Genomic DNA, 57,671 nt, shown 5'->3' with positions numbered 1-57,671 from the left:
CTGCGGCGTATTCTGTCGAAGGCCATTGTGGCTGGTTGAGGACTCGGGTCCATATCCTGTGCCGGCTGCGTATGTCGCCGCCATCCAGGTGATGGTTTGTGGGGCATGAACGCGGGCTTTACGCTGCTGTTCGCATGCGTAAGAATGCGGCGTCTTCGCCTCTATTGCCGGCGAACTCTAGGGATATTTCATGTGGACTCAATCGCGTGCGCTGTTGGTTTGTGCATTGGTGCTGACATTGGTTGGCTGTTGTGATGAAGCCGGACGGCGCCGGGCTGGCGCCGTCGGAACCGCCCCCGAGCTGCCTGGCATGCAGGCGGCGGTAACGGAAGCATCCGTTGTCGGAATGAGCCTGGTCCACGCAAGTGTCGAAGGTATGGTGGTTGAACCGAAGATACTCAAGCTTGATTGCAACGGTGCGGCCGGATCATCCGCCGAAGTGCAGGTTGTCTGGAGATCAGAGGTCGCTGGTGCGTCTTTCGTGAAGATCACGGTGGGAAGTCTGACTCAGACACCAAAGCTCTGGGTGGAAGGGGGCGCAGCGGGCACCGAAGTGACTGGACCGTGGATCAATGATGGTTCCGAACTGACACTGAGTGATGGCAGCGGTCGCATTCTGGCCACCATCCGCGCTGAGGCTACGGCCTGCTCGTCGCCCTGATCGCGGCTGTTCCAGTACAACCTTTCCATGCTCATCGGAGCTGTAATTTGAAAATGCCTGTCTTTGGATTCGGTGCGAGCCGTTTCGTGCTTGCGTCGTTGGTGGCGGCCTCGCACTTGTGGTCCAACATGCCGCATGGCTATGCGGCTTATGCGGTGTGGGCGTTCTTCGTACTCAGTGGCTTCCTCATGACCTTGGTGCTGACGACCAAGTATGGCTTTGATGGAGCCGGTCTGAAGGCCTACGCGTTCAATCGCTTCATGCGCATTTTCCCGCTTTACTGGCTGGCTGCGATCATAGGCTTGCTCACCCTGTGGTACTACGGCAGCGTAGGTATCGATCTTCGGCCCATTAACGGCGAGTTTCACATGCCGCGCGGCCTGCAAGACTGGGCCTACGTGGTTACCCTGTTCCCGGGCATCAACCGCGGCGGTCTTCCGGTGCCGGTCGCAAATGCGCTGGCCATCGAGGTAGGTTTTTACCTGCTTATGCCGATGATGGCGACTTCCCGTGGCGCGGCTGCGCTCGGTGTAGTTATAGGCGCGTTGATCAACCTCAAGCTGGGTATTCAGCAGGACAGTTTCGGTGAGCGCTATGCAACGTTCTTGCCCTGCCTCTTGCCATTCGCCGTCGGTGCGCTGATCTGCCAGTACCGTGAGGTTCTGCAGCGCATCCGCATGCCGTTCATCAGTTGTGCGGCGTGGCTTCTGCACGGCGCGGTATGGTTTTTCGTGCCAAGTTGGCCTTGGGACTGGGGGCTGTACGCTTCCATGCTGTTGTCGGCCTGGATGGTGATATCGCTGCACCAACAGCGCGGCGGCAAGCTGGACAAGATGCTTGGTGACCTGAGCTATCCGGTGTACCTAGTCCACACCACGGTGGCCGCTTGGTTCGTCTGCGCCTGTGGCTTCACCAGACCATTTACCACGTTCTTTCTGCCCGCATTCGCAGTCACTGTTGCGTTGTCCTGGCTGATCGTCGTGCTGGTCGATCGCCCGCTTTCACGCCTGAAGCGGAAGCCGCCCGCACACGTGGCGGAAGCTCGCTAGAGACACTGTTCAAAAGTACAAATAGAGGCGGAAAGAAAATGCCGGCGCGGATTTCGCGCCGGCATTTTTTCTTCGTTCGCAGGAACCGGTTCAGCGGGCTGGCGCAACAACTTCGCAGGGCGGCAGGTCTATCTGCTGCTGGCTCAGGACGCCTTGACTGTCGGAGCGGACCAGCGACAACAGTGAGTGGTTCGGCAGCGAGTGTTCCACTGTAAGTGTCGTTTCCTGCGGCGTTGTGCTGGCCAGCAGGGTACGCTGTGCTCCCACCGAATCCACCCACAGCTGAGCGCCGGAGGGTGCCAGATCTCGGGTATCCAAATGGATGCGAACCGGCTGTGCGGCATCGTTGCCGCAACTGCCAGCTACCGGATCAGCTGCCAGGGTGGCTGTCGCCGATGCCAGCATGATGCGTTGGTCAAAACGCTGCTCTTGGGTACTTCCGGGCCAGAAGCCGGGCACAGTTGCCAAGGATGGGTATAGGCGATTGCGGATCTGGAACCGGCTGGAAAAGATGTTCAACTGCTTGTCCACTAGCAGCGAGATCAACTTCACCCGCTCTTCCTCGGGATAGCCGCACACGGTCATGATGTCGGTGCAGGCGGTCGGCGGGCTGCGCGGGTCCGTGGCCAGCCGTTGCATGGCCAGTGCCGTGTTTTGCCAGTACGGTATCAGGTAGTGCGGCAGTTTCCAGTTGTAGACCGATGCGTGCCACTGGACGCCCAGCAGGCCGGAGATCAGCAACAAGATGGCGCTGCGTTCGAGCACGCAGGCCTTGGTCGAGGCAGGCGGTGTCGACCGGGTGAGCCGGTAATGGAACATAACCGCGATGGCCACCAGGTTGATCTGGTAGGACATTACGTAACGAGGCTGGTGCAGGTAGTTCCAGTCAAATGCAGGTACCCTGCTCAGGATAATGCCGGCGGTCAGGGCATACGCTACCAGCATCAGGAACGTGGCCATGGCCAACGTACGGTCATATGCGCGGGCACGCCACGCGCCGATTACCGTCACCCAGAAAAAAACCTGGAGAGCAATCACCGCGGCAGCGCACACCAGCGCTGCAGTGCCGGTGTTGTCGGGGAAACGCGAGGTAAGCAGCTGCAGATGCACCAAGCTGTCGGAGAAAGGTATCAGTAGCCCGCTGAAGGCTTCTGTGGTGAGCAGGGATTCGGCCAGCCCACGGCTTGGTAGGAGTACGGCCGCCCCAGTGCCCGCATGCTGGGCGACCCACCAGAGGAAAATGCGGGCAAGGACCAGACCTGTCACGCCGGCGGCGAGAGTGCTGAGCTTGCTGCGTCGGGATGAGGTCAGCAGCGGTACGCAGGCAAGTGCGGCCGCAATCACCAGCACCAGGGCTATCTCGTCGGTGCAGAGACCCAGCAGCAGAGTCGCCACCAGTACCAGCACAGGTCTGGCCTTCTGCAACAACTGGCCCATCACAAGCGAGAAGTACAATGTGCCCAGTAGTAGCGGAATGTACCCGAGTGTCGCCAGCGGCCACGTGAATATGTTGGAGCTGTTGAGCGACAAGCCAAGCGCAAACACCAGCCCGACGCATATCCATGAGAACGCGTTCCGCAGGGGATCAGCTTGAGGCTGGCGCATCATCTCGCGGGAAATGGCCCAGCACCAGGCGATGCCGATGGCAACACCGATTAAGCCCTCGACGCGGAAATCCAGATCGAAATATTTCGTGTGGAACAGGAGCACCAGCTTCTGCAGCGGCTGCGCGTGATCTCCTGCGCCGCGCTGCATGAACAGGTCTAAGAAGGTCAGAGAGCCCTCTAGATAGCGCGGCAGGAACGTCTCGAGGAAGTACCATGCGTCCGATTGCACGAGCGGCGTTGCAACGGCGTCGCTGTACAGCAGGGCATTTGCTGAGGCAGCGATCACTAGCAATATGCCGAAGGCACGCAGAATCAAGGCCATCGGCGCTGTCTTTGGAAAAGGCAGTGCCGATTCCTGGCGCGAGGCATGTGTCTTCGATAGTTCATTCATGCGTACTGCCTCAGTGCCGCGTCGGCCGCCTCCATCACTGCATCCAGCTGCGGCTCAACACCGATCCACAGGGGCATGCGCACCAGCCGAACGCTGATATCGTCGGTGACGTGCATGGTCGAGCCTGTACGTCCCCGGGAGATGCCGGCCGGGGAGGAATGCAGCGGGATGTAGTGGAATACAGACTGCACGCCGCTTGCCTTCAGGTCCTGGATGAAATGCGTCCGCGCCTCCAGCGACGGCAGCAGCATGTAATACATGTGTGCATTGTGGCTGCAGTGGGCCGGTATGGTCGGCCGTACCAGGCGGCCCGCAGCCTCATGCGGGGCTGCCCAGGCGTGGTAACGCTCCCAGATCGCCAGGCGACGAGCGGTGATGTCCTCGGCCGCATCCATCTGCGCGGCCAGGAAGGCGGCAGTGATCTCGCCGGGGAGGAACGAGGAGCCCACATCCACCCAGGTGTACTTGTCGACCTGGCCTCGGAAGAAGCGGCTGCGATTTGTACCCTTTTCGCGAATGATCTCGGCACGTTCAGCATGGGTGTGGTCGCGGCACAACAACGCGCCGCCTTCGCCGGAAATGATGTTCTTGGTTTCGTGGAAGCTCAGAGCGCCGAGATCGCCGATGGTGCCCAGCGGCCTGCCCTTGTAGGTGGACATGATGCCCTGCGCGGCATCCTCGACTACCGCCAGGTCATGGCGCGCGGCAATGGCCAGGATTTCGTCCATTTCGCAGGACACACCTGCGTAGTGCACCACGCAGATGGCCTTGGTCCGCGGGGTGATGGCCGCTTCGATCAGTGTCTCATCGATATTCAGCGTGTCCGCGCGGATGTCCACGAACACTGGCACCGCGCCACGCAGGACGAAGGCATTGGAGGTCGAGACAAACGTGTAGGACGGCATGATCACTTCGTCGCCGTCCTCAAGGTCCAGCAGCAGGGCTGCCATTTCCAGGGCGGCGGTGCACGAGTGGGTCAGCAGCGAAGCGCTGGCGCCGGTGCGCGCGTTCAGCCACGTATGGCATTGCTTGGTGAAGGGACCATCGCCGCTGAGGTGCCCATTGGCATGCGCATGGGTGATGTTGACCAGTTCCTGGCCAGTCATGAATGGCTTGTTGAAAGGAATCACTGCTGCTCCTGATCGTGGCTGGCGTCGGCCTGGCGCACGCATTCCATGATGTAGTGTGTATAGGGGACGAAAAGCATATCGCTTCTGACCTGGCCTTTGACCACCCCGAACTGTGACTCGGCGAGGGCATGGTAGGCGGACGGCGTGCGGATGCTCTGGCCACGATCGCGGGCGATCAGGCCGTGGGCGATGACCGACTGGCCATCGACGTAGGCGCCGTCGAGCGAGATGAAACGGCCGCCCGGCTTGAGGGCGGCATGTGCGGTGCGCATCAGCGCCCGCGCGTGTGAATCGTCAAGGTGGTGCAGTATGCCGATGGCCAGCACGAGGTCCGCCTTCTGCTGCCCTTGACCCACCTTGTAGTCGGTCACGTCCATGCATTCGAAGCGCGCGCGGTCACCAAAGCGCTTCCGTGCTGCGTCGATATAGTCTTGGGACAGATCGAACCCGACGTAGCGCAGGCCCGCGGGCAGCTGACTGAAAAGTTCGCCCGTACCGCAGCCGATATCGAGGACATGATCACCCTGGCGGGGGCGAATATGGTCGCGGATCAGCCGTGCACGGGAGCGACGGGCTCCAAGTAGGTTCTGCAGCAGGTCGTAGACCGCCGGGTGTGAAAGCACTGCGTGCAACCCATCGGTCTTCTGCGACATGGTTCAGGCTCCGGAGCGAGACAGGACAATGACGCCGAGGATGATCAAGGCGGTGCCGGCGATCTTATGCCAGTCGAAGGACTCGCGGAAGAGCAATACCGCAAGGGTTGCCACCAATGGGAAACTCAATGCAGTGAACGGGTAAGCCTTGCTAAGCGGCATCCGGCCGATGGCCGCCATCCAGCACAGCGAAGCGCCGAATGCCGCCGCGAAGGCGCTGATCACCCAGGGATTGAGCAGCAGGGTGATGATCGCACGTGGGTTGAGGCCATCGATGGTCGCGCCGGGATTGAGGTTGACCTGCCATTTCAGCATGAGCTGGCCATATACGGTAAGCAGGATGGTCAAGGCAATGAAAACGTAGCTCATCGGATCAGGTCGCTGGCAGGGTGATTTTGCGGGTAAGGACATCCAGCAGGTCGGTGCCGTCCCAGACCGGGTGGAAGTCCAGGGCGCGGCCGAACGGCACAACTCGATCGATGGCGCGATTGCGTAGGCGGCAAAGAAAGTCGCGCAGAGCTGAAGCCGTGAAGCCGTGCTGTACCAGCGTCTGGTCGCGGTCATCGAGTTGTGCTGCCAGCGCATCAAGTCCGAGCAGGTCGATTTCGACTACCAGACCGTGGCCGGACTGGATCTCGCGGATCCCGCCGTCAGCGCGCGCCGCTTCGAGGCGCAGCGGATATAGGCCGATGGCATCGGCTGAGTGCACGCCATGCTCTGTCGCAGCCAGTAGGTTGGCGTCGGTCACCCGCGCCATCAGCGCAGCCGGCTCGTCTTCCAGCGCAGCGGCCTGCATGCGCACCGCTGGCCAGAAGCATGCCTTGGCTGCCGCGATTGTGGGCTCATCGCCGACCCAGTACAGGGTGCGCGGTGACGAGCAGGCCTGCTGGCCGAACCAGAGTACGTCGTTGCAGAAGCGCCGCGCCAGTTCCTGCAGATCGGCATCGCTGCCGTCGGTGAGGGCAGCTGCACGCATCACGGCTATGCCGAAGCGGTCCGGAAAGGCGAGTTCGACGGCCAGCGGGGAGATCGGCAGCGAGCGGATCTTGGCGACGGTGGCGTCACCGCCCCAGATGATGCGCGCGTGGCAGTGACGGGAGATCGCCGTGGTGATCGAATCGTCGTGCGGGTAGGTCAGCAGTACTGCACGCTCCAGTACCAGCGGGTGCAGGTCCTCGCGCTGCATGTCATGAAGGATCGAAACCAGCGCATCGCGCTGGGTGCTCTGCTTCTGCGACAGGCGTGCCACGTTGGTGTTGCCCGATAGCACCGACATCAGCCAGGCGTACGCGAAAAGTACGTCCACATTGGCCGGTGCCAGATGGAAGATCAGGCCGCGGGCTAGGTCCAGTTCGGCCGGGTGCGTCCCGATGCGTTGCGACAGCTGGTTGACCGCAGCGCCTCGGAACCAGTGGCCCAGGGTGGCCAGCTCGGGGTGCTGGCGCAGCTGCGGCAGTGCGAATACACGTCGGGAGAAATCGGCGACGAACTCGCGCAGCGGCGCGCTGAACGGCAGCAGCGGCGGTAGTGCTGATAGGCGTTCCAGTTCGGCGTCCAGCGCGGCGTCCGGGTGGATTGAGAAGAGCAGTCTGGTCATGCGTTGGGTACCGTGCGGGTATCGCTGCAGCCGCGGATTTCCACGTTCTTGATACGGCCAAGCACCGCGAAGTGCTTGCCGGGGCGGCCGCAGGCGCAGTCGTCCTCGCCGTGGATAACTCCGAGATCTTCGGTCAGCAGGCTATGGCCGGGATAGCTTTCGGGCAGGAGGCTCAGCACCTGGATCGCACCGGTGGTACCGTGCGGTACCGGGCGCAGGTCCTGGAGGTCACGCACGATCACGTCTGCATAGGCCGGTGCATGCAGGTGGCCCTGCTCGCATTCGAAGAAGATCGAGCCGACCTGTTCGACCATGCCGTAATAGTTGTGCACACGCTCGATGCCGAAAGTCTGCGACAGCGCGGCCTTGTAGGCGGCATTGCCGACTTTCTGCTCGTCCATCTTCTTCCAGCCGCCTCCATGCACCAGCATGCTGCCGGCCGGGAAGCGGATCTGCTTGCCGTCGCGGCGTGCAGCCTGCACAAATGACTGCCAGACGATGAAGGTGAAGCCGAACAGCAATACTGGTTCATCAGGCTGGGCGTGCAGCCATTGCTCTAGTGCGGCCCAGTCCGGCTGCAGATCTTCGTCCAGCAGGTACAGATGGTCGCGGCCGAAGTTGGAGAAGCCGAGGATACCTGCGGCGCGTGCGTTGAAGCGACTGCGGTCGCGCAGGAAACTGGAGTCGTCGACCACCAGCATGCGCAGGCGCTTGGCGCCTGCGAAATGGGAGAAGATGCGAGTCAGGGCACGGGCCTGTGCGCGTGCGGTGTCGGCGTCGAGGAAAATGCGCGAAACCGCAGCACCGGTGGTGCCACTGGACACCAGCGTGCGCGAAACCTTGTCATCCTCGATGCTCTTGAGGTCCATCAGCTTGAACATGCGCACCGGCAGCCACGGTACTTGCTCAAGGCTGCTTGCGTCGCCGGCATGCCACAAGCCGTCAAGGATGCGCGCGTAAGGGACACACTGCGCGCGGTGGTGGCCGGTCAGGCGATTGAGCCCGTCCAGCAACCAAATGCGTTTTTGGGCGCGGTCCAGGCCGAAGACATCGACATCCAGGGCGGCGGCCGCATCGGCAGCCGGTGCAGCAGGCAGGGTCACCTTGCAACTCCTTGTCCGGCCATCTGCCGGAGACTCTGGTAATCCACCTTGCCGCTGGCCATCAGGGGCAGCGCATCGAGGTGGAGGGAACGGACGTGACCACCGAACAGTTTGTAGCGTTCCTGCACAAGCTGGCGCACCTGCGCCTGTTCGGCAACCTGAGTGCCGTGGCTGAAGGCCACCAGGTCGTCATCGCCTCCTGAGCAGACGATCTGCTGGCTCAGTGCCGACGACAGCATGGCCTCGACTTCGTCGAGATTGACCCGGTTGCCGGAAATTTTCAGAAAGCGCTTGGCGCGGCCGGTGATGTAATGAAAGCCGTCTTCGTCGACGCGGGCGAGGTCGCCGGTGCGTAATGCGCCCTGCAGCTCGTCACCCTTGGCCAGATCAGTGCGCGTGCTGGCATAGCCCATCATTACGTTGGCGCCGTAATAGATCAGCTCGCCGGTCGTAGCGTCGACCTGCATGCGGCCCCCGGGGACCGGCACGCCGATACTGCCGACCTTGTCGATAATGCGTGCGGACGGAACGTAGCTGATCCGCGGCGATGCCTCGGTCTGGCCATACATGACGAAGAACTCCAGGCGATGGGCTTGGCTGGATTCAGCGAAATAGGCCACCAGTTCATCGCGCAGGCGGCCGCCTGCCTGGGTCAGCATGCGAAGGCTAGGCAGCTGCATTCGGGCCAGACCCATGCGTCGAAGGATCTCGAAGGTGGCCGGAACACCGGACAACGAGGTGATGCCATGGCGCCGTGCGCTGTCCCAGAATTCCCGAGTCATCAGGCTGTCCTCGCTCAGCACCACCGATCCACCCACGGCCAGGTGGCTGTTGAGAATGGACATGCCGAACGAGTAGGCCAGCGGCAGCGTGGTGATCGCGCGATCATCGGCATGCAGGCCCAGGTACTCGACGATGGCGCTGGCATTGGCATTCAGACCAGAGGATGACAGACGAACCAATTTGGAGGAGCCGGTGCTCCCGGAGGTGCTGAGCAGTAGTGCCAAGTCCGGGTGTGGCACGTCGGGTGCTGCGGCCGCCTCACGCACGTGCAGGGACAGCGCTGCGCCCTGATGCACGGTTCGGTAGCCTGCGGCCGCCTTGCCCGGGCTGGCGACCCAGTCAGGCTGGTAGTGCACCACTAACGCGGCAAGTAGCTGGGGGTCTGTGTCCGGCTGCAGTAGCAGGGGAACCTGGCGCCCGCTGCGTAGTGCGCCCAGATAAAGGGCAACGGCATCGACATGGCTGGGCATGCACAGCAGGCCCATGCCGCGCCCGTCTGGAAGACGCGCGGCGTGCTGGTCGGCGAGGTTGGCCAACGCGGTGTAGTCCAGCGATTTATCGCCATCGATCAGGGCGATGCGCGCGTCATGTTGTTCCAGGTTCCAGAACGACATTCAGACCACCATTTGTCCGTCGATGCCGATCACCTGTCCGGTGACATAGGTGGAGGCATCGCTGAGCAGGAAGGCCACCAGTGCGGCGACTTCCTCGGGGGTGCCGGCGCGGCCCATCGCAATCGATGCAACGCGCTTGGCATGCGCGGCTTCGGGCATGCTACGGGTCATGTCGGTATCTATGAAGCCTGGCGAGACAGCATTGACGCGGATGCCGCGTGGGGCTAATTCCTTGGAGGCCGAGCGAGTGGCGCCGAGCAGTGCCGCCTTGCTGGCTGCATATAGGCTGAGCCCAGCGGCACCATTGACGCCCATGATCGACACAAGGTTAACGATGCTGCCTGTGCCGTTGCGGGCCATCAGCCGTGAGGCGTACTGCATCGCCATCAGCGGCACTTTGACGTTGACGGCCAGCACGTGGTCGATGTCCTCGCTTCGAATCATTCCCAGCAAGCCCTCGTGCAGCACGCCGGCGTTGTTGACCAGTCCATCCAACCGGCCGAAGTGGGTGAAGATCTGCTTGAACAGGCCGGCAATGGCCTCGGCATCGGTTAAGTCCATGGCTACGCACAGTGCCGGCGGCGCGCCGAGTGCCTGTATCTGCGCACCCAGGTCGGCCAAGGCCTGTCCGTCGCGGGCCACCAGCACCAACTGTGAGTGCTGAGTAGCCTGCTGCAGGGCAATCGCGCGGCCTATGCCGCGCGATGCGCCGGTGACCAGGATGACTGGCGCAACGTCGGTCATGATCAGACGGCCGCGCCGTGCTTGCGCAGGATTTCGCGGGCCTTGCCCACCGAGCTCATGTCGATGACTTCGTCCATGTCGATCATCACGCCGAATGCCTCTTCCAGCGCGGCCACCACTGACATGTGGGCGATCGAGTCCCACTGCGGGATGGTTGCGTAGCGCAGCTCATCACTCACGTTGTCGGCCGGGATACCCAGTACGCGGGCGAACACGGCAACGACTTGGTCTTCGGTAACGGTGTCATTCATAGAAATTTCCTGAACCCAAACAGGGTGCTGTTGAAATGGAAGCCGAGGCGGGCATAGAGGTTGAGGATGCCCGTATTGGCAGCGGAAACGAGGGTCGTGCACTGCGGAACGCCGCGCGCGGCGAGCGATTCCAGTGCGGTGATCCACAGTGGCAGGGCGAGCATCGCATAGGGGCCGGTGGCACCGGTCAGGAGCAGCTCGCAGTTGCCGTTGTCGGCAGCCACGCGTTCAGCATGGAAGCCGATGGTGCGCCCGCGTGATTCGGCGACATGGGCCAACCCGCTGCTGACCAGGTCTTCGATCCAGTTGGCAGTGCGCAACGCTGCGCGCTGCGGGTCGATGGCGGGGTCTTCCAGGAAGCGGCCATGGATGAAATCGGTCACGGCAATGCGCCGCAGTTCGGGCACGTCCGCGCCGGTCGCAAGGCGCAGCGTCGGCAGCATGCCGCGCGGTACCGGCGGGAGGTTAGCAAACCCGCTGCGCGAGACGGTTAAGGAGGTTTCCACGAAGGTATAGCCCTGCAGCAGCAGGGCCGACTTGGCCGCCGTCTGGGTCGCGTCGATGCGGCCGAACAGGTAGTGCACAGCATGCGCGGTACACCATTGCTCCAGCTCGGAAAGCAGCGAGGCCGCCTGCTCGGCGGTGGAGATCTCCAAGGATGTCACCTCGGCGGTGACGAAGCCAAGTGCGCGCTCATCCCACGGCGTCAGGCGTGCGGCAATACGGCCCTGACTGTTGTCGATGACTACGTTCACCGCGCTTCCTCTGCGTCGTTCACCGCATCGGCGACGATGTAATACGGACGCTTCTGTACGTTGCGGAACACTTGACCAACATACAGTCCAACCACGCCGAGGCAGAACATCACCAGGCCACCGATCAGCCAGACCGAGCCGATGATCGAGGTGTAGCCAGCCACCTCGATGTCCCCGTCCCACCAGCGCAGCAGGCTCATGGCCACCAGCACGAACGCGACCAGGGAGCAGGCGATGCCGGTACCGGCAACCATGCGCAGGGGTTTTTCGGAGTAGCCCAAGGCGATGTTCATCGACAGCTTGAGCAGCTTTCGTAGGGTGTAGGAGGTCTCGCCGACGGCGCGGGCCTGATGCTGCACCGGCAATTTGCCGGTGCGGAAGCCGGCCCACTTGACCATCAACGGAAATGAGCGGTCACGTTCGGGCATCTGGCACACGGCCTGGATGACCTTGCGGTGGTAGATGCCGAAGTTGGCCGTGCTTGGGTCCTGGGGAACACCGGTCAACCAACCCAGCACATTGAAGAAGGCCCAGGAAGACAGGCGCTTGAGCGGAGTGTCCTGACGTTCCTGGCGCTGGGCAAACACCACATCCAGTTGTTCGGCATTGGCCTTGCGATACAACGTCGGAATTTCGCCCGGTACGTCCTGCAGGTCGCAGTCCATGACTACGGTCCATTTGCCACGTGCGTGTTCGATGCCGGCGGAAATGGCTGAATGTTGGCCGAAGTTGCGCGACAAACGCAGGCCGCGCAGCCAGGGACGGCTGCGGGCAAGTTCCGCGATCCGGGCCCAGGCCCCGTCGGGGCTGGCGTCGTCGATCAATATCATCTCGAAGCTGATGCCCATCGTCTTAATAGCAGCTTCCACTTGGTCCACGAGGTCTTCCAGGCACCCCTGGCAACCATAGACCGGTGCCACCACTGAAATCTCAAAGCTGGAATCCCCGCGGCTGGGGGAGGAAGGCATCGCGTCTGTCATGGCGTAGCGGAATCCTTAGGCGCCCTGCCTCGGCACGTAAATGTCACCATCTCGGCAGGCAGCGGGGCGCACGGGGCGTGTACCTGCATCCGCCCGCGCGATGATTAGTGGCGGCAGCCAGCGATTATAGCTTTACAGGCTGTCTCGCACCGATCGGGTGTCATCTCTCCCTGAATGGACCCAGATCCCTGCGTTCGGTTTCTGCGAAGCTCTATCCGTGACTTACTCAAGCTGGATTGTGCCCAGCTCTATGGCGGCGTGCCCCGGACAGGCGATCGAGACCGACAGAGGGCCTGGCTGGGCGTGCAGTGCAGGCTCGCTGAAGCCGGAGGTCACGAGTAGATCACTATAGGCGGTAGCCCCAGTCGTGGTGCCGATACGTACTTGTGGGTGGCCTTGCAGCTGTTTCATGGTGATCCACAACCCACTACTACCGTCAGGCTGGAGGTTGAAGCCCTGTGCTGTCGTGCCAGTGCGCGGACCCCACTGGTCAACCGTGAAGCTGCAATCCTCTACTGCGACGGAGGTAGCCGATTTCAGCTCAGTCGAAACGTCGAGAATACCTACATACACCGGCGGCTGGCCGGGACAGCTGAGACTGACCGGCATGGGGCCAGTGAGGTTGGAGACGGCACTGGTGACGAAGGCGGCCGTAACAAGGTGCTCGCCCACGTTGGTTTCGCCGACGATGTCGCCGATCCTCACTTCGGGCGCGCCCCGCAGATGCTTCATCGCAAACCACATGGCGCTGGAGCCGTCGGGTTGAAGATTGAACCCCTGTCGCGGCATAGCCTGGTGCGGGCCCCACCGATCGACCTCGAATTCGCAGGCCGCATGGCTTGCTTCAACAATCATTGGATGTAGGCGCGGGGCGCGGAATGCCGCGGCGTGCTGCGCGCGCAGATAGTGGCCATCACCGAAGACGATATCTTGGCGAAGTGTGCGTAGTTGGTCGAACTGCTTCCAGGCGGCATTGCATGTCGGGGTGCGCGGCGCGCTGTCGTGCCCGGCGCAGTCAGTCCAGCTTCCATCGTTGCTAGCAAGCAGGTGCCCGCGGAATGGGCGCAGCGTCATCGGGCCGCGTTGGGCAGACTGCGGGAGGAGAGCGCCGTTGCCTAGCAACTGGCCGATCAGGCCAGGTAGCTCGTACATTGGCAGATCGGTGCCTGTGCGAAGCGCGCCACGGTTGCCGTCGAGGATCAGCAGAGGAGTACGGCTGATACCGACTTTGCGCCGGGTCGCTGGGCTGTCGAACACCGCCTTGTCACGGCCGTTCACCGCGGTGTAGGGGTCTGGATCGACATCGAGTGACGGTGAATGGTCGCCGAAGGCAATGATCAGAGCCTCCGGGTCGCGCATCAGGATGTCCTCTGTCCAGTCCATGAAGGCCTTGGTGGTATAGGCCACCGCATTTGCGTAGGCGTGAAGCACCGGAACATCGGCAGGGCTGATTGTCACCAGGTCGGGACGGCGCTCGGAATTGCGCACGAAGCCCCAGTGTGACGACAGTGAAACGAGATAGTTGAATAGGGGGGCATCGGACCGGTTTTCATCCAGATACTGCAGGTTCTGACGGAAGAACGAGCTATCGGCCAGCAGCCCACCTTCCAAGTCATCCAGCTCGAAAGCGCCGATCGGTCGATATATATCGAAGCCAGCGTTGTCATAGGCGCGTATCCGGTTCCAGTTCTCGGCTTGATGCGCGTGGCTGGCTATCGTGCGGTAACCTGAGCGCGCCAGCACTGCGGGAATACAGGGTGAGGGATTGCGCATCAGGTTCACGAAGGCCACCGAGTTGCGTGGGGCGGGCAGGCCGCACAATACTTCGAACTCGGCGTTGGCGGTGGCGCCGCCCATTTCTGGTGACAGTACGTAGGGGCGACCAGCACTTTCCCACAACGCCAAGAAGCGTGGGTCCAACGGACTTCGTGAGCTCTGGTAGCGGTCCAAGAGCGTGATATCCCAGACGCTCTCTAGCAGGACGACATGTACGTTGCGTGGTTTGCTGATACTGCCCGGCCGCCATGCCTGCAGTGTCAGCGCATCGATCTCGGCAGCCGTAGGAACGTTGCCGGTGTCCTCGTGCATCATTCGCCAGTCTTCGAGCAGGTAGATCAACGGACCGCGCACCCGCAGCAAACTGATCTGGTCCTCACGGCCTGGAATCCGCACGACCTCGCCATCGGGCATTTTCAGTTCTTCGATTCCCACCGGGAGCAGGTTTTCTGAGATCGAACGTAGCTGGCCGGACGCTGAGGACAGTAGGAAGACGAAGACTGTAGTCGTGGCCAGCGCCAGCAGGCTGTGCCAGCTCAGTCGAAGACTCCCCAGCGGCAACAGCACAGCTACGGAAATCAGCGCTGTCGCCAGCAGTAAGGGACGACCTGACAAGGTGGCCAGCAGGATGGGCAGCGCCTGTACATCCGCGATGGAAAGCGGGACGTGTAGCATCGCAACCTTGGCTGCGCTGCCGACCAGCAGCAGGCTGGCCAACCCTGTTGTCAGTGCGGCGCCCCACCAGCGGTTACGTAGGCCAGGGCCCATTAACCATAGCGCGCAGCCTAGCAACAGCCCGGTAACGACAATCGCCCCGACGCCATACGTAAACCCAAAGCTGATCCGCGCCACTACGGCCATAATGCTGCAGGCCATCAGGCTGATCGGCAGGTACTTCCACGACGCCGCCAAATCCGTAATGAACGAGCGGGCAGTCGGTCCAATTCCTAGCTTCATCAAATATAAAAATCGTGAGAAAACGCCCGCATTCTGGCCCCACGAAGCCGCTTAAAGACACCTCAAGGGTGTAACGCTATGTATCAAATCTTGTCTGGCCACCTCTTTAAGGTGGCCATGGCAAGGTGCCCGGCGGGAGTGTCAGTCCGGCCGGGGGCTGCGCCGGTTGCTGCATGGCTTTGCAGGTATCGGCTTGGATTACCCTAGTGCGATTTCCAGCTCCGGCAGCAAGGTGAACAGGTCACCGACCAAACCAATATCCGCAATCTCGAAGATCGGCGCATCGCCGTCCTTGTTGATGGCGACGATGGTGCCGGCATCCTTGATGCCGGTCAGGTGCTGGATGGCACCGGAGATGCCCACGGCGATGTACAGCTCCGGGGCGATGATCTTGCCGGTCTGGCCGACCTGCATGTCGCTGGGCACATAGCCGGCGTCCACCGCGGCGCGCGAGGCACCGACGCCGGCGCCGAGCTTGTCAGCCAGCTGGTAGATCACCTTGAAGTTCTCTTCCGAGCCGACGCCGCGGCCGCCGGAGACCACGCGCTTGGCGCTCTGCAGGTCCGGACGGTCGCTCTTGCCGGCGGCCAGGCCGATGAAACGGGTGTGGCCGGGCAGGGCGGCGTCGATGGCCAGGGCCTCAACCGGTGCGCTGTTGCCCTTGGCCGCTTCCGCCCAGGAGGCGGCACGCACAGTGGCCACCACAACCTGATCGGCGGGAGCTTCCACGGTGATGATGGCGTTGCCGGCGTAGATCGGGCGCTTGAAGGTGTGGCTGCCTTCGACGGACATCAGGTCCGAGACCTGGTTGACGCCCAGCAGTGCGGCCACGGCCGGCATCAGATCCTTGCCGGTGGTGGTCGAGGGGCCGAAGACGTGGCTGTAGCCAGCGGCGGCCTTGGCGATCTGCGGGGCCTGTACCTGTGCCAGCGCATGTTCGTTGGCCGGGTTGGCGACGGTCAGCACCCTGCTGACGCCAGCAATCTGTGCGGCTTCAGCGGCAATGGCAGCCGGGTCGGCGGCCAGCACCAGCACGTCGATATCGCCGCCCACGGCGGTCGCGGCCGAAACGGTCTTGGCGACGGCGCTGTTGAGCTTGCCGTCCAGGTGTTCGGCGATGACGAGAATCTTGGCCATTACAGCAACCCCTTCTGCTTGAGTGCGGCCACCAGTTCGGCGGCATCCTTCACCATCACGCCCTTGCTGCGCTTGGCAGGTGCGGCGTAGTGGGTGGTCTTGAACGTGTCGGCGGCTTCAACATCCAGGTCGGCCAGCTGCAGGGTCTCCAGCGGCTTGGCCTTGGCCTTCATGATGTCCGGTAGCTTGATGAAGCGCGGCTCGTTCAGGCGCAGGTCGGTGGTGATGACGGCGGGGAGGTCGACTTCCAGCGTTTCCAGGCCGGCGTCGACTTCACGGGTGACCGTGGCCTTGCCGTCAGCGATCTCAACCTTGGAGGCAAACGTGGCCTGCGGACGCGCCCACAGCGTGGCCAGCATCTGGCCGGTCTGGTTGGCGTCGTCGTCGATGGCCTGCTTGCCGAGGATGACCAGGTCCGGCTGTTCCTTTTCGACCAGCTTGAGCAGGGTGCGGGCGGCGGTCAGCGGCTGGATGGCCTGGTCGGTGACCACGTGGATGGCACGGTTGGCACCCATGGCCAGGCCGTTGCGCAGGTGCGCCTGGGCGTCGGCCGGGGCGATGGTGGCCACCACCACTTCCGTGGCGATGCCCTTGTCGCGCAGGCGCAGGGCTTCTTCTAGGGCGATTTCATCGAACGGGTTCGGCGAAAGCTTGACGCCATCGGTGACCACGCCGGAACCATCCGGCTTGACTTGAATGCGGACGTTGTAGTCCACCACGCGCTTGTACGCGACGAGGATTTTCATGTGCTGCGGGGTCCTTCGGTTGCTGATGGGGTCCGGCGCGGGCCGGGGGACAAATTTTCTCGATTCTAGCCGGGTTGATAGGCCCGTGCGAACGCGTATGGTGTGCGGTCCGCCAGGTCAAATGTCCGGACAAATTGCAGCTTCAGGGCCGCCGTTGTCAATGGTGCAGGTCTAATAACGGCTGGCGTTATATCCTTGGCGGTATTGTTCGCTGCCCCGGCAGCCGTAAATCGGAGAATCAACGCGTGACCACATGGCTTGTGACCGGCGGCGCCGGCTTTATCGGCGGCAATTTTGTATTGGAAGCTGTGGCAAAGGGCATCCGGATCATCAATCTGGATGCACTGACCTATGCCGGCAACCTGAAAACGCTGGATAGCCTTGAAGGCAACCCGAACCACCTGTTCGTTCACGGCGATATTGGTGACCGTGAGCTGGTAGCGCGTCTGCTGGCCGAGCACCGCCCCGACGCGGTGCTGAATTTTGCCGCCGAGAGCCATGTGGACCGCTCGATCGATGGCCCCGGCGCCTTCATCCAGACCAATGTGGTTGGGACGCTTGGTCTGTTGGAGGCCGTGCGCGACTACTGGAAGGCGCTGCCGGCCGATAAGGCGGGCGCATTCCGCTTCCTGCATGTGTCCACCGACGAGGTCTACGGCACGCTGGGAGAAACCGGAAAGTTCACCGAAACCACGCCTTACGCCCCGAACTCGCCGTACTCGGCGTCCAAGGCGGCGTCCGATCATCTGGTGCGTGCGTTCCATCACACCTATGGACTGCCGGTGTTGACCACCAATTGCTCGAACAACTACGGCCCGTATCATTTCCCTGAGAAGCTCATTCCGCTGGTGATCGCTAAGGCCCTGGCCGGCGAACCTCTGCCGGTGTACGGCGATGGCAAGCAGGTGCGCGACTGGCTGTTCGTGGCCGACCACTGCGAAGCGATCCGCACCGTACTGGCCAAAGGCAAGGTGGGCGAGACCTACAACGTCGGTGGCAACTCCGAGAAGCAGAACATCGAGGTGGTGGAGGCGATCTGTGCATTGCTGGATGCACGCCGTCCGCGTGCGGATGGCAAGCCACGCAGTGAGCAGATCACCTATGTCACCGATCGTCCCGGTCACGACCGCCGCTACGCCATCGATGCGTCCAAGCTCAAGAACGAACTGGGCTGGGAACCGAAGCACAGCTTCGAGCAGGGCATCGGCTTCACGGTGGACTGGTATCTGGAAAACCAGCAATGGGTGAACGGCGTGCTGGATGGCAGCTATCGCCTGCAGCGCATCGGCACCGACGCCTGATATCGATGATCCAGTGTCCATGCTCCCCGGCGGACCAACTAGAGAACAACCATGACGCAACGTAAAGGCATCATTCTGGCCGGCGGCTCTGGCACGCGGCTGTATCCGATCACCAAGGGCGTCAGCAAACAATTGCTGCCGGTCTACGACAAGCCGATGATCTATTACCCGCTCAGCGTGCTGATGCTGGCGGGCATCCGTGAAGTGCTGATCATCAATACGCCGCATGAACAGGCTTTGTTCCAACAGCTGCTGGGTGATGGTTCGCAGTGGGGAATGGACATTCAGTACGCGGTACAGGCCAGCCCGGATGGCTTGGCGCAGGCGTATTTGATCGGCCGTGATTTCGTCGGCGGCAAGCCCAGCTGCTTGGTGCTCGGTGACAATATTTTCCACGGCACCGGCCTGCGCGAAGTACTCAAGCGCGCTGATGCGCGTGATGATGGAGCGACGGTGTTCGGCTACTGGGTCAATGACCCGGAACGTTATGGTGTGGCCGAGTTCGGCAAGGATGGCAAGGTTGTCGGGTTGGTTGAAAAGCCTGCTGAGCCGCGCTCCAACTACGCAGTGACCGGCCTGTATTTCTATGACGGCAATGCCAGCGATTACGCTGCTGCGTTGAAGCCGTCACCGCGCGGTGAGCTTGAGATCACAGACCTCAACCAACGTTACTTGGACGAAGGCAAGTTGCAGCTGGAGCCGTTGGGCCGTGGCTACGCCTGGTTGGATACCGGCACGCATCAATCCTTGCTGGAAGCCTCCAACTTCATTGAAACCATCCAGACCCGTCAGGGCCTGCAGGTTTGCTGCCCTGAAGAAATCGCTTACGGGCAGGGCTGGATCAGCGCAGAACAGCTCGAAGCATTGGCTGCACCCTTGTCCAAGAATGGCTATGGGCAGTACCTGCAGAAGTTGATTCAGCGGGGCATCGTTCCGTGAAAGTGATTGAAACGGGAATGCCTGGCTGCGCGGTCATCGAACCCGCAGTGTTTGGTGATGAGCGCGGCTTCTTCTTCGAAACCTGGAATGCCGAACGTTTCAAAGCGCTGGGCCTGCCCGACAAGTTCGTGCAGAGCAACGTTTCCGCTTCAAGCAGGGGCGTGCTGCGTGGCCTGCACTACCAGTGGCCGCGTCCGCAGGGCAAACTGGTCAGTGTGCTGGAAGGCGAGGTGTATGACGTGGCGGTGGATGTCCGTCGTGGCTCGCCGACGTTCGGCCGCTGGGAAGCTGTCATCCTGAGCGCAGAGAACAAGCGCCAGTTCTGGATACCCGAAGGCTTTGCGCACGGCTTTGCCGTGCTTTCGGAACGCGCGCTATTCAACTATTTGTGCACGGACGTCTATGTAAAAGAAGCGGATGCAGGCATTCGCTGGAACGATGCCGATATCGGCGTTGACTGGCCGATCCGCGCTCCGACCTTGTCGGCCAAGGACGAAGCAGCGCCTTTCCTGAAGGACATAGCCGAAGACCGCCTGCCGGTCTATGCGCCATGACCGTGCTGGTCTTTGGCGGCAACGGGCAGGTGGGCCGGGAGCTGCTGCGGGCACTGGCTCCACTGGGGCCCGTCATTGCCACCACGCGCAGCGGAAAGCTGGCGGATGGCAGTGCTTGCGAGGTGGCGGATTTCGATTCGCCTGAAGGCCTGCCGACCTTGCTGGATCGGCTGCAGCCTTCGATGGTCGTCAACGCTGCCGCCTACACCGCCGTCGACAAGGCCGAGCAGGAGCCCGAAGCGGCGTTCCGGGCCAATGCGCAGGCGCCGGGCGCGATCGCTCGATGGTGTGCGGCTCACAACGTGCCAATGGTGCATTACTCCACTGACTATGTATTCGATGGGCAGGGCACTGCGCCTTATGCTGAAGAGCATGCCATGGCACCGTTGGGCGTATACGGCAGCAGCAAGCGTGACGGCGAAGATGCGGTGCGTGCAGCTGGTGGCCGGCACCTGATCTTCCGTACCGCGTGGGTGTATGCCTCGCATGGCGGCAACTTCCTGCGCACGATGCTGCGGGTAGGCGCTGAGCGCGATGAATTGCGGGTGGTGGCCGACCAGCTGGGCACGCCGACGCCGGCAGCCTTGATCGCCGATGTGACTGCGCAGGCCTTGCAGCATCCGGGGCAGTTGTCCGGCACCTGGCATTTGACGGCATCGGGGCAAACCAGTTGGCATGGTTTTGCCGAGGCGATCTTCGCCGAGGCAGTCGCTGCAGGTGTGTTGGCGAAGGCACCGAACGTGCAGGCAATCTCAAGCGCGGAATACCCGACGCCGGCCAAGCGCCCGGCCTGGTCGGTGCTGGATAATCGCAAGCTGCAGCAGGATTTTGGCATCACCTTGCCGGCTTGGCGCGAGGGCCTGCGACACGTGATCGCTGAGATCGCAAAAGCCTGAGCTGCGCTCATGCGCATGGCGATGGATCATCATGCCGGCGCTGAGATGAAAAAACCCCGGGACTGCCCGGGGTTTTTTCTGCGCGGCTTGCTCTCTATCTCAGGCGCGGCCGTAGGTATCCTCGAAGCGCACGATATCGTCTTCACCCAGATAGCTGCCCGACTGCACTTCGATCAGCTCCAGCGGCAGCTTGCCCGGATTGCGCAGACGGTGGGTGACACCCAGCGGGATGTACGTGCTCTGGTTCTCGGCCAACAGCAGTACTTCATCGCCACGAGTGACTTCGGCCGTGCCGCTGACCACGATCCAGTGCTCGGCGCGGTGATGGTGCATCTGCAGGCTGAGGGTGCCGCCGGGTTTGACCGTGATGCGCTTCACCTGGAAGCGTTCACCGTGGTCAATGGAGTCATAGGCGCCCCAAGGGCGATAGACCTTACGGTGCCAGGTGGCTTCGCTGCGGCCATCGGCCTTCAAACGCGCGACGACGTCCTTCACTTCCTGCATGCGATCGGACTTGCCGACCAGTACCGCATCGTCGGTCTCGACCACGATCACGTCGTCCAGGCCCACCATCGCAATCAAGCGTTCGCCATACGCAAAGGTGTCATGGCAGTCGATGGCAATGACATCGCCGCGATGCGCGTTGCCGTTGGCATCCTGTTCGGAGACATCGCGCAGCGCGGTCCATGAACCGACATCACTCCAGCCAGCATCCAGCGGAACCACGGCAGCGTCGGCGGTTTTTTCCATCACCGCGTAATCGATGGAGTCCGATGGGCTGGCCTTGAATGCGTCCGCATCCAGGCGGATGAAGTCGCTTTCACGTCGTGCGTTCTCCCACGAAGCGCTGCAAGCGGCCAGGATCTGCGGCTGCAGGCGTTCCAGTTCCTGCAGGTAACGCGAGGCGCGGAACAGGAACATGCCGCTGTTCCAGTAATACTCACCGGATGCCACATAGGCCTGGGCGGTGGCCAGGTCGGGCTTTTCGACGAAACGCTCGATGGCCCGTGCACCGTCACCGGGCACAGCCTTGATGTAGCCGTAGCCGGTTTCCGGCGCGGTTGGCTGGATGCCGAAGGTAACCAGCTTGCCCTGTTCGGCGATATCCGCAGCTTCCAGGATGGCGCGGTGGAAATGCGCGGCATCACGGATCAAATGGTCTGAAGGGAGCACCAGCAGCAGCGGGTCGGCGCCGTCGCGGCAGGCCTCCAATGCAGCGGCAGCGATAGCCGGTGCGGTATTGCGGCCTACTGGCTCCAGCAGGATCGCCGACGGCGTGGTACCCACTTGCTGCAGCTGTTCGGCGGCAACGAACCGATGCGCCTCGTTCGCCACCACGATCGGCGCCTGCGTGGCGACGTCGGCCACCCGCAACCAGGTGGACTGCAGCATGCTGTGCTCGCTGGCCAACTGCAGGAACTGCTTTGGATAGGCCTCACGTGAGAGGGGCCACAAGCGTGTACCGGAACCACCGGAAAGAATGACGGGAAGAATATGGCTCATGAAGGTTCTCAGGCGGTGATCAAAGTAGAGATTTCAGCAGTACGCTCTGCCAGCAAGGCTGCGTCACCCCGGGTTTCAACGTTCAAGCGCAGCAACGGCTCGGTGTTGGAGCTGCGCAGGTTGAAACGCCAGCTGCCGAAGTCGGCGCTGATGCCATCGGTGTGATCCAGCGCGGGCGTCTGTGCTTCAAAGTGCGCCATCACGCGGGCAACGGCGGCCTTGGCGTCAGCAACCTTGAAGTTGATTTCGCCGCTGCACGGGAAGCGCGCCATGCGGTCTTCAACCAGTTCGGCCAGCGACAACCCGCCGCTGGACACCTGCGCGGCAATCAACAGCCATGGGATCATTCCCGAATCGGCATAGGCGAACTCGCGGAAGTAATGGTGCGCGCTCATCTCGCCGCCGTAGACGGCGTTTTCGGCGCGCATCTTCTCCTTGATGAAGGCGTGGCCGCTCTTGCACAGCACCGGCACGCCACCGGCCGATTCGACCATCTCGACCGTGTTCCAGGTCAGGCGCGGATCGTGGATGATCTTGCCGCCGGGGTTGCGCGCGAGGATGGCCTGGGCCAGCAGACCGACCAGGTAATAGCCTTCAATGAAGCGGCCGTTGTGGTCGAAGAAGAAGCAGCGGTCAAAGTCGCCATCCCAGGCGATGCCGAAGTCGGCACCATGCTCGCGCACGGCCTTGGCGGTGACGTCGCGGTTTTCCGGCAGCAGCGGGTTGGGGATGCCGTTGGGGAAGCTGCCATCGGGTTCGTGGCAGACACGTACGAACTCCAGCGGAAGATGCGGCGCCAGCAGATCGACAATGCTGCCTGCACCACCGTTGCCGGCGTTGACCACCAGCTTCAGCGGCTTGAGCTGGCTGGCGTCGATATAGCTGAGCAGGTGCTGGATGTAGGCGCTCTTGTCGTGCTGCTCGCTCTGGCCGGCGCGCGCGGGCTGTGGCTGCGAATCATCGGCGGCCACTGCATCGGAAATGGTGAACAGGCCGGTGTCCGAGCTGATCGGGCGCGCGTGCTCGCGCACCAGTTTCATGCCGTTGTAGTCCATCGGGTTGTGGCTGGCGGTGACCATCACGCCGCCGGCGGCCTGCAGATGGCCGGTCTGGAAGTAGACTTCTTCGGTGCCACACAGGCCGATATCGATGACCTCGCGGCCCTGTCCGCGCAGACCTGCAGCCAGCGCATCCTGCAGCGCAGGGCTGGTCAGGCGCACGTCATGGCCCAACACAACGGGGCCGGCGCCGAGCTCGGCGGCCAAGGCCTTGCCGATCTTGCGGGCCATGTCTTCATTGAGTTCTTCAGGCACGCGGCCGCGGATGTCGTAGGCCTTGAACGCGGGGAGGGGCATGCATGCATCCTGCTGGGTGAAAGATTGCCTAGTTTAGTCGGGTACGCGTTCGGAGGCTGTCTGCTGGCTGGATGGAGATTTCAGGGGGCCGGATGCGCTGGACGAAGGTCCAAGGGGGGCCATCACCACAGTATGGCTAGAATATGGTCATCTTCAGTACTGTGAGCGTGATGCGATGAGCGATCTCTCCTCTCCGGCCCGGCAACGCGGCAAGGTCTTTGCCAGCGCCGCCGATGCCCTGGCTGGCATCGTGGCCGACGGGCAAACCCTTGCCGTAGGTGGCTTTGGCCTGTGCGGCATCCCCGAGGCACTGATTGCCGCGCTGCGCGACAGCGGGGTCAAGGGCCTGACCGCAATCTCCAACAACGCCGGCGTAGATGGCTTCGGCCTGGGCCAGCTGCTGGAAACCCGCCAGATCAAGAAGATGATTTCGTCCTATGTGGGCGAAAACAAGGAATTCGAACGCCAGTACCTGGCCGGCGAGCTGGAGCTGGAATTCAACCCGCAGGGCACCCTGGCCGAGCGTCTGCGCGCCGGCGGTGCCGGTATTCCCGCGTTCTTCACCGCCACCGGTTACGGCACCATCGTTGCCGAAGGCAAGGAAACCCGCGAAATCGACGGCAAGCACTACGTGCTGGAAACCGCACTCAAGGCTGACGTGTCGCTGGTCAAGGCGTGGAAGGCCGACGAAGCTGGCAACCTGCTGTTCCGCAAGACCGCGCGCAACTTCAACCCGGCCTGCGCCATGGCCGGCAAGGTCTGCGTGGTGGAGGTGGAAGAAATCGTGCCGGTGGGCGCCATCGATCCGGACCAGGTGCACCTGCCGGGCATCTACGTCGATCGCATCGTATTGAACGCAACGCCGGAGAAGCGCATCGAACAGCGCACCGTGCGTCAGGAGGGGAACTGAGATGGCCTGGACCCGTGACGAAATGGCACAGCGCGCCGCGCGCGAGCTGACCGATGGTGCCTACGTGAATCTGGGCATTGGCCTGCCGACGCTGGTGGCCAATCACATTCCCGATGGTGTGGATGTATGGCTGCAGTCGGAGAACGGCCTGCTTGGTATCGGCCCGTTCCCGACCGAGGCCGAGGTGGATGCCGACCTGATCAATGCCGGCAAGCAGACTGTTACCGCACGTGCAGGTGCCAGCTACTTCGGCAGCCATGATTCGTTCGCGATGATTCGTGGCGGCCACATCAACTTGGCCATCCTCGGCGCCATGCAGGTGACCGACAAGGGTGACCTGGCCAACTGGATGGTGCCCGGCAAGATGGTCAAGGGCATGGGTGGCGCGATGGATCTGGTCGCCGGCGTGCAGCGCGTAGTTGTGCTGATGGAGCACACCGCCAAGAACGGCGAGCACAAGATCCTGCCGGACTGCACCTTGCCGCTGACCGGCGTGGGCGTGGTCGACCGCATCATCACCGATCTGGCGATCTTCGATGTCAGCGCCGATGGCCTGGTGCTGGTGGAAGCTGCGCCGGGTGTCAGTGATGACGAGTTGAAGGAAAAGACCGGGGGTGCGTTTCGGCGTGGCTGAGTGAGAGAGCGGGGCGGCGTGGCTGCCCCGCATCGCGCAATGTTGTTTCCCGATACATCGGCCTTGACGGACGTCCAGCATCTTCCCGGCTGGCTACCTGCAGCGCAGGCGGATGCCTTGTTGCTGGCCTTGCACACGCAGGTTGCCTGGGAAATCCACCGCATCCGCATGTTTGGGCGCTGGCTGGATTCGCCGCGCCTGAGTTGCTGGATGGGCGATGCGGATGCTCACTATCGCTATTCGGGGGCGGATTTCATTCCGCATCCGTGGGTGCCGGCAGTAAATGAACTGCGCGAGCGGCTGCAGCAGGCCTGTGATGCGCGCTTCAACAGCGTGCTGCTGAACCGCTACCGCGATGGCCGCGACAGCATGGGCTGGCATAGCGATGACGAGCCCGAGTTGGGGCCGACGCCGCTGATCGCCTCGCTGAGCCTGGGCGCTGAGCGCCGCTTTCTACTGCGTCGCCGCGATGACCCCGCACGCAAGCTCGAATACCGGCTCGGTCACGGCGATCTGTTGCTGATGCGCGGGGATTGCCAGCGCGACTACCAGCATGCCTTGCCGAAAACCGCGCGGGTGGCTGGCGAGCGTATCAACCTCACTTTCCGCCAGGTCGCTGCTGTGCCGCGTCGCGCTGGCCGTTGAGCAGGGTCCAGCCGATCAGCTCGGTGGCGGTCTTGTCCAGCGCGGTTTCAAAGGCGCTGGCGACGCTGCCGATATCGGTGGAGGTGGCAGGTTCGGCGACGATGAAGGTGCGTGCTGCGACCACGCGCTGGTCCAGGCTGTAGATCAGCTTGGCGTTGAGTTCGATGGTGGCCGAGGGCAGCTCACCGCCGCGGTAGTCCGATTCAAAGCGGCGCAGGTCGGTGGTCAGCTTGTAATCGGAGCGGATGCCGGTGGCAATGCGCGCAACGGCATCGATCCGGCCGGAATCTTCAAAGCCGCGCAGCAAGGTGTCTTCCAGCATGTCGGTGGCCGGCTGCGACCAGGTGGCACCGCGGTAGACCTCCAGCTCACCCGGCGTTGGCCGCACGTTGATGCGCGGGCTGTCGATCAGGCGCGCGGCGCTGGGCTTGGCGATGGCCAGCTGCCAGTTGACCTGCGGCCATGATGGATCGGCCTGTACCCGCACCTGTGGCGCATAGATGGTGGTGGACTGGCGGTCGCCGCCAGCCAGCACCGAGCAGCCGGCCAGCGCCAGCAGGCAGGCCGGGGCGAGCAGCTTGAGCATCGTGATGGGCTTCATTTGGGTTCGAACTCCTTCGGGGCGTCGCGACCGAGCAGGTAGCGCGCCGGGTTGTTCTCCAGCCGGTCACTGACCCGGCGCAGGTCGCGGATCAGGCCGCGCAGTTCGGTCAGGGTCGGGCCGAGCTGGGCCAGGCCATCGTTGGCAAAGCTGTTGATCGCTGCGCGGTTCTCGCCAAGGATGGCGTCGGCATTGCCGGCGGCCGAGTCGAGCTTGGCCAGGCTGGTGTCCAGTTTGTCCATCGTTGCCGGCAGTTCCCGCAACACGTTCTCGTCCAGGTTCTTGATCGCACCATTGGCGCTGCCGAGGGTGACGTTGAGGTTGCGCGCCGCGTCGCGGGCTTCCACCAGCAAGGCCTGTGTACCTTCGTCGCGGTCCGCCAGGCCGCCGCTGATGGTTTCCAGGTGGGCCAGCGTGGTGGTGATCTTGCGGACGTTCTCATCGCTGAGTAGTTCGTCCATGCGCTCGACCACGCGGTTGGCCACGTCGGTGATGTTCTGCAGGGCCGAGGGCGCAGCGGCGATGGTCGGCACCGGTTCCTTGCTCACTGCGGTAAGCGCAGCGGCCTGCGGGCTGCCGCCGCTGAGCTGGATGATCGATGGCCCGGTCAGGCTGGTGATGGCCATTTTTGCGCGGGTGTCGGTCTTGACCGGAGTGGTGGAATTGAGCCGCAGCTTGGCAACGACTTTGCGCGGGTCATCCGGGGCCAGGGTCAGCTCGGTGATCGAGCCGACCGCGATGCCGTTGTATTGCACCGGGCTGCCAACCGACAAACCGGTCACTGCTTCGGTGAACACCACCTGGTATTCCTGCCAGGTGCGATCGGACGAATATTTGGCGGCCCACAACCCGAACGCCAGCAGGGCAATGCCGGCAAGCAGGGTGAAGGCGCCGATCAGGACGTAATTGGCTTTGGTTTCCATATCAAGCAGGCTCGTGCTGGAGGCCGCGCGCGGCGCGGGCGCGGGGGCCGTGGAAGTACTCGCGTATCCACGGATGGTCGAGTTGTTCGATCTCGGGCAAGGGAGCGTTGGCGATGACCTTGTTGTCGGCCAGCACCGCGACGCGGTCGCAGATGGCGTAAAGCGTGTCCAGGTCGTGGGTGATCAGGAAAACGGTCAGGCCCAGTGCTTCCTGCAGGGTCTTGATCAGGCGGTCGAAGGCGGCCGCGCCGATTGGATCGAGCCCGGCGGTCGGTTCATCCAGAAACAGCAATGGCGGATCCAGCGCCAGCGCACGCGCCAAGCCGGCGCGTTTGCGCATGCCACCGGACAGCTGCGAAGGCAGCTTGTTGATGGCGTCGGCAGGCAGGCCGGCCAGCTTCACTTTCAGCAGGGCCAGTTCGTAATGCCAGCGTTCGCTGAGTTCGGGATGATGTTCCTTGAGCGGCACCTGCACGTTCTCGCCCACCGTCAGCGAGGAGAACAGGGCGCCGTCCTGGAACAGAACACCGGTGTTGCGCTCGATGCGCAGGCGGTCGTCTGGGTTGCCCGAGCGCGCATCCACGCCGAGTACTTCAATCTGCCCGGCATCGGGCGTGCGCAGGCCGAGGATGGAGCGCATCAACACCGATTTGCCGGTGCCCGAACCGCCAACCACGCCGAGAATTTCGCCACGGCGCACATCCAGGTCCAGGCCATCGTGCACGGTCTGGCTGCCGAAACGGTTGACCAGTCCGCGCAAGCGGATGGCCAGTTCGGTGTCTTCAACGGTGGTGGCTTGCGGGGTGTTCATCGGCTCACCAACCCATGTGCATGAACCACAACGCGGCCAGCGCGTCGAGGATGATGACCAGCGAGATGGTCTGCACCACGCTGGAAGTGGTGCGTTCGCCGACCGATTGTGCGGTGCCTTCCACCTTCAAGCCTTCCAGGCAGCCGATCAGGGCGATGATCAATGCAAATACCGGCGCCTTGGACAGGCCAACCAGCATGTGCCGCACCTCGATGGTGTCGTGCATGCGCGCCAGATACATCTGCGGCGGAATATCCAGGTCGAACGCGCCAACGGTGACGCCACCGGCCAGGCCGGCGATCATCGCCACGAAGGTGAGCAGGGGCAGCATGATCAGCAGCGCGACCACGCGCGGCAGCACCAGCAGGTCGATCGGGTCCAGGCCAAGGGTCTGGATGGCGTCGATTTCCTCGCGCGCCTTCATCGCGCCAATCTGCGCGGTGAAGGCGCTGGCGGTGCGCCCGGCCAGCACGATGGCGGTAAGCAGCACCGCGAACTCGCGCAGGAAGGCAATCGAGACCAGCTCCACCACATAGATCTCCGCACCGAAGTCGCGCAGGATGGTGGAGCCTAGGAAGGCAATCACCGCGCCCACCAGGTACGACAGCAGCGCCACCAGCGGCACTGCGTTCAGGCCAACTTCTTCCATCTGGTTGACCGCCGCGGTCAGCCGGAAGCGACGCGGTTGGCGGATCAGGCGCGCCAGCTTGCTCAGGTTTTCGCCGAGGAAGTTGACCAGCACCACGATGTTGCCGGCAATGGCGTACACCGAGCGGCCCAGTCGATCCAGCGCGGCGGCTACGCCGTAATCGCGCTGCGGCTTGGGGCGCTCGTCGGCAACTTCCTCGATGGTGCAGACCAGCGCCTGGTGATCGTCACGGAACTGCAGCGCATCATCGGGCAGGCCCAGCTTGTGCGCGTAGCGCAGCAACAGCAGCACCCCGGCCGAATCCAGCCGATCAATGGCGCGTGCATCGATACCGGTCACCGTCCCGGTCTGCGCATGCAATACCTCGCCCGAGCGCAATGCAGTGGCCAAGGTCCAGTTGCCGGAAAGCCTGAGCAGGCCATCCGCATCGGGAGGAAGTACGCAGTCGGGTGGGGGAATGTCTTTCATGGTGACCATTGACTGCGGAGAATAACCTGTCCGTCCTTCAACCCGGATGAGTATTTCATCCGCTTCAGGTGATACTAACGGCCATGTCTGCCGAAACCCTTGCCGCTGCCCCGGCCACTGCTTCCAATCGGGCCACCTATGCGCAACGTGTGGCCTTCGTTTCGGAGATGGCTGGGCGGCTGCACAGCTATGGCACAACCGCCCAGCGCCTGGAGGCGGCCGTGGTGGCCTTGGCGCAGCAGCTGGATCTGGATTGCGAGCCGTGGTCGAACCCGACCGGTTTGATTCTGAGTTTCAGCGACCCGACCCGAGCGATTGGTTCCAGTGACATCACCCGCGTGATCCGCCTGGGGCCGGGCGATACCAATCTGCACAAGCTGGCCATGGCCGACCAGATCGCCGATGCGGTGGCGGCCGGGCAGATGTCCATCGCCCAAGGCCACACCGCGCTGCGCCAGCTCGACAAGGATGGCGGCCTGCGCAGCAAGATCCAGCTGCTGGCCTCCTTCACCCTGGGCTCGGCCGGCGTCGCCGGTCTGTGGCGGCTGCCGTGGCTGGATATTGCCACCGCAGGTATTACCGGTCTGCTGATCGGCCTGATGCTGTTCTATACCGACCGGCGGGTGGCGACGCGGGAGGCCGGTGAGGCCCTGGCGGCGTTGCTGGCCGGTTTCGTCGCGGTGCTGGTGGCCAGTTTCATCGGCCCCTTGAATCTGAATTCCACCATCATCGCGTCGCTGGTGGTGCTGCTGCCCGGCATGGCGCTGACCAACTCGGTCAATGAACTGGCCAGCGGGCATTGGGTGTCGGGCACGGCGCGGTTCGCCGGTGCGCTGACCACCATCATGAAGCTCACGGTGGGCGCGATGATCGCCGTCACCATCGCCAATTCCATCGGTCTGGAACCGGTTATCCGCGCCTCGCGGCCGCAATCCAACTGGGTGGAATGGGGCTCGGTGCTGGTGGCCTCGTTTGCTTTCGCCATGTTGTTCCGGGCCAGCAGACGCGACTACGTGTGGGTGATGGCGGCATCGGTGGCCGGCTACGCCATTTCCCGCTATGGCGGCCAGTTATGGGGCGCGCCAGCGGGTATTTTTCTGGCGGCGATGGCGGTGACTGCCGCCGGCAATCTGTTCGGGCGCATCGTGCAGCGGCCGGGGGCGATCATCCGCTTGCCGGGCATCATCATGCTGGTGCCCGGCAGCACCAGCCTGCGCGGGGTGCTGAGGTTGATCCAGCAGCAGAACGTGAATGCCGGTGAGTCGGCATTGTTGACCGTGGTCAACGTGGTGATGGCGCTGGTGGCCGGGCTGCTGTTCGGCAATCTGCTGGTGCCAGCGCGCAAGAATCTTTAGGTCAGATGCGTCTGCAGGCCAGTAAAGGCGTTGATTGGAGCTGAAATGCGGTTCGTATTGGCAATGTCGCTTTTTTGTGGGAGCGGCGTAAGCCGCGAAGCTGGTATTGCTCAAGGCTTTGGCGCCTGCGTCATCTGACGATGTGGCTGCTTCGCGGCTTACGCCGCTCCCACAAAAAATCCGATGCCAGAGCGCTGGCATCGGATTTCCTAGTGACTCAATTACTTGACCAGGCAGCATTACCGCAGCTGCCAGTTTGTAATCGATATTCCAGATTGATTACTTCTGGATCAGGAAATCTTCAACCTTGCGGCCTGCCTTGGTGTATTCGGCCAGCCAGCGCGGCTGCTTGCCACGGCCGGTCCAGGTTTCAGCGGCATTGGCCGGGTTGCGGTACTTCGGCTCAACCTTGGGCAGCTTGCGGCCGGTTTTGGCAGCGCCCTTGCTGGCCTTGGCGCCACGCGGGGCCTTTACTGCAACGGCGGCGCCGGTGCCGAACAGCTCTTCGACGGTGTAACCAGCCTTCTTGGCGGCAGCGGCAACCAGGGCACGGGCCTTGGCAATCGGCTGGCGCTTGGCGACAACGGTCTTGCGCTTCTGTGCGTCGCGGATCAACACGGCCAGTTCTTTGGCCGACAGCTGGGACAGATCGATACTCATCGAATAACTACTCCGGATAATGGGTTTGGGGGTGAATGCCATTCCGTGGCAGCGCGGCAAAGCATACCGGGCCGGTTACGGGAATGACAGATAAATACCGTTTTCCATGTTATCCGCAAATGAAAACGCCGGGACAATGCCCCGGCGTTTCAAGTCACCAGATTCAGCCGGTAATCCTGCTGATCGCGGTTGCCTGATCCAGATTTTCCGCTTCGCTGGCGCTGCGTGCGCGGTATTCCACGGTGCCAGCGGCCAGGCCGCGTTCGGATACCACGATGCGGTGCGGAATGCCGATCAGTTCCATATCGGCAAACATCTGGCCCGGGCGCAGGCCGCGGTCATCCAGCGCGGCGTCCACACCAGCGGCCTGCAGCTGGACCAGCAAGGCTTCGGCGGCGGCGGTTACGGTCGGGTCCTGCTTCGGGTTGATCATGCAGACAACCGCTTGCCACGGCGCCATGCTCACCGGCCAGATAATGCCAACCTCATCATGGTTCTGCTCGATGGCCGCAGCGACGATGCGCGACACACCAATGCCATAACAGCCCATCGCCATCACCGCAGCCTTGCCGTTCTGGTCCAGCACGGTGGCCTTCAATGCCTGCGCATATTGGCGGCCCAGCTGGAATACGTGGCCGACTTCGATACCACGGGTAATCTTCAGCTCACCACCGTCGCGCGCGCGGTCACCGGCCTTGACGTTGCGGATATCGGCAACCTCCGGCTCGGCCAGGTCGCGGCCCCAATTGACGCCGGCAATATGCAGACCTTTCTCATTGGCGCCGACCACAAAATCCGCCATTGCCGCCACTTCACGGTCAGCCACCACGCGGATGGGCTTGCGCGGATTCAAGGGGCCGAGGAAACCCGGCTCGCTGCCCAGATAATCGGCAATCTCCGCTTCGCTGGCCATGCGGTAATCGTTGAGGCCAGCCACCTTGGCCAATTTGATTTCATTGATTTCGTGGTCGCCACGTACCAGTGCCAGCACGAACTGATTATCCGTGCTCATTACCGCGACTGATTTGACCGTGCGCAGCAGGGCGATGCCCATCAGCGCGGCCACTTCTTCACAGGTTTTCTGGGTGGGGGTATCGATCTTGCGCAGGGCCTCACTGGCGCCGGTGCGTGCAGCCGGGTCGGCGGCGATGGCCGCTTCCACGTTGGCGGCGTAATCCGAGCCGGTGGAGAACACCAGCGCGTCTTCACCGGAATCGGCGATCACGTGGAATTCCTGCGAGGCGTCGCCACCAATAGCGCCGGAATCGGCTTGCACAGCGCGGAATTCCAGACCCAGGCGGGTGAAGATGCGGGTGTAGGCGGCCTTCATGTTTTCGTATTCGGCGACCAGGCTGGCGTCGTCCAGATGGAAGGAATAGGCATCCTTCATCAGAAACTCGCGCGAGCGCATGACGCCGAAACGCGGGCGGATTTCGTCGCGGAACTTGGTCTGCACCTGGTAGAAATTGACCGGCAGCTGCTTGTAGCTGGACAGCTCCTGGCGCGCGAAGTCGGTAATGGCTTCCTCGGCGGTGGGGCTGTAGCAGTATTCCTGCTCCTTGCGGTCCTTGATTTTCAGCAGCTGGCCGCCGAATTTTTCCCAACGGCCGGTTTCTTCCCACAGTTCCTTGGGCTGGATGGTCGGCAGCTGCAGTTCCACCGCGCCAGCGCGATTCATTTCCTCGCGGACGATGGCTTCCACCTTGCGCAACACACGCAGGCCCAGCGGCGACCAGGTGTACAGGCCCGACGCCAGCTTGCGGATCATGCCCGCGCGCAGCATCAGCCGGTGGCTGACCAGCTCGGCGTCGGCAGGGGTTTCCTTGGTGGTGTGCAGGTGGAAACGGGAAAGGCGCATGGCAGGGGGCTTCGCAGAACGGACGATCCGCTATTTTGCCAGCCTTGCAGGCCCCTGCGTACCGCTGCGATCAGGTCAGGGTAGTGGCAAGGGGAGGGAACGCGCTGTGGGAGCGGCGTAAGCCGCGAAGCGGGGTGTTTCGGAAAGGCCTCAAAAACCAACCCCTCCCCAGCCCTCCCCTTGGCCTGCGGCCAAAGGGAGGGAGCAAGGCTGTAGGAGCGGCGTAAGCCGCGAAGCCCGGAATACAGAAAGGCCCCGAAAGCCAACCCCTCCCCAACCCTCCCCTTGGCCTGCGGCCAAGGGGAGGGAGCAAAGCTGGGGCAAAGCGGTGGGAGCGGCGTAAGCCGCGAAGCCGGGAATACGGAAGAACCTCAAAAACTAACCCTTCCCAATCTTCCTTTGGCTTGAAGACAAAGGAGAAAACCCGCGAAGCCAGCCGATCCAGGTTGCCGGAAGTGTTGGCAATTGCAGGGATTATGAGCTTCGCGGCTTACGCCGCTCCCACAGCCCCACAGTCCCACAACCTGATCGTCCAGCAACCTTCAAACCCGCAAAAAGTCAGCATCCGGCAATTGCCGGACGGCTTAACTCTTCGGCGCCGGCTTGCAATAAGCCGCCGCTGCCGCCTCGGCCAGCCGCTTCTGTGCGTCGCGCTGGGCGTCATCCAGGGGGGCATCGGGTTTGCCGTCGCCGTCGGTGTCGTGCAGCACCGGGCCGCTGCCGTTCAGCAGATCAAGGTTTTTGCGCGCACCCAGGCATTGCTCCGATTCGGCAGCTTCAGCCGTTGCCGCCGGTTCGGCGATCGACGCGCCGCTGGTGGTGATGCGGCGGGTTTCGTACGGCTTGCCGGCCGGTGGCCGTTCCGAGTACTGGGTGACGCCATTGGCGTCCTTCCACTTGTACAGATTGCCGGCGTGGGCGCCGGCGGCGGCTGTGAGCACGAGCAGGCAGCAGAGGCGAGACAGGGCGAGCATGGCAACTCCAGACACCGAAACAGGGCAGGGGGCGATTGCAGCACCCGGTGACGTGGCTGGCAAGTCGATTAAACTGGCCGGTATGGACGAATTGAGACCACCACCCCGTTCGCGCAGCATCTACCTGCTCCCGAACCTGTTTACCACCGCCGGCCTGTTTGCCGGCTTCTACGCGATCATCGCCGCTTCCAACGGGCAGTTCGTCAACGCCAGCATTGCCGTGTTCGTGGCGGCGGTGATGGATGGGCTGGATGGCCGGGTTGCGCGTTTGACCGGCACCAGCAGCGAATTCGGCGTGCAATACGACTCCCTGGCCGATCTGGTCAGCTTCGGCATGGCGCCGGCGCTGGTCATGTATCACTGGGCCCTGTCTTCCCTGAAGTTCGATGGCGACGTGCTGGGCCGGGTTGGCTGGTCGGCAGCGTTTCTCTATGCCGCCTGCGCCGCGCTGCGGCTGGCCCGCTTCAATACCCAGGTGGGAACGGTCGACAAGCGTTGGTTTGTCGGCCTGGCAAGCCCGGCTGCGGCCGGCTTGATGATGTCCTTTGTCTGGGCCTTTGCGGACGGCGAGCTGGGCTGGAACGGCGAGCAGCTGCGCTATGTGGCCTTGGGCGTGACCATCTTGTCCGGCCTGCTGATGGTCAGCCGGATCCGGTTCTGGAGCTTCAAGGGCGGCAGTGAAAAGGGCCCGCGCTCTGAGCGGGTGCCGTTCATGGTGCTGGCGCTGGTACCGATCGTGATTTCTATCGTGGTGCTGGATCCTGCGCGCACCTTGCTGGTGGTCGGCGTGATCTACGCGCTGTCCGGGCCGGTGATGTGGCTGCTGCAACGCTTTCGGCAACCGGCTGGCAAGGTGCAGTGATCGGCTTCTCGCCCGAACCGGTGTGGACCGCGGAGCAGCAGGCATGGCTGCAGGCGATGGGCTATACCGTGTATCTGGAGGGCAGTGCGCTGGACGCACCGCCCGCCGTCGCCACACCGGCGTTTGATGCTCCGGCGCAGGCGGTGAAACGTACGCCGCCGCAGGCAGCGGTGATGAACACACCGGTTGCCGCTGCGCCGCCGCGGGAAACCGCAGCCAAGGCGCCGGAGGCACCCAGTACCGCGCCGGCGCCGGTGTCTGTTGTGGGCGCAACCGGCGGAGCGCGCCGCAGTGGTGGCCTGCGCATGCCCGATCGCCTGCAGATCGCCTTGTTGCGGGCTTCCGGCTGCAACCCGAACGACCCGCAGACGCGGGTTTTGATGGACAGCTGGCCGCTGGCCGAGCTGCGCGCCAATCCGGCGGCCAAGCGTGCCCTGTGGCCGCAGCTGCGGGCATTGCGGCGGAAATCGCGGCAATGAGCACGTTGGGCACAGTCCTGCGTCCCATGTATGACGGGGATCTGGATGCGGTGATGGAGGTGGAACTGCGCGCCTATCCGTTCCCGTGGACGCGCGGCATCTTCCAGGACTGCCTGCGTGCCGATTACCCAAGCCGGGTATTGGTGCAGGACGATGGCATCGTCGGCTACGGCGTGCTCAGCCTCGCCGCCGATGAGGCGCATGTGCTCAACGTCTGTGTTGATCCCTTGTGCCAGTCGCGCGGCCATGGCCGGCGCTTGCTGCGCGAGCTGGTGCGGGTTGCCCGCCAGCGCGGTGCGCTGCGTGTGTTCCTGGAAGTGCGTCCGTCCAATGCTTCGGCCATCGCGCTGTACCACAGCGAAGGGTTCAACGAGATTGGCCGGCGGCCGCGTTATTACCCCACCAGCAACGGGCGAGAAGATGCGCTGGTGATGGCGATGGAGCTGGTGGACGACGACATCAGCGTGATGCCGCCGCTGTAAGCCAGGCTTTCAGGGCGCGCTTGTCAGGCAAGCCGCAGCAGCATTACACCGGCGACGATCAGCACGGCGGCAAGCAGGCGCCGGCGGCTGATGTGTTCTTTCAGCAGCAGCGCCGATATCAACAACGCGAACAGGATCGAGGTTTCGCGCAGCGCTGCGATCACCGCCACCGGCGCAAGCGTCATTGCCGATAGTGCGATCGCATACGAGGCGGTGGTGCCGATGCCGCCGACCAGGCCGAGCTGCCAGTTGCCACGCAGATAACTGTTCAATTGCGCGCGGCGGGCGAACAGCGCCCACAGCGGCAGCGGCAGACCGGATAGCAGAAACAACCACAGCGTGTAGCTCAGGGCATTGCCCGACAATCGCGCGCCCTGCGCGTCGACGAGGGTGTAGGTGGCGATGACCACGGCGATGCACAGCGGCAGGCGGAGGTTGCCGCCCTTGCTGCTGCCGGCCATGCACAGGATGCCGCTGCTGATCAGGGCGATCCCTGCCCAGGCGCTGGCGGGCAGGTGTTCGTTGAACAGCCAGGTGCCGGCGACGGCGACCAGCAGCGGCGCGCAGCCGCGCATCAACGGGTAGGACAGGCTCATGTCGGCGCTGTGGTAGGCGCGGGCGACAAGCACGTAGTAGCCGGTCTGCAGCACGGCGGAGGCAGCAAGCCAAGGCCAGCTTTGTTCTGCAGGTGCTGGCAGCCAGGGCAGGACCATGGCTGACAGCACGGCGGCCCAGCCGGTGACCAAGATGGTGGTCAGCAGTTTGTCGCCACCGAGTTTGACGATGGCGTTCCAACTGGCATGGAGCAGGGCGGCGAACAGGACGGCGCAGAAGATGCCGAGTGACATTTGGATGGGTGTTTTTTGGTGGCTTGTTGAGGGTAGCTGGGATTGAGGGTGTTGGGGTTGTGGGGAGGGGAAGGCAAAAGGCAAAACCAAAAGCCAAGAACAAAGAGCCCCCTCATCCGCCCTGTCGGGCACCTTCTCCCGCGCGCGGGAGAAGGGACTGCAATGATTTTTGCGTTGTGATGGGTTGGCCGCGCGATCACGCTCGAGCCGAAGCCGAAGCCGAAGCCGAAGCCGAAGCCGGAGCCGGAGCCGGAGCGCATAGAGCCGATTGCTCAGTAACCCCGCAGAAGTGCATGGGCGCATTGCGTTCCCTTCTCCCGCTTGCGGGAGAAGGTGCCCGACAGGGCGGATGAGGGGGCTTTTGACTTTGGCTTTCAGCTCTCCGTGTTCAATACGCACAAAAGAAAACGCCGCCCGAAGGCGGCGTTTTCCACAACAGCAATCAGCAGGCCTTACAGCTTCGCGCGCTGCTCCTGCAGACCGGCCAGCTGGCTGTTCCAATCGATAAGCCGCACACGTTCCTGCTCGACCACCGCTGCCGGCACCTTGTCAGTGAACTTGGACAGCTTGACCTCGCTCTTGTCCTTCTCCGAAGAAACGCGGGCGATTTCCTTGTCCAGACGTGCACGCTCGGCATCCAGATCCACCAGGCCTTCCAGCGGCACCAGCAACTTCAGTTCGCCGACAATCGCCGCCGCCGCCGGTGGCGTCACCGCATCAGCCGCCAACCAGTCGATGCTCTCCAGCTTGAGCAGGAAGCGCAGCTGCGAGGCAAAGCGCTCCACGCGTGCACGGTCAGCTTCCTGGCCGCCCTGCAACAACAGACACACCTGCTTGGACGGCGGCACGTTCAACTCGCTGCGCACGCGGCGCAACGCGCTGACCATGCTCTTGAACCACTCCACGTCGACTTCGGCCTGCGCGTAATCGCCGGCAAACTCCGCTGCGGTCGGGTAGGCACGCAGCGACAAGGACGCATCGGTGATGCCCAGGCGCGGTGCCACCTGCTGCCACAGCTGCTCGGTGACGAACGGGGTCAGCGGGTGCAGCAAACGCAGCACCGCTTCCAGTACGTACAGCAGGGTGTGGCGGGTGCTGGCTGCGTCTTCGGCGTTGTCACCGTTGAGCGCCGGCTTGGTCAGTTCCAGGAACCAATCGCAGAACTCGTTCCAGACAAACTCGTACAGCGCCTGCGACAACAGGTCGAAGCGGTAGTCGGCGAAGTGCTGCTGCGCTTCGGCCGAGACCTTGGCCAGACGCGAGAGGATCCACTTTTCGGCATCGGTACGCGGCTGCAGTGCGCCGGTGAAGCTCGCACCCTCGGTGTTCATCAGGGTGAAGCGGCTGGCGTTCCACAGCTTGTTGCAGAAGTTCTTGTAGCCCTCGGCGCGGCTCATGTCGAACTTGATGTCGCGGCCATGCGTAGCCAGCGCGGCGATGGTGAAGCGCAGCGCATCGGCACCGTGGGCGATGATGCCGTCCGGGAATTCGCGGCGCGTGGCCTTCTCGATCTTCTCGGCCATCTTCGGCTGCATCAGGCCATGGGTGCGCTTGGCAACCAGATCGTCGATGGTGATGCCGTCGATGATGTCCAGCGGGTCCAGCACATTGCCCTTGGACTTGGACATCTTCTGGCCCTGACCGTCGCGGATCAGGCCGGTGATGTAGACGTCCTTGAACGGGATCTGGCCGGTGAAGCTGTCGGTGGCCATGATCATGCGCGCCACCCAGAAGAAGATGATGTCGAAGCCGGTGATCAGCACGTTCGACGGCAGGTAGCGCTCAAAGCCGCGCTCGGCCATCGCTGCTTCATTCGGCCAGCCGAGGGTGGAGAACGGCCACAGCTGCGAGGAGAACCAGGTCTCAAGCACGTCGCTGTCCTGGGTCAGCAGCACGTCGTCGCCCAGCCCGGCCTTGGCGCGGGCTTCGGCTTCGTTGCGGCCCACGTAGCAGTTGCCAGCTTCGTCGAACCACGCCGGGATGCGATGGCCCCACCACAGCTGGCGGCTGATGCACCAATCCTGGATGTTCTCCATCCAATGGCGGTAGGTATTGATCCAGTTGCCCGGCACGAACTTGATGGAGCCGTTCTCCACAAGCTCCAGACCGCGCTTGGCCAGCCCGTCCATCTTCACGAACCACTGGTCGGTCAGATACGGCTCGATCACCTGGCCGGTACGGTCGCCGCGCGGCACCTGCAGCTTGTGCGCCTTGGTCTCGACCAGGATGCCCAGGTCTTCCAGCTCGGCCAGGATCACCTTGCGCGCTTCGTAACGGTCCAGCCCTTGGTACTGCTGCGGGGCGTTCTCGTTGAGCGTGGCGGTGGTGGTGAACAGGTTGATCATCGGCAGGCTGTGACGCACGCCCACCTGGTAATCGTTGAAGTCGTGCGCCGGGGTCACCTTGACCACGCCGGTGCCGAACGCCTTGTCGACGTAATCGTCACCGATCACCGGCACGCTGCGGCCGGTCAGCGGCAGGGTCACGCTCTTGCCGATCAGGTGTGCGTAGCGGCCGTCTTCCGGGTGCACCATCACTGCGGTGTCGCCGAGCAGGGTTTCCGGACGGGTGGTGGCCACGACCAGATAGTTGCGGGTCTCGCGCAGGGTTTCGTTGCCGTCGGCGTCCACTTCGACGTGCTCATAGCTGGCACCGTCGTTGAGCGCGTAGGCAATCGACCACATGAAGCCGTCTTCTTCCACGCTCTCCACTTCCAGGTCGGAAATGGCGGTCTTCAGCACCGGGTCCCAGTTGACCAGGCGCTGGCCACGGTAGATCAGGCCCTGCTCGTGCCAGCGGATGAAAGACTCGATCACCGCCTCGCTCGGGCCCGGGTCCATGGTGAAGGTGCTGCGCGACCAGTCGGCCGACGTGCCGAGGCGGCGCATCTGGCCTTCGATCACGTTGCCCGAATGTGCCTTCCACTCCCACACCTTGTCGATGAAGCCATCGCGGCCCAGCGAGTCGCGGGTTTCGCCCTTGCCTTCCATCGCCAGGTTGCGGCTGACCACCATTTCGGTGGCGATGCCGGCGTGGTCGGTACCTACCTGCCACAGCGTGTCGTAGCCACGCATGCGGTGGTAGCGGATCAGCGCGTCCATCAGCGTCTGCTGGAAGGCGTGGCCCATGTGCAGGGTGCCGGTGACATTCGGCGGCGGCAGCAGGATGGTGTACGGCTCGCCCTTGCCGGACGGCTTGAACAGGCCGGCCTTCTCCCACGACTCATAGAGCGCGGTTTCAAAGGATTTGGGGTCGTAGCTGGAGGCGAGTTGGGTCATGCGGGGGAACCGGTAAAAGCGGGAGGGGGATCAGCGGCCGAGTGCGCGCTGGATCTTTTTGTCGGTGTGGTACTGGCTGACGGCATAGGCAGCCCAGATGGCTGCGGGCAGCCAGCCAATCAAGGTGATCTGCAGGATGAGACAGACAATGCCGGAAATCGGGCGGCCAATGGTGAAAAAGGCCAGCCACGGCAGCAGGATGGCAATCAGCAGGCGCATGCGTGTAATCCCTTACATATCGTATTTGTTGAGCGTGTAGTCGGCGGCCTTGTACTGGCGCCAACGCTCACGCAGCGGTTCGCGGGCTTCGGGGTCGGCCGGCACCACTTCCAGCACGCGGTCGCAGCTGCCCAGGTAGGGCTCATCGCGCAGGTTGATGACCAGCGGCCGCTCCGGTGCTTCGGCGCCGGGCGCGGCGATCAGCACGATGGCTTCTTCCTCATCCACGTCCTCACCGATGATCTGGTGCGGAATATAGGCGTCCGGGTCGAACGACCACAGCAGCTCGTCCAGTTCCTCGGCCTGGGCCTGGTCGCGGGCCAGAACCAGCGTGTACAGACCGCCGTCGTTGGCCTTGCGTGCGAGCTCGCACACCAGCTTCAACGGTTCGGTGAGAAAACGCGGCTTGGCGATCAGGTAGAAGTCGGCGCGCATCAGGTCACTAGGAAGTGGAAGGAAGAGGGTGAAACAGCGGGGTCAGCAGGAGCTTGCGCCGGGTACAACCCGGCGCAGGCCCTGTTTTCGACCCTGGCTTTGCTCAGGCAACGCGGTCCAGCAGCCACTGGGTCAGCAGGCCAACCGGGCGACCGGTGGCCATGCCGCGCTTGCCTTCATCGCTGGCAACGCCGGCGATATCCAGGTGCGCCCAGCGCTGGCCTTCGGTGAAGCGCGACAGGAAGCAGCCAGCGGTGATGGCGCCGGCCCAGCGGCCGCCGATGTTGTAGACGTCGGCAAAGCTTGAATCCAGCATGCCCTGGTACTCGTCCCACAGCGGCAGGCGCCAGGCGCGGTCGAACACGTTCTCGCCAGCAGCGGTCAGTTCGTTGGCCAGGTCGTCGTGCTTGCTCATCAGGCCGGCGGTCTGGTGGCCCAGGGCCACCATGCAGGCGCCGGTGAGGGTGGCCACGTCGATCAGGGCGGCCGGCTCGAAACGCTGCGCATAGGTCAGCGCATCGCACAGGATCAAACGGCCTTCGGCGTCGGTATTGCCCACTTCGATGGTCTTGCCCGACATCGAGGTGATCACGTCCGACGGACGGTAAGCATTGCCGTCGATGGCGTTTTCCACCGCCGGCACGACTACAACGAGGTTCAGCGGCAGCTTGGCCTTGACCGTGGCGACAAAGGTGCCGATGACGTTGGCGCCACCGCACATGTCGTACTTCATTTCCTCGATGCCGCCCTGGGTCTTCAGGTTGACGCCGCCGGTATCGAAGGTGATGCCCTTGCCAACCAGCACGTAGGGCTTGGCCTCACCGCCATTGTTCCACTTCAGCACGACAAGCTTGGGGCGGTTGGCCGAACCACGGGCCACGGCCAGCAGCGAGCCCATGCCCAGCGCTTCCATCTGCGCCTCGTCCAGGATCTCGGCTTCGGCGCCGTCATGCTCGGCGGCGAACTTGACCGAGGATTCGGCCAGGTAGGCCGGGGTGCAGTAATTCGGCGGCAGGTTGCCCAGCTCGCGGGCGTATTCCACGCCGGCGGCGATGGCCTGGCCCTGCAGCAGCGCGGTTTCGTCGCTGCTGGCAATGGCCAGCGATTCCAGACCCGGGGCTTCGGGCTTCTTCTTGCCCAGGGTGGCGGTGTAGCGGTAGCTGGCGTGGTTGGCGGTGATCACCGCCTGACGCACCTTCCAGGCGCTGTCGCGGCCGCTGACGTCCAGTTCGTTCAGGGTGAACAGCGCGCTGCGGGTGTTGCCGGCCTTCAGGGCGCGGGCGGCGTCGCCGGCGGCCTTCAGGTACTGCACCACGCCAAACTTGGCCGGGTCGCCCAGGCCAACCACCAGCACGCGCGGAGCGCTGACGCCGGCCAGATCGTGCAGCAAAGTGGTGTTGCCGGTCTTGCCGCCGACATCGCCGCGCTCGATCAGCGCCGCCAAACGGCCTTCAGAGGCCGTATCCAGGGCCTTTGCGGCCGGTGACAGCGTCTTGTCAGAGAAGGCGCCAACAATGACGCAATCCACCTCGGCAGAGGCGGGGGCGGCGTGGTTCAGGGTGAATTCCAGAGACATTGATCAGATTCCGTTGCCAAATCCGTACAATCGCAGGCTGTATACGCGGGGCCATCGAGGCCGGGCGTTCTGCGGACTAAACCGAGAGTTTAAACCACCGACCCTATGGCGAAGCTTGACCGCTACCTGCTGAGTGACTTCCTCCAGAGCTTTCTGGCCACTTTGACCGTACTTCTGGTAGTCAGCATGGGCGGTGTGCTGGTCGACATCCTCGGCCGCATCGCCGATGGGCGCATCCCCGCCGGGCTGATGCTGTCCCAGCTGGGCCTGCAGTTCATCGTCTACCTGCCCATCATCCTGCCGTTGGCGCTGATGCTGGGGCTGGCGCTGTCGATCGCGCGGCTGTACCGCGATTCAGAAATGGCCGTGCTCACCGGGGTCGGCGTCGGCCCCAAGCGCATGCTCAAGCCGATCCTGCTGCTGACCGTGCCGGTCGTGGCCCTGGTGGCGGCCTGCTCGTTGTGGCTGGGCCCTTGGGCCGACCGCAGCGCCGAGCGGATGCTGCAGGACGCCAGCCGCAGCATGGTGGTGGCCGGGTTGGAGCCGGGCCAGTTCACCCCGTTGTCCGGTGGTGGCGTGGTTTACCTGTCTTCATTGGCCGGCGATGGCACCAAGATGGGCAAGGTGTTCATGCAGCGGCAGAAGGAAGGGCGTATCGACGTGGTATCGGCCAACAGCGGCGCAATGTTCTTTGAAGGCGATCGCCAGCGCTACCTGCGCCTGGAAGACGGTTATCGGGTCGAGGGCCCGGAAAACGGCGCCCTGGACTACCGGCTGATGCGCTATGCGCGCAACGAGGTGGCCCTTCCGGACCGCGACGAAGTGCGCGACCAGAATGATCCGGAAATGTTGCCCACCCGGCAGTTGCTGGGGGATGCGCGGCCTGAGGCCAAGGCCCAGCTGCATTGGCGGCTCACCCCGCCGCTGCTGGCCCTGGCATTTGCACTGCTGACCCTGCCGCTTGCCCGCAGCGCACCGCGCCAGCAGCGCTACGGCCGCATCATGGTGGCCTTCCTCGCATATACGCTGGGCGTGAGCCTGAGCATTCTCGGCAAGCAGTGGCTGGCGTCGGGCAAGCTGCCGGTGGAGGCGGGCATGTGGTGGTTGACCTTGCCCTTGCTGATCCTGGCGCTATGGCTGTATTTCCGTGATGGGCGCCTGAGCCGCCGCCGCGTGGGAGCCAAGGCATGAGGTTGCTGCCGCGGATCCATGACATCTACGTAGGCCGTACCGTGCTGCTCACGGTGTTGGTGGTGTGGATGGTGCTGCTGGGCCTGGACGCGATCATGGCCTTGTCCGGCGAGGCCGGGAAAATCGGCCAGGGGCATTACAGCTTCGGCCATGCCTTGGCCTGGGTGGCCTATACCTTGCCGCGCCGGGCCTACACCGTGTTCCCGATGGCGGCGGTGATCGGCGCCCTGATGGGCCTGGGGCAGCTGGCTGCCACTTCGGAGCTGACCGCATTGCGTGCGATTGGCCTGTCGCGTCGGCGCATTGCCGTATCGGTGGCGATCTCGTTGTCGCTGCTGACCGTGCTGATGGTGGTCAACGGTGAGACTCTGTCGCCCTGGGCGCAGAACCGCGCCGATGCGCTCAAGACCAGTGCCCGTTACAACACCGATATCGCTACCGCCCGCTATTCGGGCCTGTGGGCGCGCGAGGGCGACATCTTCCTCAATGCGCAGACCGGCGAAGAACAGGTCGGTGCCGATGGCCAGTCGACCCTGCTGCTGCATGACGTGCGTCTGTACCAGTTGGGTGAAGACGGCCGTCTGTTGAGCCTGACCCACGCCAAGACTGCGCGCCACGACCACCAGGGTTGGGTGCTGGAAACGGTGCGTCGCGATACGTTCGGTGAGCGTTCGGTCAGCCGCCAGGAACTGCCCAGCGAGAAATGGGCGTCCAAGCTGGATGCGGCGGCCTTGGCGTCGGGCCTGGCCAAACCGCGCAACCTCAGCGCCGGCGAGCTGAAGACCAGCATCGATTACCGCAAGCGTAACGGTCTGGATGCGCGTGATTACGAAGATACCTATTGGGGCCGCTGGTTCTACCCGCTGAACGTGCTGGCGCTGTGTCTGGCGGCGGTTCCGTTCGCGTTTGGTTCGCTGCGCAGCGGTGGCATGGGCAAACGCCTGTTCCTGGGGATGCTGTTCGCGCTGGGCTTCCTGCTGCTGCAGATGTTCTTCGGGCGCATGGCCGGTGCGTTGAAGTTCGATTACCGCATCGCCTACGCATTGCCCCCGATCATGATGCTGGGCATCTCCGCCTGGCTGTCACGACGGCGGGTAGGCTGATAGCAAGGTTGTTGTAGGAGCGGCGTAAGCCGCGAAGCCGGTGACAATGAAATCACCGGCATCCCTGCAATCGTATGGGTGTGTAGCTTCGCGGCTTACGCCGCTCCTACTAGGGCTGTGTGGAAGGCCCCTTGCCGAGCATGGCTCGGCACTACATCTGGCAATGTTGGTGATGCCCCTGCCGAGCATGGCTCGGCACTACAGTTTCTGCAGGCGGGTGCCGCTCAGGCGGTCGTGCAGGGTCAGGCGTTCGCGGTCGACCAGTGCCCAGAAAAATCCCAGCCCTGCCAGCAGCAGCGACAGGCTGCCCAGCGCATAGCGTTTCCACAGCAGCGCCCGGCTTGGCGACTGCCCGTCCACGGTCTGCAGGCGCAAGCGCCATGGCCGCATGCCCAGGGTCTGGCCGCCGCGCTTCCAGCTTTCGGTCGCGTACAGCCCGGCAATCAGCCAGCAGCTCAGCCACAGCAGCCATTGCAGGGCGCTGAACGGATGGATGTTGTCGCGGCTGGCGTGCCCGGCCAGCGCGTAGCCGACGGTGAACAATGCCGAGACCAGCATCCACAAGGCCAGCACCGGCCACAGGTCATAGAACAGCGCGGCCAGGCGGCGCAGCAACATCGCGGAAGGGCGGGGCGTCTGGGCGAGGGCAGGTGTGCTCATGCACCGAGCATACGATTTGTGGCTACCGGCGTGCATGGGCAGGCGCGGGCGCAACGCTTATCCTTGCGCCGATGTCCGCCGCACTTACCCCCGCCGAACGCCGCCAGCTGGTACAGCAGTTGCCGCCCCTGCGCGCTGCCGATGAGCATCTGATCCAACGTTTCCTGGATGCGATCTGGGCTGAGCACGGCCTGGCCCGAGCCTCGCTGGACAGCTATCGGCGTGACCTGGAAGGCCTGTCGCGCTGGCGCGATGGCGCCAATGATGGTCTGGCCGGGATGGATCGCGCCGGCCTGTTCGATTACCTGGCCTGGCGTACCCGGCACGGTTGGACTGCGCGCAGCAACGCGCGTCTGCTGTCGGTGCTGCGGGCCTTCTTTGCCCAGGCGCTCAAGCGCGGCGAACGCAGCGAGGACCCGGCCGCCCTGCTGGAATCGCCCAAGCTGCCTCGCTCCCTGCCCAAGGCGCTGGCCGAAAGCCAGATCGAGGCCTTGTTGAACGCACCGGATGTGGACACGCCGGTAGGCCTGCGTGACCGCGCGATGCTGGAACTGATGTATGCGGCTGGCCTGCGGGTCAGCGAACTGGTCAACCTGCCGGCCAATGCGGTCAATCTTCGTCAGGGCGTGTTGCGGGTCACCGGCAAGGGCAGCAAGGAGCGGCTGGTGCCGTTGGGCGAAGAGTCGCAGTACTGGCTGGAGCGCTACCTGGCTACCGCGCGGCCGCTGCTTGCCGGTGGCAAGCCGGTCGCCGCGACCCCGAGCGGGCAGGTGCCTTTGTTTGTCGATGTGGACCGTACCCCGCTCAGTCGCCAGCAGTTCTGGGCGCTGGTGAAGACCAGTGCTGCGGCAGCCGGCATCGACCCCGGCAAGATCAGCCCGCACGGCCTGCGCCACAGTTTTGCAACCCATCTGCTCAATCACGGTGCCGACCTGCGCGCGCTGCAGATGCTGCTCGGCCACAGTTCCCTGTCAACCACCCAGATCTATACCCTGGTAGCCCGCGAACACCTGCAGAAGTTGCACCGCAATCACCATCCGCGCGGCTAAGGCTGCGTTGCAGGCCGCCGCCGTGCTTGTTTGCAGGAACGGCATCAGCCGCGAAGTGGGTTAAGGCGAAAACGCACCTGTAGAGCCGAGCCATGCTCGGCTGGGGCACTACCGGCAAAGCCTCTGCCGAGCATGGCTCGGCACTACCAGTGCTCGGCTTTATGTAGGAGCGGCGTAAGCCGCGAAGCACGTACAGCCGGAAACGCACCTGTAGAGCCGAGCCATGCTCGGCTGGGGCCATTACCGGCAAAGCCTCTGCCGAGCATGGCTCGGCACTACCAGCGCGAGGCTTTTGTAGGAGCGGCGTCAGCCGCGAAGCAGGTATAGCCGGAAACGCACCTGTAGAGCCGAGCCATGCTCGGCAGAGGCCTTACCGGCAAAGCCTCTGCCGAGCATGGCTCGGCATTACCAGTGCTCGCGTTTTGTAGGAGCGGCGTCAGCCGCGAAGTCGGGAAGGTCCGAGCAAAGGCATTTCTGGCGACCTGCCGGTTCAGCTGCTTCGCGGCTGGCGCCGCTCCTGCAGGCCTGCGTTCTTACGCCCTCCGCCGCTGGTGAGCTGCCGGTTGCGGAGCTGTGCACGGCGGGTGTGCGAGAATCCCCCCGTTCTCTTTCGATGGGTCGCCATGTTCCGATTTGCCATTGCCGCGCTGCTGGGAGCGCTGAGCCTTACTGCCTGTGCGCAACAGCCCGCAGCCTCCAAAACCGCTGCCGCAGCTGCCGCCCCGGCCACCGATGCGGCGGTCGAGAAGCGCGTGCGCGATGCGCTCAAGGAACTCGATCCGAATTTCAAGCCCGATTACATCGGCGCGGCACCGTTCGCCGGTTTCCGCGAGGTGATCGTGTCCGGGCAGGTGCTGTACGTCACCGATGACGGCCGCTACCTGCTGCAGACCACCCCGTATGACATCGCCAACAAGACCCAGGCCACCAGCCCGGGCCTGCTGGCCTACCGTCGCGGCCTGCTGGAAACCCTGCCGCATTCGGATCGCATCGTGTTTGCGCCGCCCAATGCCAAGCACACCATCAGCGTGTTCACGGACATCGAGTGCGGTTATTGCCGCAAGCTGCATCAGGACATCGCCGAGCTGAACCGCAATGGCATTGCGGTGGAATACCTGGCGTTCCCGCGCATGGGCCTGGCCAGCAAGGACGCCACCGACATGATCTCGGTCTGGTGCGCCAGCGACCGCAAGGCTGCATTGACCGCCGCCAAGACCGGCCAGCCGGTTCCGGCAAAGAACTGCACCAACCCGGTGGCCATGCAGTACAACCTGGGCCAGCAGTTGGGCATCAACGGTACGCCGGCGATTTTTGCCGCCGACGGCACCCAGCTTGGTGGCTACCTGCCGCCGGCCCAGCTGAAGGCAACGCTGGACCGCATGGAAGGCGGCGGCAGCCGCTGATAGCCCTGCAGCCCAACGCGTGAAAGGCAACGCCCCTCCCGGTAACGAGAGGGGCGTTGTGGTTTTGGCCGGGGCTTATTTCAGGCCTTTGCCGATGCTGTTGACCAAGGTGCCCTGGGCGTCATCGCCGCTGAACTCCCAGAAGAAAGCACCGCCCAGGCCCTGCGCTTTGACGTAGGCCATCTTGCGGCCCAGCATTTCCGGGGTATCCACGCTCCAGAACGTGCTGCCGTTGTACAGCCAGGTGGCCTGTGCAGCCGGGTCGGTATACACCGGCCAACCGAGGTTCTTGAGCACTTTCCAGTCCTCGATGCCGGCTTCGAACCTGCCGTTCGCCGGCCGCCCGCTCTGGTACAGACCGTTGTTGGTGGGGCCTACATTGGTCCAGCCACGGCCGTAGAAGCCCACGCCCAGGTTCAACTTGGCCGCCGGCACGCCGCGCTGCAGGTAGGCCTCGATGGCGTCGTTGCTGTTGTACAGGGCGGCATCACCGCGGGACGGATCGGCCGGTGCGTTGAACAGCGCGCTGTGGTGGTTGGTGGTGCCGGCCCAGGCGCCGTGGAAGTCATAGGTCATCACATTGATGAAATCCAGGTGGCGGTGGTAGGCCGCCGGGTCGGTCGGGCGGATCTTGTCGATGCCGGCACCGACCGCCACGGTCAGCAGCAACCCCGGCCGCACCGCATCCAGCTGGCGGCGGAACTCGGCCAGCAGCGCGGTGAAGTTGTCGCGGTCGGCCGGGGTGCCACAGCTCAGCCCACAGGCGGCCGGGTATTCCCAATCGATGTCGATGCCATCGAACACGCCCGCAGCGACACCCTTGCCACCGGCGTTGTCAGTGAACGGCAGGTTGCCCTTGATATACGCATCAATGCAGGAGGCGACGAACGCTTGGCGGTTCTCCGGGCGCGCGGCGCTGGCGAAGCCGCGTGACCAGGTCCAGCCGCCCAGCGAGATCAGTGTCTTCAACTGTGGGTGCTTGGCCTTGAGTTGCTTGAGCTGGTTCCAGTTGCCGCGCAGGGGCTGGTTCCATCGGTCGGCAACACCGCTGACGCTCTCGCTGCCGCCAAAGCTGCGGGTGTAATCGGCATAGGCATCGCCGCCGGCACCGCTGGACGCGTTGGCGGCCTGGGTGACGCCGACTTCGCAGCGGTTGTTCCGGACGTTGCCGAAGGCGTAGTTGATGTGGGTCAGGTGTGCCGCCGAACCGCTGCTGTCGATGTTCTTGACCCGGTAATTGCGGCCATAGATACCCCACTGGGTGAAGTAGCCGATGACCCGCTTGCCAGTTGCGGCCGGCGTGCCGGGATCAACGGGATTGCCTGGGTCAACCGGATTACCGGGATCAACTGGTTTACCCGGATCAGTAGGATCACCGCCGCCGGTGTCCTCGGCCAGGGTAGTGGCGCTGATGGCTGTGCTGATGGCCGAGGCATTGCCCGCCTTGTCGCGTGCACTTACGACATAGCGATAGCTGGTGGCCGCGCGCAAGCCCGCATCGATGTAGCCAGCCGCGCCGACCGAGGCGATCTGCCGGCCATCGCGGTACAGCGTGTACGCCGCCATGCCGCTGCCGCCGGGGTTGTCGCTGGCGGCATTCCACTGCAGGGCGATGCTGTTGGCGGTGCGCGAAGTCACCGCCAGCCCGTTGGGGATGGAGGGCGGGGTGGTGTCCTTGTCGGCGGCGGTGACCACGACATGGACCGGCGCCGAGGTGGTGCTGGCATTGCGGTCATCGGTGGCTACGGCTGTGAGGATGTAGTTGCCCGCTGCCGGGCCCCGCCAGGTCAGGCTGTAGGGGGCGCTGCCGACACTGCCAATGGACAGCGCGTTGCGGAAAAATTCGACCTTGCGGACAGTGCCATCACTGTCGCTGGCCTCGGCGCTGAAGGTGATGGGGCTGCCGGCGATGAAGCTGCTGCCAGCGGCAGGCGAGGTCAGGCGGACCTGTGGTGGCTTGTTGGCAACGGGCGGGCTGGCGTCGCAGCGGCCCAGATTGTCGTAGTAGCGCCGGCCGGCGGGGTGATCGGGCGGGGCGTTCCAGATGGTCTGGCGCACCTGGTACAGCACGCCGCCTTTCTGCAAGGTGTTGCCGGGCTGGTAGATGGTGGTGCCCAGCCAGGCTTTGACCCCGCTGCAGTCGGCGGCCTGGGCCGCAGGCACGGCCGCCATGGCCAAGGCCAGCACCAGGCTCGCGCGCAGGTGCACGCCGGAATGGGCAGGGCGGATGAATGGGGGCAGGCAATGGCGCAGGGAATGTTCCGTCATGGTCAGTCTCCTTCTGGTGGATGTGGTACGCGCACGGGCACGCCTTCGGCATGCCGGACAAACGGGTGTCAGGCCTTGAAGAAGGTGCTGGGAGGAATGAAAACGCCCGGATGGGAGCCCGTGTGCCGGCAGGCTGCTGCCGGCCGATTGAGGATAACGATGTCAAAATCGGCTGCGCGGTTTGCACTGCCGTGCCAGCTGTCGGTGTGATCCGCGTCATTGCTGAGGACTTCTGGTAGCCGCCATGCTGAGGCCTGGGGCGGCCGAGTCCGGTACAATCGCGGGCCGATTCCCACCATGGTCTCCCGGACATGATCGTCCTCGAGGGCGCAGCTGCCCTTTCGCCGTTCCGCCGCGAACGTCTTGAATCCCGCCTGCAGTCCATTGCCGCCGATCTGCGCATCACCGGTGCCTGGCACGTCTATTTCACCCAGGCCGCTGATGCCGGCGCGGTCGACCAGACCACGCTGGGCCGCATCCTGCAGGGTCAGCCGCAGGCTGCCGAACGCGCCGAGGGAGCGGTTTCCCGCTTCGTGGTACCGCGCTTGGGCACGCTGTCGCCGTGGTCGAGCAAGGCCACCGAGCTGGTGCGCGGTGCCGGCCTGCCGATCCAGCGCGTCGAGCGCGGTACCCGCATCGACCTGAGCGGCTGGCCGGCCGATCCGGCCCAGCAGGCGGCGGTTGCCAAGCTGCTGCACGACCCGATGACCCAGTCGCTGCTGGCCGATATCGGCCAGGCCCAGGCGCTGTTCAACAATGTCGGCCGCGGCACCCTGGAGCGGATTGCGCTGGATGACCTGGAAGGGGCCAACAAGCGCCTCGGCCTGGCCCTGGCTGATGACGAAATCGATTACCTGCGCCAGCGTTACAGCGAACTCGGTCGTGACCCGTCCGACGTTGAACTGATGATGTTCGCGCAGGCCAACTCCGAACACTGCCGGCACAAGATCTTCAATGCCAGCTGGACCATCGACGGCGAGGCGCAGGAGCGCTCGCTGTTCAAGATGATCAAGAACACCCACCAGCAGACCCCGCAGCACACGCTCAGCGCGTACAGCGACAATGCCGCGGTGATTGAAGGTGAACCGGCCGCGCGTTATCGCCCGGACCCGGCCACCGGCAAGTACCGCAGCGAAGCGGTGGTGCCCAGCGCGTTCCAGATCAAGGTGGAAACGCATAACCACCCGACCGCGATTGCGCCGTTCCCGGGCGCCGCGACCGGCGCCGGTGGCGAAATCCGCGACGAAGGTGCCACCGGCCGTGGCGGCAAGCCCAAGGCCGGCCTGACCGGTTTCTCGGTCTCGCACCTGCGCATCCCGACCCTGCCGCAGCCGTGGGAGGCACCGCGCGCGCTGAACCCGCGCATGGCGCCCGCCCTGGACATCATGCTCGACGGCCCGCTCGGCGGCGCCGCGTTCAACAACGAATTCGGCCGCCCGAACCTGCTCGGTTACTTCCGCAGCTTCGAGCTGCCGGAAGACGGCATCACCCGTGCCTACGACAAGCCGATCATGTTGGCTGGCGGGCTGGGCGCGATTGATCGCGTGCAGGTCGACAAGCTGCAGCTGCAGGCTGGCGACGCGGTGATCGTGCTCGGCGGCCCGGCCATGTTGATCGGCCTGGGCGGCGGTGCGGCTTCGTCGGTTGCCTCGGGCGAAAGTGCCGAAGACCTCGATTTTGCCAGCGTACAGCGCGACAACCCTGAAATGGAACGCCGCTGCCAGGAAGTGATCGACCGTTGCGTGGCCATGGGCAGCAACAACCCGATCAGGTTCTTCCACGACGTTGGCGCCGGTGGCCTGTCCAATGCCATTCCGGAACTGCTGCACGACTCCAACGTGGGTGGCGTGATCGACCTGGGCAAGGTGCCCACCGACGATCCCTCGCTGTCGCCGCTGGAACTGTGGTGCAACGAGTCGCAGGAACGTTATGTGCTCGGCGTGGCGCAGGAGCGCTTGGCCGAGTTCGCCGCCATCTGTGCACGCGAGCGCTGCCCGTTCGCCGCCGTAGGCGTCGCCACGACGGAAGAACACCTGGTCGTTGCCTATGGCGCGACGCCGGGCAATACCCCGGCCGATGCCCCGATCGATCTGCCGATGGACGTGCTGTTCGGCAAGGCGCCGAAGATGCACCGCGACGCCGTGCACCCGCCGGCACCGCGCTGGCCGTCGCTGAAGACCGCCGGTATCGATCTGCATGACGCCGGCCTGCGTGTGCTTGCACACCCGACCGTTGCGTCCAAGAGCTTCCTGGTCACCATCGGTGACCGCAGCGTTGGCGGCCTGACTGCGCGCGAGCAGATGATCGGCCCGTGGCAGCTGCCGATGTCCGATGTCGCCATCACCCTGGCCGGCTTTGATACCTATGCCGGCGAAGCGATGTCGCTGGGTGAACGCACGCCGCTGGCGCTGTTGAACGCCGCCGCATCGGCGCGCATGGCGGTGGGCGAAGCCATCACCAACCTGTGCGCAGCACCGGTGACCGCGCTGGATACGGTCAAGCTGTCCGCCAATTGGATGGCCGCCTGCGGCCACAACGGCGAGGACGCGCTGCTGTACGACGCAGTCAAGGCCGTCGGCATGGAACTGTGCCCGCAGCTGGATATCAGCATTCCTGTGGGCAAGGACTCGCTGTCGATGCAGGCGCAGTGGCAGGCCGATGGCCAGGCCGAAAAGTCGGTGTCGCCGGTATCGCTGGTGATCACCGCGTTCGCGCCGGTCAGCGATGCCCGCCAACAGCTCACGCCGCTGCTCGACCGCGAAACCGAAAGTGAGTTGTGGTTGATTGGTCTGGGTGCTGGCAAGCAGCGTCTGGGCGGTTCGATCCTGGCGCAGACCCAGGCCGATCACAGTGCGCTGCCGGCATTCGCCGGTGAAGTGCCGGATCTGGACGACCCGCAGCGCCTGCGTGCGTTCTTTGAATTGATCTGCGATGCACGTGAGTCCGGCCTGCTGCTGGCCTACCACGACCGCAGCGACGGCGGCGCGTTCGCCGCACTGTGCGAAATGGCGTTTGCCTCGCGCATGGGCCTGGACATCGTGCTCGATGCCTGGGGCGATGATCCGTTCCGCAGCCTGTTCAACGAAGAACTGGGCGCCGTGGTGCAGATCGCCAAGGAAGACCGCGCCGCGTTTGCCGACCTGGTCGAACGCCACGCCCTGACCGAGTGTGCACAGCGCATCGCCCGCCCCACCACCGCAGCTGCCGTACGCGTGCAACTGGGCAGCGACACGCTGGTGGAATGGCGCTGGGAAGAACTGTTCGATGCCTGGTGGTCGGTAACCCATGCCATGCAGAAGCTGCGTGACAACCCGGATGCGGCTGATCAGGAACGCGCCATTGCCCGTAATTTCAACGCGCCGGGGCTGAAGCCGAAGCTGTCGTTTGACGCGGCCGAGGACGTGGCAGCACCGTTCATCGCCACCGGCGCACGGCCGAAGGTGGCGATCCTGCGCGAGCAGGGCGTCAATGGCCAGATTGAAATGGCCAACATCTTCGAGCGCGTCGGTTTTGATGCCTACGACGTGCACATGAGCGACCTGATCGAAGGCCGCGTGCAGCTGAGCGACTTCCGCGGCATGGCTGCCTGCGGCGGTTTCAGCTACGGCGACGTGCTGGGCGCAGGGCGCGGTTGGGCAACCTCCATCCTCGAACGTCCGGCATTGCGTGAGGCCTTTGCGACCTTCTTCGCACGCCCGGATACCTTCGCGCTGGGCGTGTGCAACGGTTGCCAGATGATGAGCCAGCTCAAGGACATCATCCCAGGCGCCGAGCACTGGCCCAAGTTCCTGCGCAATGCCAGCGAGCAGTTCGAAGCGCGTACTGCGCTGCTTGAAGTGCTGGAGTCGCCGTCCATCCTGCTGCGTGGCATGGCCGGTTCGCGCCTGCCGGTGGCGGTGGCGCATGGCGAAGGCCGTGCCGAGTTCGATAACGCGGTGGACCAGGCCGCAGCCAGTGTCGCGCTGCGTTACGTCGATGGCGATGGCCGCGTGGCCAGCCAGTACCCGCTCAATCCGAATGGTTCGCCTGACGGCATCACCGGCCTGACCAGTAGTGATGGCCGCGTCACCATCCTGATGCCGCACCCGGAACGTACCCCGCGCAGCGTCAACCTGAGCTGGGCACCGGGCAGCTGGGGCGAAGATTCGCCGTGGCTGCGGATGTTCCGCAACGCAAGAGTATGGTGCGGCTGAACAGGCGAAAACGCCGAAAGATAGTTTCAGCACATACGAAAACCAAGAAGCCCGCAGGCCAACGCCTGCGGGCTTTTTCCGTTCTGGAATGTCGTTCTAAGTCTGCTCCGGACGCTGTATCCGCATGTGCCAGAACAGAGTTGTTTGTCAAAAAAAAACCATGATGGGTTTCGCCAAACAGCGTGTTTTTCCCGCTGTAACCGCTGGTTTTCGGGGCCAGTACGAAACTTGACGTTCAAAACACAGCGCTCTGAAACTCGCGCCGCTCTACAGGCACAGCTGCACTTCGCAGCGTGGTGCCGGTGACGGGCGCGAGCCCGAGGCATGCAAACAGCACGGGGAAAGACAGCAGCACACGTCAACGCAAACAGTCGTCGATGCCGCATCAGCCAGCACGCCTGCGGCGAAAACTCAGTCCACTTCAGGAGCAGTTTCGATGAATCGGATTTATCGCAAGGTGTGGAACAAGGCACTGGGACAGCTGGTCGTGGCATCGGAACTTGCCAGCAATGCGCCAGGTGCGCTGGTGGACGAGCGCGCAGGAGGCTCCCATCGTCTGCAGGCGCTGGCAATCGCAATTGCCTTGGGGCTGGGAGCGCAGGTAGCGCCGCTGCAGGCGCAATCAGTGGCGGTGGGAGGCAATGCCAAGTGCATCGTACTGGGCAGCATGAACCTCGCCGACTGCGCGCTGCAGGGCGATGCGGCGGCTGCAGGCAGCAATGCGGTCGCAATCGGTGCGCAGAGCGTGGCCTCGGCGTTGGGAAGCGTGGCGCTGGGCAATGCGGCGGTTGCGCAGGGCCGCAACAGTGTTGCCTTGGGCGCACACGCGCTGGCCGATCGTGACAACGTGGTATCGGTGGGCGCTGCCGGCAGCGAGCGGCAGATCAGCAATGTCGCTGCGGGCAGTCAGGACACCGATGCGGTGAATCTTGCCCAGCTCAAGGCTGTTGCCGGCGACGCCGCGCAGACCAGCCGGTATTTTGTCGCCAACGGCGCGGCGGACGGCAGCGATGATGCCCAGGCCAGCGGCGTTGGTGCCACCGCTGCCGGTGTTGGCAGCGTTGCCAGCGGTGCAGAAAGCGTGGCGATAGGCAGTTACAACATTGCTGCTGCCGATTACAGCAGTGCGCTCGGTTATGTGAACACGGCCAGTGGCATCAATAGTTCTGCCGTCGGCAACTTCAACCAGGTGGACGGCGATGGCAGCAGCGCGTTTGGCCTGGCCAACTATGTGGCCGGTGCGAATGCGCTGGCAGTTGGCAGCAATGGTTTTGCGGGAGCAGACCGCAGCATCGCCATCGGTGATGGTGCGCAGGCCATGGCAGTTGATGCCACTGCGATTGGTACGGGCAGCGCCGCCCAAGGGGATTCGAGCATCGCGTTGGGTGTGCGCGCCACTGCCGTGGGCGAGGATGCAGTTGCCATCGGCGGTGTCTCTGTCGATGGCGATGTCACCGAGGCACTTGCTGCGGGCACTTCAGCGGTAGGTGCTGGCGCAAGGGCATCTGCCGAAAAAAGCACTGCCGTGGGCTTCAAAAGCAGCGCCGATGCTGATGGTTCAACCGCATTGGGTCAGCAGGCTGCCGCACGCGCGGCCAACAGCGTTGCGTTGGGCGCCAGCTCGGTCGCTGACCGCGAGCGCAGCGTATCGGTAGGCGACAGTGGTAGTGAGCGGCAGATCATCCATGTCGCAGCCGCCACCGAAGCGACAGATGCGGTGAACAAATCCCAGCTTGATGCAGTGGCGGCCGTGGCCGAACACACCAGCAAGTATTTTGTCGCCAACGGCAGTTCTGCCAGCGATGTTGGCGCGTATGCCGAAGGTGAAGCCGCAACTGCCTCGGGCGAAGCTGCCAATGCGATGGGCGAGGCGGCCTCGGCTTATGGTGCCGGCGCCACTGCGCTGGGCGACAACGCTTTGGCCATGGGCGCAAACTCCGTCGCCAGCGAAGTCAGTGCGGTGGCGGTCGGCCATGAAAGCATCGCCAGTGGTGATGCAGCAGTGGCTCTGGGCCAGGAAGCGCAGGCCGGTGGCAAGTTCGCCCTGTCGCTGGGCGCCGCCTCGCTTGCCTCCGGCAATTTGAGCGTAGCTGTAGGTGCGTCGGCTGAAGCGAGCGGAGCGGTTGCCACTGCCATAGGCGTTGGCGCTGTGGCATCGGGAGAGGAAGCTACCGCCGTTGGCGGGGCCGCCGATGGCAGCGTCTACACCACGGCATCCGCTGCGGGCACCGCCGCGTTTGGCAATGGGGCCATTGCCAGTGGTGATTTCAGCACCGCGCTGGGCTATCTAAGTGCCGCGGACGGCCTGCTGAGTACGGCCGTGGGTGCCGGCGCGAATGCCTCGGCGGAGAACAGCGTGGCCCTGGGCGTGGACTCGCTGGCTGAGCGGGCCAATTCGGTCTCGGTTGGTTCGGCGGGTAACGAGCGCCAGATCACCAATGTTGCGGCGGCTACCGCCGCTACCGATGCAGTGAACAAGGCGCAGTTGGATGATGTGGCTGCTGTTGCGGTCAATACCGACAAGTACTTCAAGGCAAGTGGCATGGTCGGCAGCGATGCAGGTGCCATGGTTGGCGCTGCGGGCGCAGTCGCCGCGGGTGAAGCTGCTGCGGCGGGTGGCCAGTACAGCGTGGCTGTTGGCGCAACGGCGGTGGCCAGCGCAAAGGGTAGTGTCGCGTTGGGTGGGCCGGCGATGCTTTCGCCCGACGACCAGGACTATCTTGGCACCCTTGCCAGTGGTGATGCCGCAACTGCACTGGGCGCCGGTTCGCAGGCGACAGGTCACTTCTCCCTGGCCTCCGGCGCGCTGAGCGAAGCGGCGGCGGCACAGGCCACGGCCATCGGCTATCAGGCCCGGGCCACACGTCTCAATGCCACCGCGCTGGGCAGCGCCAGTTGGGCTGCCGGCGCCAACAGCATTGCAGTCGGTCATGCGAGTGTGAGCCGCGGCAGCGCTTCCACGGCGTTGGGCGCCAGCGCCCAGGCGGTTGCTGCCAACAGCGTTGCCTTGGGTGCCGGCTCACTGGCGGATCGTGTCAACAGCGTAGCGGTGGGTGCCGAAGGCGAGGAGCGGCAGATCACCCATGTCGCAGCCGCCACGCAGGCTACCGATGCGGTGAACAAGTCGCAGCTTGATGCGGTGGCGGCCGTGGCCGAGCACACCAGCAAGTACTTCGTCGCCGACGGCAGTTCTGGCAGCGATGTTGGCGCGTATGCCGAAGGCGAGGGCGCAACTGCCTCGGGCCAAGCTGCCAATGCGATGGGCGCGTCGGCCTCGGCTTATGGTGCCGGCGCCACTGCCCTGGGCGACAACGCTTTGGCCCTGGGTGCCAACTCCGTCGCCAGCGAAGTCAGTGCGGTGGCGGTTGGCCATGACAGCATCGCCAGTGGTGATGCAGCAGTGGCCATGGGCCAGGAAGCGCAGGCCGGTGGCAAGTTCGCCCTGTCGCTGGGCGCCGCCTCGCTTGCTTCCGGCAATTTGAGCGTAGCAATAGGTGCGCAGGCTGAAGCGAGCGGAGCGGTTGCCACTGCCATAGGCGTCGGTGCTGTGGCATCGGGAGAGGAAGCTACCGCCGTTGGCGGGGCCGCCGATGGCAGCGTCTACACCACGGCATCCGCTGCGGGCACCGCCGCGTTTGGCAATGGGGCCATTGCC

General features: G+C 63.8%; 49 protein-coding genes and 1 pseudogene (1 of these 50 running past the window's edge). 20 read left to right on the top strand and 30 right to left on the bottom strand.

What is annotated here, in order from left to right:
- From ABE493_RS07175 to ABE493_RS07165, 3 genes are all read left to right on the top strand, one after another.
- Window positions 1-39, top strand: partial view of a glycosyltransferase gene (locus ABE493_RS07175; protein ID WP_346498254.1) — the 3' end only. It extends 3,444 nt beyond the left edge of the window; the window shows 39 of its 3,483 coding nt (coding positions 3,445-3,483); its start codon lies off the left edge, out of view; the stop codon is at window positions 37-39.
- A gap of 151 nt (window positions 40-190) precedes the next feature.
- Complete coding sequence (locus ABE493_RS07170) at window positions 191-661, top strand: hypothetical protein (RefSeq protein WP_346498253.1); 471 nt, start codon at window positions 191-193, stop codon at window positions 659-661.
- Between the two features lie 53 nt (window positions 662-714).
- A complete protein-coding gene (locus ABE493_RS07165; RefSeq protein ID WP_346498300.1) occupies window positions 715-1,710 on the top strand; it encodes an acyltransferase family protein in 996 nt (331 codons plus the stop codon).
- 90 nt (window positions 1,711-1,800) lie between these two features.
- Here ABE493_RS07165 and ABE493_RS07160 read toward each other — a convergent pair whose 3' ends face one another.
- From ABE493_RS07160 to ABE493_RS07095, 14 genes are all read right to left on the bottom strand, one after another.
- Window positions 1,801-3,708, bottom strand: coding sequence for a hypothetical protein (locus tag ABE493_RS07160; protein WP_346498252.1), 1,908 nt, complete (start codon window positions 3,706-3,708; stop codon window positions 1,801-1,803).
- Complete coding sequence (gene rffA, locus ABE493_RS07155) at window positions 3,705-4,838, bottom strand: dTDP-4-amino-4,6-dideoxygalactose transaminase (RefSeq protein WP_346498251.1); 1,134 nt, start codon at window positions 4,836-4,838, stop codon at window positions 3,705-3,707. Before rffA ends, ABE493_RS07160 begins: the two co-directional genes overlap by 4 nt.
- A complete protein-coding gene (locus tag ABE493_RS07150) occupies window positions 4,835-5,491 on the bottom strand; it encodes a class I SAM-dependent methyltransferase (RefSeq protein WP_346498250.1) in 657 nt (218 codons plus the stop codon). Before ABE493_RS07150 ends, rffA begins: the two co-directional genes overlap by 4 nt.
- A gap of 3 nt (window positions 5,492-5,494) precedes the next feature.
- A complete protein-coding gene (locus ABE493_RS07145; protein ID WP_346498249.1) occupies window positions 5,495-5,860 on the bottom strand; it encodes an EamA family transporter in 366 nt (121 codons plus the stop codon).
- 4 nt (window positions 5,861-5,864) lie between these two features.
- Window positions 5,865-7,088, bottom strand: a complete 1,224-nt coding sequence (locus ABE493_RS07140; protein WP_346498248.1) for an acyl-CoA reductase — start codon at window positions 7,086-7,088, stop codon at window positions 5,865-5,867.
- Window positions 7,085-8,191, bottom strand: coding sequence for an acyl-protein synthetase (locus tag ABE493_RS07135; RefSeq protein ID WP_346498247.1), 1,107 nt, complete (start codon window positions 8,189-8,191; stop codon window positions 7,085-7,087). The genes ABE493_RS07140 and ABE493_RS07135 overlap by 4 nt, the downstream gene beginning before the upstream one ends.
- Window positions 8,188-9,588: an AMP-binding protein gene (locus ABE493_RS07130; protein WP_346498246.1), complete on the bottom strand. Its 1,401-nt coding sequence runs from the start codon at window positions 9,586-9,588 to the stop codon at window positions 8,188-8,190. The genes ABE493_RS07135 and ABE493_RS07130 overlap by 4 nt, the downstream gene beginning before the upstream one ends.
- Window positions 9,589-10,332 (bottom strand): SDR family NAD(P)-dependent oxidoreductase, encoded by a 744-nt coding sequence (locus tag ABE493_RS07125; protein ID WP_346498245.1) that lies wholly within the window; start codon window positions 10,330-10,332, stop codon window positions 9,589-9,591.
- 2 nt (window positions 10,333-10,334) lie between these two features.
- The gene (locus tag ABE493_RS07120; protein WP_346498244.1) at window positions 10,335-10,583 is read right to left on the bottom strand and encodes an acyl carrier protein; all 249 of its coding nucleotides are present in this window, start codon (window positions 10,581-10,583) and stop codon (window positions 10,335-10,337) included.
- Window positions 10,580-11,338, bottom strand: coding sequence for a hypothetical protein (locus tag ABE493_RS07115; protein WP_346498243.1), 759 nt, complete (start codon window positions 11,336-11,338; stop codon window positions 10,580-10,582). The genes ABE493_RS07120 and ABE493_RS07115 overlap by 4 nt, the downstream gene beginning before the upstream one ends.
- Window positions 11,335-12,306 (bottom strand): glycosyltransferase family 2 protein, encoded by a 972-nt coding sequence (locus ABE493_RS07110; RefSeq protein ID WP_346498242.1) that lies wholly within the window; start codon window positions 12,304-12,306, stop codon window positions 11,335-11,337. Before ABE493_RS07110 ends, ABE493_RS07115 begins: the two co-directional genes overlap by 4 nt.
- Window positions 12,307-12,540: 234 nt before the next feature.
- The gene (locus tag ABE493_RS07105) at window positions 12,541-15,051 is read right to left on the bottom strand and encodes an LTA synthase family protein (protein WP_346498241.1); all 2,511 of its coding nucleotides are present in this window, start codon (window positions 15,049-15,051) and stop codon (window positions 12,541-12,543) included.
- A 198-nt stretch (window positions 15,052-15,249) separates the two neighbouring features.
- Entirely contained in the window at window positions 15,250-16,188 is a 939-nt protein-coding gene (locus ABE493_RS07100; protein ID WP_346498240.1) for an electron transfer flavoprotein subunit alpha/FixB family protein, read from the bottom strand.
- Window positions 16,188-16,934, bottom strand: a complete 747-nt coding sequence (locus ABE493_RS07095) for an electron transfer flavoprotein subunit beta/FixA family protein (RefSeq protein WP_346498239.1) — start codon at window positions 16,932-16,934, stop codon at window positions 16,188-16,190. The genes ABE493_RS07100 and ABE493_RS07095 overlap by 1 nt, the downstream gene beginning before the upstream one ends.
- 245 nt (window positions 16,935-17,179) lie before the next feature.
- On the opposite strand from ABE493_RS07095, the gene rfbB reads away from it, so the two are divergent.
- The 4 genes from rfbB to rfbD are packed head-to-tail and all read left to right on the top strand — an operon-like array spanning window position 17,180 to window position 20,624.
- Window positions 17,180-18,235 (top strand): dTDP-glucose 4,6-dehydratase, encoded by a 1,056-nt coding sequence (gene rfbB, locus ABE493_RS07090; protein WP_346498238.1) that lies wholly within the window; start codon window positions 17,180-17,182, stop codon window positions 18,233-18,235.
- A 51-nt stretch (window positions 18,236-18,286) separates the two neighbouring features.
- A complete protein-coding gene (gene rfbA / locus ABE493_RS07085; protein WP_346498237.1) occupies window positions 18,287-19,174 on the top strand; it encodes a glucose-1-phosphate thymidylyltransferase RfbA in 888 nt (295 codons plus the stop codon).
- A complete protein-coding gene (gene rfbC / locus ABE493_RS07080; protein WP_346498236.1) occupies window positions 19,171-19,728 on the top strand; it encodes a dTDP-4-dehydrorhamnose 3,5-epimerase in 558 nt (185 codons plus the stop codon). Before rfbA ends, rfbC begins: the two co-directional genes overlap by 4 nt.
- Window positions 19,725-20,624, top strand: a complete 900-nt coding sequence (gene rfbD, locus ABE493_RS07075; protein ID WP_346498235.1) for a dTDP-4-dehydrorhamnose reductase — start codon at window positions 19,725-19,727, stop codon at window positions 20,622-20,624. Before rfbC ends, rfbD begins: the two co-directional genes overlap by 4 nt.
- Window positions 20,625-20,723: 99 nt before the next feature.
- Here rfbD and ABE493_RS07070 read toward each other — a convergent pair whose 3' ends face one another.
- Entirely contained in the window at window positions 20,724-22,127 is a 1,404-nt protein-coding gene (locus ABE493_RS07070; protein ID WP_346498234.1) for a mannose-1-phosphate guanylyltransferase/mannose-6-phosphate isomerase, read from the bottom strand.
- 8 nt (window positions 22,128-22,135) lie between these two features.
- The gene (locus ABE493_RS07065) at window positions 22,136-23,482 is read right to left on the bottom strand and encodes a phosphomannomutase (protein WP_346498233.1); all 1,347 of its coding nucleotides are present in this window, start codon (window positions 23,480-23,482) and stop codon (window positions 22,136-22,138) included.
- A gap of 175 nt (window positions 23,483-23,657) precedes the next feature.
- Here ABE493_RS07065 and ABE493_RS07060 point away from each other — a divergent pair, with 175 nt between their 5' ends.
- The 3 genes from ABE493_RS07060 to ABE493_RS07050 are packed head-to-tail and all read left to right on the top strand — an operon-like array spanning window position 23,658 to window position 25,671.
- On the top strand, window positions 23,658-24,392 hold the full coding sequence (locus ABE493_RS07060; protein WP_057627308.1) for a CoA transferase subunit A: 735 nt from the start codon (window positions 23,658-23,660) through the stop codon (window positions 24,390-24,392).
- 1 nt (window position 24,393) lies between these two features.
- Window positions 24,394-25,026, top strand: coding sequence for a CoA transferase subunit B (locus ABE493_RS07055; protein ID WP_346498232.1), 633 nt, complete (start codon window positions 24,394-24,396; stop codon window positions 25,024-25,026).
- Window positions 25,027-25,065: 39 nt separating this feature from the next.
- A complete protein-coding gene (locus tag ABE493_RS07050) occupies window positions 25,066-25,671 on the top strand; it encodes an alpha-ketoglutarate-dependent dioxygenase AlkB family protein (protein ID WP_346498231.1) in 606 nt (201 codons plus the stop codon).
- Here ABE493_RS07050 and ABE493_RS07045 read toward each other — a convergent pair.
- From ABE493_RS07045 to ABE493_RS07030, 4 genes are read right to left on the bottom strand one after another with little or no spacing between them, the layout of a single operon-like run.
- Entirely contained in the window at window positions 25,625-26,272 is a 648-nt protein-coding gene (locus ABE493_RS07045; protein ID WP_346498230.1) for an ABC-type transport auxiliary lipoprotein family protein, read from the bottom strand. The two genes, ABE493_RS07050 and ABE493_RS07045, sit on opposite strands and share 47 nt — an antisense overlap.
- The gene (locus ABE493_RS07040) at window positions 26,269-27,195 is read right to left on the bottom strand and encodes an MlaD family protein (RefSeq protein WP_346498229.1); all 927 of its coding nucleotides are present in this window, start codon (window positions 27,193-27,195) and stop codon (window positions 26,269-26,271) included. The genes ABE493_RS07045 and ABE493_RS07040 overlap by 4 nt, the downstream gene beginning before the upstream one ends.
- A gap of 1 nt (window position 27,196) precedes the next feature.
- A complete protein-coding gene (locus ABE493_RS07035) occupies window positions 27,197-28,006 on the bottom strand; it encodes an ABC transporter ATP-binding protein (RefSeq protein WP_346498228.1) in 810 nt (269 codons plus the stop codon).
- Between the two features lie 4 nt (window positions 28,007-28,010).
- Window positions 28,011-29,123 carry an ABC transporter permease gene (locus ABE493_RS07030; RefSeq protein WP_346498227.1) on the bottom strand — a complete coding sequence of 371 codons (1,113 nt, stop codon included), beginning with the start codon at window positions 29,121-29,123 and terminating at the stop codon, window positions 28,011-28,013.
- An 83-nt stretch (window positions 29,124-29,206) separates the two neighbouring features.
- Between ABE493_RS07030 and ABE493_RS07025 the strand changes: the two genes are divergently transcribed.
- The gene (locus ABE493_RS07025; protein WP_346498226.1) at window positions 29,207-30,478 is read left to right on the top strand and encodes a threonine/serine ThrE exporter family protein; all 1,272 of its coding nucleotides are present in this window, start codon (window positions 29,207-29,209) and stop codon (window positions 30,476-30,478) included.
- Window positions 30,479-30,760: 282 nt separating this feature from the next.
- Here the strand turns inward: ABE493_RS07025 and ABE493_RS07020 are convergent.
- The 3 genes and pseudogenes from ABE493_RS07020 to ABE493_RS07010 form a co-directional block, all read right to left on the bottom strand.
- Window positions 30,761-31,138, bottom strand: a pseudogene (locus ABE493_RS07020) (H-NS family nucleoid-associated regulatory protein); the annotation flags it as partial.
- 163 nt (window positions 31,139-31,301) lie between these two features.
- A complete protein-coding gene (locus ABE493_RS07015) occupies window positions 31,302-32,996 on the bottom strand; it encodes a proline--tRNA ligase (protein ID WP_346498225.1) in 1,695 nt (564 codons plus the stop codon).
- A gap of 584 nt (window positions 32,997-33,580) precedes the next feature.
- Window positions 33,581-33,970 (bottom strand): DUF4124 domain-containing protein, encoded by a 390-nt coding sequence (locus tag ABE493_RS07010; protein WP_346498224.1) that lies wholly within the window; start codon window positions 33,968-33,970, stop codon window positions 33,581-33,583.
- A gap of 82 nt (window positions 33,971-34,052) precedes the next feature.
- On the opposite strand from ABE493_RS07010, the gene pssA reads away from it, so the two are divergent.
- From pssA to rimI, 3 genes are read left to right on the top strand one after another with little or no spacing between them, the layout of a single operon-like run.
- Window positions 34,053-34,832, top strand: a complete 780-nt coding sequence (pssA, locus tag ABE493_RS07005) for a CDP-diacylglycerol--serine O-phosphatidyltransferase (protein ID WP_346498299.1) — start codon at window positions 34,053-34,055, stop codon at window positions 34,830-34,832.
- Window positions 34,833-34,888: 56 nt separating this feature from the next.
- Window positions 34,889-35,311 carry an alanine acetyltransferase gene (locus ABE493_RS07000; protein WP_346498298.1) on the top strand — a complete coding sequence of 141 codons (423 nt, stop codon included), beginning with the start codon at window positions 34,889-34,891 and terminating at the stop codon, window positions 35,309-35,311.
- The gene (rimI, locus tag ABE493_RS06995) at window positions 35,308-35,793 is read left to right on the top strand and encodes a ribosomal protein S18-alanine N-acetyltransferase (RefSeq protein WP_346498223.1); all 486 of its coding nucleotides are present in this window, start codon (window positions 35,308-35,310) and stop codon (window positions 35,791-35,793) included. Before ABE493_RS07000 ends, rimI begins: the two co-directional genes overlap by 4 nt.
- A gap of 23 nt (window positions 35,794-35,816) precedes the next feature.
- On the opposite strand, the gene ABE493_RS06990 is transcribed toward rimI, so the two are convergent.
- From ABE493_RS06990 to ABE493_RS06970, 5 genes are all read right to left on the bottom strand, one after another.
- Window positions 35,817-36,641, bottom strand: a complete 825-nt coding sequence (locus ABE493_RS06990; RefSeq protein WP_346498222.1) for an EamA family transporter — start codon at window positions 36,639-36,641, stop codon at window positions 35,817-35,819.
- Window positions 36,642-37,093: 452 nt separating this feature from the next.
- On the bottom strand, window positions 37,094-39,919 hold the full coding sequence (locus tag ABE493_RS06985) for a valine--tRNA ligase (protein ID WP_346498221.1): 2,826 nt from the start codon (window positions 39,917-39,919) through the stop codon (window positions 37,094-37,096).
- A 30-nt stretch (window positions 39,920-39,949) separates the two neighbouring features.
- Window positions 39,950-40,138 (bottom strand): YqaE/Pmp3 family membrane protein, encoded by a 189-nt coding sequence (locus ABE493_RS06980; protein WP_057627321.1) that lies wholly within the window; start codon window positions 40,136-40,138, stop codon window positions 39,950-39,952.
- A 12-nt stretch (window positions 40,139-40,150) separates the two neighbouring features.
- Window positions 40,151-40,576, bottom strand: a complete 426-nt coding sequence (locus ABE493_RS06975; protein ID WP_346498297.1) for a DNA polymerase III subunit chi — start codon at window positions 40,574-40,576, stop codon at window positions 40,151-40,153.
- Between the two features lie 100 nt (window positions 40,577-40,676).
- On the bottom strand, window positions 40,677-42,149 hold the full coding sequence (locus ABE493_RS06970) for a leucyl aminopeptidase (RefSeq protein WP_346498220.1): 1,473 nt from the start codon (window positions 42,147-42,149) through the stop codon (window positions 40,677-40,679).
- Window positions 42,150-42,254: 105 nt separating this feature from the next.
- Between ABE493_RS06970 and lptF the strand changes: the two genes are divergently transcribed.
- Both lptF and lptG read left to right on the top strand, forming a co-directional pair.
- Window positions 42,255-43,340 (top strand): LPS export ABC transporter permease LptF, encoded by a 1,086-nt coding sequence (gene lptF / locus ABE493_RS06965; protein ID WP_346498219.1) that lies wholly within the window; start codon window positions 42,255-42,257, stop codon window positions 43,338-43,340.
- Window positions 43,337-44,443, top strand: a complete 1,107-nt coding sequence (gene lptG, locus ABE493_RS06960) for an LPS export ABC transporter permease LptG (RefSeq protein ID WP_346498218.1) — start codon at window positions 43,337-43,339, stop codon at window positions 44,441-44,443. The genes lptF and lptG overlap by 4 nt, the downstream gene beginning before the upstream one ends.
- Before the next feature lie 198 nt (window positions 44,444-44,641).
- Here lptG and ABE493_RS06955 read toward each other — a convergent pair whose 3' ends face one another.
- A complete protein-coding gene (locus ABE493_RS06955) occupies window positions 44,642-45,103 on the bottom strand; it encodes an RDD family protein (RefSeq protein ID WP_346498217.1) in 462 nt (153 codons plus the stop codon).
- A 71-nt stretch (window positions 45,104-45,174) separates the two neighbouring features.
- On the opposite strand from ABE493_RS06955, the gene xerD reads away from it, so the two are divergent.
- Window positions 45,175-46,152: a site-specific tyrosine recombinase XerD gene (gene xerD, locus ABE493_RS06950; protein WP_346498216.1), complete on the top strand. Its 978-nt coding sequence runs from the start codon at window positions 45,175-45,177 to the stop codon at window positions 46,150-46,152.
- 623 nt (window positions 46,153-46,775) lie between these two features.
- Window positions 46,776-47,555, top strand: coding sequence for a DsbC family protein (locus ABE493_RS06945; RefSeq protein ID WP_346498215.1), 780 nt, complete (start codon window positions 46,776-46,778; stop codon window positions 47,553-47,555).
- A gap of 75 nt (window positions 47,556-47,630) precedes the next feature.
- Here ABE493_RS06945 and ABE493_RS06940 read toward each other — a convergent pair whose 3' ends face one another.
- Window positions 47,631-49,727 carry a glycosyl hydrolase family 18 protein gene (locus ABE493_RS06940; RefSeq protein WP_346498296.1) on the bottom strand — a complete coding sequence of 699 codons (2,097 nt, stop codon included), beginning with the start codon at window positions 49,725-49,727 and terminating at the stop codon, window positions 47,631-47,633.
- Between the two features lie 407 nt (window positions 49,728-50,134).
- Between ABE493_RS06940 and purL the strand changes: the two genes are divergently transcribed.
- Together purL and ABE493_RS06930 are read left to right on the top strand one after the other, a co-directional pair.
- On the top strand, window positions 50,135-54,016 hold the full coding sequence (gene purL, locus ABE493_RS06935) for a phosphoribosylformylglycinamidine synthase (RefSeq protein ID WP_346498214.1): 3,882 nt from the start codon (window positions 50,135-50,137) through the stop codon (window positions 54,014-54,016).
- 436 nt (window positions 54,017-54,452) lie between these two features.
- The coding region (locus ABE493_RS06930; protein WP_346498213.1) for an ESPR-type extended signal peptide-containing protein at window positions 54,453-57,671 on the top strand (3,219 nt) is incomplete at its 3' end.

Source organism: Stenotrophomonas terrae (assembly GCF_039674165.1).
Classification (GTDB): Bacteria; Pseudomonadota; Gammaproteobacteria; order Xanthomonadales; family Xanthomonadaceae; genus Stenotrophomonas; species Stenotrophomonas terrae_A.
The sequence above is the reverse complement of the archived record's forward strand: the minus strand, read 5'-3'. Positions and strand labels throughout refer to the sequence as shown.

Bases quoted from the DNA above. Each gene is read 5' to 3' on its own strand.
- ABE493_RS07170 (WP_346498253.1), top strand. From the start codon at position 191: ATGTGGACTCAATCGCGTGCGCTGTTGGTTTGTGCATTGGTGCTGACA.
- ABE493_RS07165 (WP_346498300.1), top strand. From the start codon at position 715: ATGCCTGTCTTTGGATTCGGTGCGAGCCGTTTCGTGCTTGCGTCGTTG.
- ABE493_RS07160 (WP_346498252.1), bottom strand. From the start codon at position 3,708: ATGAATGAACTATCGAAGACACATGCCTCGCGCCAGGAATCGGCACTG.
- ABE493_RS07150 (WP_346498250.1), bottom strand. From the start codon at position 5,491: ATGTCGCAGAAGACCGATGGGTTGCACGCAGTGCTTTCACACCCGGCG.
- ABE493_RS07145 (WP_346498249.1), bottom strand. From the start codon at position 5,860: ATGAGCTACGTTTTCATTGCCTTGACCATCCTGCTTACCGTATATGGC.
- ABE493_RS07140 (WP_346498248.1), bottom strand. From the start codon at position 7,088: ATGACCAGACTGCTCTTCTCAATCCACCCGGACGCCGCGCTGGACGCC.
- ABE493_RS07130 (WP_346498246.1), bottom strand. From the start codon at position 9,588: ATGTCGTTCTGGAACCTGGAACAACATGACGCGCGCATCGCCCTGATC.
- ABE493_RS07125 (WP_346498245.1), bottom strand. From the start codon at position 10,332: ATGACCGACGTTGCGCCAGTCATCCTGGTCACCGGCGCATCGCGCGGC.
- ABE493_RS07120 (WP_346498244.1), bottom strand. From the start codon at position 10,583: ATGAATGACACCGTTACCGAAGACCAAGTCGTTGCCGTGTTCGCCCGC.
- ABE493_RS07110 (WP_346498242.1), bottom strand. From the start codon at position 12,306: ATGCCTTCCTCCCCCAGCCGCGGGGATTCCAGCTTTGAGATTTCAGTG.
- ABE493_RS07105 (WP_346498241.1), bottom strand. From the start codon at position 15,051: ATGAAGCTAGGAATTGGACCGACTGCCCGCTCGTTCATTACGGATTTG.
- ABE493_RS07100 (WP_346498240.1), bottom strand. From the start codon at position 16,188: ATGGCCAAGATTCTCGTCATCGCCGAACACCTGGACGGCAAGCTCAAC.
- ABE493_RS07095 (WP_346498239.1), bottom strand. From the start codon at position 16,934: ATGAAAATCCTCGTCGCGTACAAGCGCGTGGTGGACTACAACGTCCGC.
- rfbA (WP_346498237.1), top strand. From the start codon at position 18,287: ATGACGCAACGTAAAGGCATCATTCTGGCCGGCGGCTCTGGCACGCGG.
- rfbD (WP_346498235.1), top strand. From the start codon at position 19,725: ATGACCGTGCTGGTCTTTGGCGGCAACGGGCAGGTGGGCCGGGAGCTG.
- ABE493_RS07070 (WP_346498234.1), bottom strand. From the start codon at position 22,127: ATGAGCCATATTCTTCCCGTCATTCTTTCCGGTGGTTCCGGTACACGC.
- ABE493_RS07065 (WP_346498233.1), bottom strand. From the start codon at position 23,482: ATGCCCCTCCCCGCGTTCAAGGCCTACGACATCCGCGGCCGCGTGCCT.
- ABE493_RS07060 (WP_057627308.1), top strand. From the start codon at position 23,658: ATGAGCGATCTCTCCTCTCCGGCCCGGCAACGCGGCAAGGTCTTTGCC.
- ABE493_RS07055 (WP_346498232.1), top strand. From the start codon at position 24,394: ATGGCCTGGACCCGTGACGAAATGGCACAGCGCGCCGCGCGCGAGCTG.
- ABE493_RS07050 (WP_346498231.1), top strand. From the start codon at position 25,066: ATGTTGTTTCCCGATACATCGGCCTTGACGGACGTCCAGCATCTTCCC.
- ABE493_RS07045 (WP_346498230.1), bottom strand. From the start codon at position 26,272: ATGAAGCCCATCACGATGCTCAAGCTGCTCGCCCCGGCCTGCCTGCTG.
- ABE493_RS07040 (WP_346498229.1), bottom strand. From the start codon at position 27,195: ATGGAAACCAAAGCCAATTACGTCCTGATCGGCGCCTTCACCCTGCTT.
- ABE493_RS07035 (WP_346498228.1), bottom strand. From the start codon at position 28,006: ATGAACACCCCGCAAGCCACCACCGTTGAAGACACCGAACTGGCCATC.
- ABE493_RS07030 (WP_346498227.1), bottom strand. From the start codon at position 29,123: ATGAAAGACATTCCCCCACCCGACTGCGTACTTCCTCCCGATGCGGAT.
- ABE493_RS07025 (WP_346498226.1), top strand. From the start codon at position 29,207: ATGTCTGCCGAAACCCTTGCCGCTGCCCCGGCCACTGCTTCCAATCGG.
- ABE493_RS07015 (WP_346498225.1), bottom strand. From the start codon at position 32,996: ATGCGCCTTTCCCGTTTCCACCTGCACACCACCAAGGAAACCCCTGCC.
- ABE493_RS07010 (WP_346498224.1), bottom strand. From the start codon at position 33,970: ATGCTCGCCCTGTCTCGCCTCTGCTGCCTGCTCGTGCTCACAGCCGCC.
- pssA (WP_346498299.1), top strand. From the start codon at position 34,053: ATGGACGAATTGAGACCACCACCCCGTTCGCGCAGCATCTACCTGCTC.
- ABE493_RS07000 (WP_346498298.1), top strand. From the start codon at position 34,889: ATGGGCTATACCGTGTATCTGGAGGGCAGTGCGCTGGACGCACCGCCC.
- rimI (WP_346498223.1), top strand. From the start codon at position 35,308: ATGAGCACGTTGGGCACAGTCCTGCGTCCCATGTATGACGGGGATCTG.
- ABE493_RS06990 (WP_346498222.1), bottom strand. From the start codon at position 36,641: ATGTCACTCGGCATCTTCTGCGCCGTCCTGTTCGCCGCCCTGCTCCAT.
- ABE493_RS06985 (WP_346498221.1), bottom strand. From the start codon at position 39,919: ATGACCCAACTCGCCTCCAGCTACGACCCCAAATCCTTTGAAACCGCG.
- ABE493_RS06980 (WP_057627321.1), bottom strand. From the start codon at position 40,138: ATGCGCCTGCTGATTGCCATCCTGCTGCCGTGGCTGGCCTTTTTCACC.
- ABE493_RS06970 (WP_346498220.1), bottom strand. From the start codon at position 42,149: ATGTCTCTGGAATTCACCCTGAACCACGCCGCCCCCGCCTCTGCCGAG.
- lptF (WP_346498219.1), top strand. From the start codon at position 42,255: ATGGCGAAGCTTGACCGCTACCTGCTGAGTGACTTCCTCCAGAGCTTT.
- lptG (WP_346498218.1), top strand. From the start codon at position 43,337: ATGAGGTTGCTGCCGCGGATCCATGACATCTACGTAGGCCGTACCGTG.
- ABE493_RS06955 (WP_346498217.1), bottom strand. From the start codon at position 45,103: ATGAGCACACCTGCCCTCGCCCAGACGCCCCGCCCTTCCGCGATGTTG.
- xerD (WP_346498216.1), top strand. From the start codon at position 45,175: ATGTCCGCCGCACTTACCCCCGCCGAACGCCGCCAGCTGGTACAGCAG.
- ABE493_RS06945 (WP_346498215.1), top strand. From the start codon at position 46,776: ATGTTCCGATTTGCCATTGCCGCGCTGCTGGGAGCGCTGAGCCTTACT.
- ABE493_RS06940 (WP_346498296.1), bottom strand. From the start codon at position 49,727: ATGGCGGCCGTGCCTGCGGCCCAGGCCGCCGACTGCAGCGGGGTCAAA.
- purL (WP_346498214.1), top strand. From the start codon at position 50,135: ATGATCGTCCTCGAGGGCGCAGCTGCCCTTTCGCCGTTCCGCCGCGAA.